The 53,725-nt window shown below is 74.4% G+C and carries 56 protein-coding genes (1 of these 56 cut by a window edge); 24 read left to right on the forward strand and 32 right to left on the reverse strand.

What is annotated here, in order from left to right:
* The first annotated feature begins 220 nt into the window (after positions 1–220).
* Complete coding sequence (locus ACFW6A_RS30485; protein WP_386644388.1) at positions 221–3,079, forward strand: BTAD domain-containing putative transcriptional regulator; 2,859 nt, start codon at positions 221–223, stop codon at positions 3,077–3,079.
* Positions 3,080–3,148: 69 nt separating this feature from the next.
* On the opposite strand, the gene ACFW6A_RS30490 is transcribed toward ACFW6A_RS30485, so the two are convergent.
* The 3 genes from ACFW6A_RS30490 to ACFW6A_RS30500 form a co-directional block, all read right to left on the reverse strand.
* A complete protein-coding gene (locus ACFW6A_RS30490) occupies positions 3,149–3,295 on the reverse strand; it encodes a hypothetical protein (RefSeq protein ID WP_351850821.1) in 147 nt (48 codons plus the stop codon).
* 105 nt (positions 3,296–3,400) lie between these two features.
* Positions 3,401–3,748 carry a hypothetical protein gene (locus ACFW6A_RS30495; protein WP_386644391.1) on the reverse strand — a complete coding sequence of 116 codons (348 nt, stop codon included), beginning with the start codon at positions 3,746–3,748 and terminating at the stop codon, positions 3,401–3,403.
* A 115-nt stretch (positions 3,749–3,863) separates the two neighbouring features.
* A complete protein-coding gene (locus ACFW6A_RS30500) occupies positions 3,864–5,594 on the reverse strand; it encodes an FG-GAP-like repeat-containing protein (RefSeq protein ID WP_386644394.1) in 1,731 nt (576 codons plus the stop codon).
* 148 nt (positions 5,595–5,742) lie between these two features.
* Here ACFW6A_RS30500 and ACFW6A_RS30505 point away from each other — a divergent pair, with 148 nt between their 5' ends.
* On the forward strand, positions 5,743–6,327 hold the full coding sequence (locus ACFW6A_RS30505) for a S1 RNA-binding domain-containing protein (RefSeq protein WP_386644397.1): 585 nt from the start codon (positions 5,743–5,745) through the stop codon (positions 6,325–6,327).
* A gap of 252 nt (positions 6,328–6,579) precedes the next feature.
* Here ACFW6A_RS30505 and ACFW6A_RS30510 read toward each other — a convergent pair whose 3' ends face one another.
* Complete coding sequence (locus tag ACFW6A_RS30510; RefSeq protein WP_351850813.1) at positions 6,580–7,137, reverse strand: TetR family transcriptional regulator C-terminal domain-containing protein; 558 nt, start codon at positions 7,135–7,137, stop codon at positions 6,580–6,582.
* 73 nt (positions 7,138–7,210) lie between these two features.
* On the opposite strand from ACFW6A_RS30510, the gene ACFW6A_RS30515 reads away from it, so the two are divergent.
* Positions 7,211–8,368 (forward strand): FAD-dependent monooxygenase, encoded by a 1,158-nt coding sequence (locus ACFW6A_RS30515; RefSeq protein WP_351850812.1) that lies wholly within the window; start codon positions 7,211–7,213, stop codon positions 8,366–8,368.
* Positions 8,369–8,498: 130 nt separating this feature from the next.
* On the opposite strand, the gene ACFW6A_RS30520 is transcribed toward ACFW6A_RS30515, so the two are convergent.
* Together ACFW6A_RS30520 and ACFW6A_RS30525 are read right to left on the reverse strand one after the other, a co-directional pair.
* Positions 8,499–9,302 (reverse strand): phosphatidate cytidylyltransferase, encoded by an 804-nt coding sequence (locus ACFW6A_RS30520; RefSeq protein WP_351850810.1) that lies wholly within the window; start codon positions 9,300–9,302, stop codon positions 8,499–8,501.
* A complete protein-coding gene (locus tag ACFW6A_RS30525) occupies positions 9,299–11,062 on the reverse strand; it encodes an aminotransferase class I/II-fold pyridoxal phosphate-dependent enzyme (RefSeq protein ID WP_386644402.1) in 1,764 nt (587 codons plus the stop codon). Before ACFW6A_RS30525 ends, ACFW6A_RS30520 begins: the two co-directional genes overlap by 4 nt.
* Positions 11,063–11,346: 284 nt before the next feature.
* Here ACFW6A_RS30525 and ACFW6A_RS30530 point away from each other — a divergent pair, with 284 nt between their 5' ends.
* Both ACFW6A_RS30530 and ACFW6A_RS30535 read left to right on the forward strand, forming a co-directional pair.
* Positions 11,347–11,907 carry a GNAT family N-acetyltransferase gene (locus tag ACFW6A_RS30530; protein WP_351850806.1) on the forward strand — a complete coding sequence of 187 codons (561 nt, stop codon included), beginning with the start codon at positions 11,347–11,349 and terminating at the stop codon, positions 11,905–11,907.
* Positions 11,908–12,011: 104 nt separating this feature from the next.
* Complete coding sequence (locus tag ACFW6A_RS30535) at positions 12,012–12,785, forward strand: hypothetical protein (RefSeq protein WP_351850804.1); 774 nt, start codon at positions 12,012–12,014, stop codon at positions 12,783–12,785.
* 115 nt (positions 12,786–12,900) lie between these two features.
* Here the strand turns inward: ACFW6A_RS30535 and ACFW6A_RS30540 are convergent, their stop codons facing one another.
* Positions 12,901–13,755 carry an alpha/beta fold hydrolase gene (locus ACFW6A_RS30540; protein WP_386644406.1) on the reverse strand — a complete coding sequence of 285 codons (855 nt, stop codon included), beginning with the start codon at positions 13,753–13,755 and terminating at the stop codon, positions 12,901–12,903.
* 207 nt (positions 13,756–13,962) lie between these two features.
* Between ACFW6A_RS30540 and ACFW6A_RS30545 the strand changes: the two genes are divergently transcribed.
* Positions 13,963–14,421 carry a helix-turn-helix domain-containing protein gene (locus ACFW6A_RS30545; protein WP_351850834.1) on the forward strand — a complete coding sequence of 153 codons (459 nt, stop codon included), beginning with the start codon at positions 13,963–13,965 and terminating at the stop codon, positions 14,419–14,421.
* Positions 14,422–15,066: 645 nt separating this feature from the next.
* On the opposite strand, the gene ACFW6A_RS30550 is transcribed toward ACFW6A_RS30545, so the two are convergent.
* Entirely contained in the window at positions 15,067–16,404 is a 1,338-nt protein-coding gene (locus ACFW6A_RS30550) for a DUF4241 domain-containing protein (protein ID WP_386644409.1), read from the reverse strand.
* Positions 16,405–16,707: 303 nt separating this feature from the next.
* Between ACFW6A_RS30550 and ACFW6A_RS30555 the strand changes: the two genes are divergently transcribed.
* Positions 16,708–18,429 carry a PP2C family protein-serine/threonine phosphatase gene (locus ACFW6A_RS30555; protein ID WP_386644412.1) on the forward strand — a complete coding sequence of 574 codons (1,722 nt, stop codon included), beginning with the start codon at positions 16,708–16,710 and terminating at the stop codon, positions 18,427–18,429.
* A gap of 169 nt (positions 18,430–18,598) precedes the next feature.
* Here ACFW6A_RS30555 and ACFW6A_RS30560 read toward each other — a convergent pair whose 3' ends face one another.
* The gene (locus tag ACFW6A_RS30560; protein WP_386644415.1) at positions 18,599–18,973 is read right to left on the reverse strand and encodes an FKBP-type peptidyl-prolyl cis-trans isomerase; all 375 of its coding nucleotides are present in this window, start codon (positions 18,971–18,973) and stop codon (positions 18,599–18,601) included.
* Positions 18,974–19,070: 97 nt separating this feature from the next.
* On the reverse strand, positions 19,071–20,591 hold the full coding sequence (locus ACFW6A_RS30565) for a long-chain fatty acid--CoA ligase (RefSeq protein ID WP_386644418.1): 1,521 nt from the start codon (positions 20,589–20,591) through the stop codon (positions 19,071–19,073).
* A 322-nt stretch (positions 20,592–20,913) separates the two neighbouring features.
* Here ACFW6A_RS30565 and ACFW6A_RS30570 point away from each other — a divergent pair, with 322 nt between their 5' ends.
* Positions 20,914–22,110: a M20/M25/M40 family metallo-hydrolase gene (locus ACFW6A_RS30570; RefSeq protein WP_351850793.1), complete on the forward strand. Its 1,197-nt coding sequence runs from the start codon at positions 20,914–20,916 to the stop codon at positions 22,108–22,110.
* A gap of 232 nt (positions 22,111–22,342) precedes the next feature.
* Here the strand turns inward: ACFW6A_RS30570 and ACFW6A_RS30575 are convergent, their stop codons facing one another.
* Together ACFW6A_RS30575 and ACFW6A_RS30580 are read right to left on the reverse strand one after the other, a co-directional pair.
* A complete protein-coding gene (locus ACFW6A_RS30575; protein WP_386485174.1) occupies positions 22,343–22,819 on the reverse strand; it encodes a nuclear transport factor 2 family protein in 477 nt (158 codons plus the stop codon).
* Between the two features lie 46 nt (positions 22,820–22,865).
* Positions 22,866–23,672: an MBL fold metallo-hydrolase gene (locus tag ACFW6A_RS30580; protein ID WP_351850790.1), complete on the reverse strand. Its 807-nt coding sequence runs from the start codon at positions 23,670–23,672 to the stop codon at positions 22,866–22,868.
* A gap of 321 nt (positions 23,673–23,993) precedes the next feature.
* On the opposite strand from ACFW6A_RS30580, the gene ACFW6A_RS30585 reads away from it, so the two are divergent.
* Positions 23,994–24,488: a DUF3237 domain-containing protein gene (locus ACFW6A_RS30585; RefSeq protein ID WP_351850788.1), complete on the forward strand. Its 495-nt coding sequence runs from the start codon at positions 23,994–23,996 to the stop codon at positions 24,486–24,488.
* A 159-nt stretch (positions 24,489–24,647) separates the two neighbouring features.
* Here ACFW6A_RS30585 and ACFW6A_RS30590 read toward each other — a convergent pair whose 3' ends face one another.
* Complete coding sequence (locus ACFW6A_RS30590) at positions 24,648–24,893, reverse strand: hypothetical protein (RefSeq protein ID WP_351850836.1); 246 nt, start codon at positions 24,891–24,893, stop codon at positions 24,648–24,650.
* Here ACFW6A_RS30590 and ACFW6A_RS30595 point away from each other — a divergent pair.
* Positions 24,778–25,911, forward strand: a complete 1,134-nt coding sequence (locus ACFW6A_RS30595) for an MFS transporter (RefSeq protein ID WP_386644421.1) — start codon at positions 24,778–24,780, stop codon at positions 25,909–25,911. The genes ACFW6A_RS30590 and ACFW6A_RS30595 overlap by 116 nt on opposite strands.
* 241 nt (positions 25,912–26,152) lie before the next feature.
* Positions 26,153–26,686, forward strand: coding sequence for a VOC family protein (locus ACFW6A_RS30600; RefSeq protein WP_386644424.1), 534 nt, complete (start codon positions 26,153–26,155; stop codon positions 26,684–26,686).
* A 118-nt stretch (positions 26,687–26,804) separates the two neighbouring features.
* Here ACFW6A_RS30600 and ACFW6A_RS30605 read toward each other — a convergent pair whose 3' ends face one another.
* Positions 26,805–27,200: a hypothetical protein gene (locus ACFW6A_RS30605; protein ID WP_386644427.1), complete on the reverse strand. Its 396-nt coding sequence runs from the start codon at positions 27,198–27,200 to the stop codon at positions 26,805–26,807.
* A gap of 133 nt (positions 27,201–27,333) precedes the next feature.
* On the reverse strand, positions 27,334–28,212 hold the full coding sequence (locus ACFW6A_RS30610; protein ID WP_386486775.1) for an AAA family ATPase: 879 nt from the start codon (positions 28,210–28,212) through the stop codon (positions 27,334–27,336).
* Positions 28,213–29,077: 865 nt separating this feature from the next.
* Between ACFW6A_RS30610 and ACFW6A_RS30615 the strand changes: the two genes are divergently transcribed.
* The 3 genes from ACFW6A_RS30615 to ACFW6A_RS30625 are packed head-to-tail and all read left to right on the forward strand — an operon-like array spanning position 29,078 to position 30,155.
* Positions 29,078–29,500: a phage holin family protein gene (locus ACFW6A_RS30615; protein ID WP_351850778.1), complete on the forward strand. Its 423-nt coding sequence runs from the start codon at positions 29,078–29,080 to the stop codon at positions 29,498–29,500.
* Positions 29,497–29,892: a DUF3618 domain-containing protein gene (locus tag ACFW6A_RS30620; RefSeq protein WP_351850776.1), complete on the forward strand. Its 396-nt coding sequence runs from the start codon at positions 29,497–29,499 to the stop codon at positions 29,890–29,892. Before ACFW6A_RS30615 ends, ACFW6A_RS30620 begins: the two co-directional genes overlap by 4 nt.
* Positions 29,889–30,155 carry a DUF4235 domain-containing protein gene (locus ACFW6A_RS30625; RefSeq protein ID WP_351850774.1) on the forward strand — a complete coding sequence of 89 codons (267 nt, stop codon included), beginning with the start codon at positions 29,889–29,891 and terminating at the stop codon, positions 30,153–30,155. The genes ACFW6A_RS30620 and ACFW6A_RS30625 overlap by 4 nt, the downstream gene beginning before the upstream one ends.
* Before the next feature lie 80 nt (positions 30,156–30,235).
* On the opposite strand, the gene ACFW6A_RS30630 is transcribed toward ACFW6A_RS30625, so the two are convergent.
* The 5 genes from ACFW6A_RS30630 to ACFW6A_RS30650 form a co-directional block, all read right to left on the reverse strand.
* Positions 30,236–31,174, reverse strand: coding sequence for an SGNH/GDSL hydrolase family protein (locus tag ACFW6A_RS30630; protein ID WP_386644432.1), 939 nt, complete (start codon positions 31,172–31,174; stop codon positions 30,236–30,238).
* A 368-nt stretch (positions 31,175–31,542) separates the two neighbouring features.
* Positions 31,543–32,409, reverse strand: coding sequence for a restriction endonuclease (locus tag ACFW6A_RS30635; RefSeq protein ID WP_386644435.1), 867 nt, complete (start codon positions 32,407–32,409; stop codon positions 31,543–31,545).
* Positions 32,410–32,625: 216 nt separating this feature from the next.
* Positions 32,626–33,063 carry a DUF2267 domain-containing protein gene (locus ACFW6A_RS30640; protein ID WP_386644438.1) on the reverse strand — a complete coding sequence of 146 codons (438 nt, stop codon included), beginning with the start codon at positions 33,061–33,063 and terminating at the stop codon, positions 32,626–32,628.
* 51 nt (positions 33,064–33,114) lie between these two features.
* Positions 33,115–33,510 (reverse strand): DUF2267 domain-containing protein, encoded by a 396-nt coding sequence (locus ACFW6A_RS30645; protein WP_351850766.1) that lies wholly within the window; start codon positions 33,508–33,510, stop codon positions 33,115–33,117.
* A gap of 147 nt (positions 33,511–33,657) precedes the next feature.
* Positions 33,658–34,089: an Hsp20/alpha crystallin family protein gene (locus tag ACFW6A_RS30650; RefSeq protein ID WP_351850764.1), complete on the reverse strand. Its 432-nt coding sequence runs from the start codon at positions 34,087–34,089 to the stop codon at positions 33,658–33,660.
* A gap of 123 nt (positions 34,090–34,212) precedes the next feature.
* Between ACFW6A_RS30650 and ACFW6A_RS30655 the strand changes: the two genes are divergently transcribed.
* Entirely contained in the window at positions 34,213–34,866 is a 654-nt protein-coding gene (locus tag ACFW6A_RS30655) for a type III effector protein (protein WP_351850763.1), read from the forward strand.
* A gap of 142 nt (positions 34,867–35,008) precedes the next feature.
* Here ACFW6A_RS30655 and ACFW6A_RS30660 read toward each other — a convergent pair whose 3' ends face one another.
* The gene (locus ACFW6A_RS30660) at positions 35,009–35,866 is read right to left on the reverse strand and encodes a hypothetical protein (RefSeq protein ID WP_386644442.1); all 858 of its coding nucleotides are present in this window, start codon (positions 35,864–35,866) and stop codon (positions 35,009–35,011) included.
* A gap of 309 nt (positions 35,867–36,175) precedes the next feature.
* Here ACFW6A_RS30660 and ACFW6A_RS30665 point away from each other — a divergent pair, with 309 nt between their 5' ends.
* Positions 36,176–36,586, forward strand: a complete 411-nt coding sequence (locus tag ACFW6A_RS30665; protein WP_386644445.1) for a VOC family protein — start codon at positions 36,176–36,178, stop codon at positions 36,584–36,586.
* A 1,005-nt stretch (positions 36,587–37,591) separates the two neighbouring features.
* Here the strand turns inward: ACFW6A_RS30665 and ACFW6A_RS30670 are convergent.
* Entirely contained in the window at positions 37,592–37,996 is a 405-nt protein-coding gene (locus ACFW6A_RS30670; RefSeq protein ID WP_386486575.1) for a VOC family protein, read from the reverse strand.
* Between the two features lie 357 nt (positions 37,997–38,353).
* Here ACFW6A_RS30670 and ACFW6A_RS30675 point away from each other — a divergent pair, with 357 nt between their 5' ends.
* Complete coding sequence (locus tag ACFW6A_RS30675) at positions 38,354–39,148, forward strand: SDR family NAD(P)-dependent oxidoreductase (protein ID WP_386644448.1); 795 nt, start codon at positions 38,354–38,356, stop codon at positions 39,146–39,148.
* A gap of 55 nt (positions 39,149–39,203) precedes the next feature.
* On the opposite strand, the gene ACFW6A_RS30680 is transcribed toward ACFW6A_RS30675, so the two are convergent.
* The 3 genes from ACFW6A_RS30680 to ACFW6A_RS30690 form a co-directional block, all read right to left on the reverse strand.
* Positions 39,204–40,286, reverse strand: a complete 1,083-nt coding sequence (locus ACFW6A_RS30680) for a polyprenyl synthetase family protein (RefSeq protein ID WP_386644509.1) — start codon at positions 40,284–40,286, stop codon at positions 39,204–39,206.
* A gap of 59 nt (positions 40,287–40,345) precedes the next feature.
* Positions 40,346–41,518 carry a tetratricopeptide repeat protein gene (locus ACFW6A_RS30685; protein ID WP_386644452.1) on the reverse strand — a complete coding sequence of 391 codons (1,173 nt, stop codon included), beginning with the start codon at positions 41,516–41,518 and terminating at the stop codon, positions 40,346–40,348.
* A gap of 305 nt (positions 41,519–41,823) precedes the next feature.
* On the reverse strand, positions 41,824–42,582 hold the full coding sequence (locus ACFW6A_RS30690) for a DeoR/GlpR family DNA-binding transcription regulator (protein ID WP_386644455.1): 759 nt from the start codon (positions 42,580–42,582) through the stop codon (positions 41,824–41,826).
* Between the two features lie 48 nt (positions 42,583–42,630).
* Here ACFW6A_RS30690 and ACFW6A_RS30695 point away from each other — a divergent pair, with 48 nt between their 5' ends.
* From ACFW6A_RS30695 to ACFW6A_RS30710, 4 genes are all read left to right on the forward strand, one after another.
* On the forward strand, positions 42,631–43,014 hold the full coding sequence (locus tag ACFW6A_RS30695; protein ID WP_386487021.1) for a DUF4406 domain-containing protein: 384 nt from the start codon (positions 42,631–42,633) through the stop codon (positions 43,012–43,014).
* Positions 43,011–43,697 carry an NUDIX domain-containing protein gene (locus ACFW6A_RS30700; protein WP_351850750.1) on the forward strand — a complete coding sequence of 229 codons (687 nt, stop codon included), beginning with the start codon at positions 43,011–43,013 and terminating at the stop codon, positions 43,695–43,697. The genes ACFW6A_RS30695 and ACFW6A_RS30700 overlap by 4 nt, the downstream gene beginning before the upstream one ends.
* Positions 43,698–43,800: 103 nt before the next feature.
* Entirely contained in the window at positions 43,801–45,054 is a 1,254-nt protein-coding gene (locus ACFW6A_RS30705) for a cation:proton antiporter (RefSeq protein WP_386644459.1), read from the forward strand.
* A 246-nt stretch (positions 45,055–45,300) separates the two neighbouring features.
* On the forward strand, positions 45,301–46,950 hold the full coding sequence (locus ACFW6A_RS30710; protein ID WP_386644462.1) for a phytoene desaturase family protein: 1,650 nt from the start codon (positions 45,301–45,303) through the stop codon (positions 46,948–46,950).
* A 101-nt stretch (positions 46,951–47,051) separates the two neighbouring features.
* On the opposite strand, the gene ACFW6A_RS30715 is transcribed toward ACFW6A_RS30710, so the two are convergent.
* Together ACFW6A_RS30715 and ACFW6A_RS30720 are read right to left on the reverse strand one after the other, a co-directional pair.
* Positions 47,052–47,615 (reverse strand): hypothetical protein, encoded by a 564-nt coding sequence (locus ACFW6A_RS30715; protein ID WP_386644465.1) that lies wholly within the window; start codon positions 47,613–47,615, stop codon positions 47,052–47,054.
* Positions 47,616–47,768: 153 nt separating this feature from the next.
* Entirely contained in the window at positions 47,769–48,155 is a 387-nt protein-coding gene (locus ACFW6A_RS30720; RefSeq protein WP_351850745.1) for a MerR family transcriptional regulator, read from the reverse strand.
* Between the two features lie 51 nt (positions 48,156–48,206).
* Between ACFW6A_RS30720 and ACFW6A_RS30725 the strand changes: the two genes are divergently transcribed.
* Positions 48,207–48,980 (forward strand): MBL fold metallo-hydrolase, encoded by a 774-nt coding sequence (locus ACFW6A_RS30725; protein WP_386485730.1) that lies wholly within the window; start codon positions 48,207–48,209, stop codon positions 48,978–48,980.
* A 20-nt stretch (positions 48,981–49,000) separates the two neighbouring features.
* On the opposite strand, the gene msrA is transcribed toward ACFW6A_RS30725, so the two are convergent.
* The 4 genes from msrA to ACFW6A_RS30745 all read right to left on the reverse strand — a co-directional run bounded on the left by msrA (position 49,001) and on the right by ACFW6A_RS30745 (position 51,887).
* Complete coding sequence (gene msrA, locus ACFW6A_RS30730; protein ID WP_351857040.1) at positions 49,001–49,528, reverse strand: peptide-methionine (S)-S-oxide reductase MsrA; 528 nt, start codon at positions 49,526–49,528, stop codon at positions 49,001–49,003.
* A 280-nt stretch (positions 49,529–49,808) separates the two neighbouring features.
* The gene (locus ACFW6A_RS30735; protein ID WP_351857042.1) at positions 49,809–50,081 is read right to left on the reverse strand and encodes a GlsB/YeaQ/YmgE family stress response membrane protein; all 273 of its coding nucleotides are present in this window, start codon (positions 50,079–50,081) and stop codon (positions 49,809–49,811) included.
* A 168-nt stretch (positions 50,082–50,249) separates the two neighbouring features.
* On the reverse strand, positions 50,250–51,344 hold the full coding sequence (locus ACFW6A_RS30740) for a YihY/virulence factor BrkB family protein (protein ID WP_386644468.1): 1,095 nt from the start codon (positions 51,342–51,344) through the stop codon (positions 50,250–50,252).
* A gap of 66 nt (positions 51,345–51,410) precedes the next feature.
* Positions 51,411–51,887: a VanZ family protein gene (locus ACFW6A_RS30745; RefSeq protein ID WP_386483473.1), complete on the reverse strand. Its 477-nt coding sequence runs from the start codon at positions 51,885–51,887 to the stop codon at positions 51,411–51,413.
* Positions 51,888–52,390: 503 nt separating this feature from the next.
* On the opposite strand from ACFW6A_RS30745, the gene ACFW6A_RS30750 reads away from it, so the two are divergent.
* Together ACFW6A_RS30750 and ACFW6A_RS30755 are read left to right on the forward strand one after the other, a co-directional pair.
* A complete protein-coding gene (locus ACFW6A_RS30750; protein ID WP_351857059.1) occupies positions 52,391–52,960 on the forward strand; it encodes a DUF4230 domain-containing protein in 570 nt (189 codons plus the stop codon).
* 84 nt (positions 52,961–53,044) lie between these two features.
* Entirely contained in the window at positions 53,045–53,491 is a 447-nt protein-coding gene (locus ACFW6A_RS30755) for a hypothetical protein (RefSeq protein WP_351857046.1), read from the forward strand.
* Positions 53,492–53,532: 41 nt separating this feature from the next.
* On the opposite strand, the gene ACFW6A_RS30760 is transcribed toward ACFW6A_RS30755, so the two are convergent.
* A protein-coding gene (locus ACFW6A_RS30760; RefSeq protein ID WP_386644471.1) for a methyltransferase domain-containing protein crosses the window boundary here: on the reverse strand, positions 53,533–53,725 show its end. 509 nt of this gene lie beyond the right edge of the window; the window shows 193 of its 702 coding nt (coding positions 510–702); its start codon lies off the right edge, out of view; its stop codon occupies positions 53,533–53,535.

Here is a 53,725-nt window from a genome sequence, read left to right on the forward strand (position 1 = left end):
TTGTTTCCTCCTCCGCCTAAATTTGGTAACACTCGGCCCCGGCCCCCCCCCCCCCCCTGTGGGGGGGCGGCGCCCGCCCCCCCGCCCCCGGCCCCCCCCCGCCCTTCCGTGCCCGGCCGGCGTTCCCGGATGGCCGGGACCCGGCGGTGCACTTGCGAAAGCCTCGCGGAAGCCGCTGCAATGCCGATGAAATTCCGATGATGCGCAACGGAGGCGTCACGTGGGGGAGCGACCGTCGAGACGGCTTCGGCTCACGCTGCTCGGGCCGGTACGGCTCTGGCACGAGGACACCCGGCTGTCGCTCGGGCCGGTGCGCCGGCAGGCGGTCCTGGTCGCGCTCGCGCTGCGCCCCGGCGTCCTGGTCGGTCACCAGCGACTGCTCGACGCGGTCTGGGGCGACGATCCGCCGAGGACCGGCCGGAGCGTACTGCCCAGTTACGTGTACGCGTTGCGCCGGGAACTGGACGTTCCGGGCGGCGGACCGGAGAGGTCGCTGATCCGCGGGGAGCCGGGCGGCTACCGCCTGGTCTCCGACGGGCTGGAGCTCGACCTGACGGACCTCGCCGCGCACACCGAAGCGGCCCGGCGGGCCAGGGCGGCCGGCGACCCGGCCGGCGCGGCGGACCGGCTGGCGGACGCCCTGGCGCTGTTCGACGGCGAGCCGCTGGCCGGGCTGCCCGGACCGTTCGCCGGGCAGGAGCGCGAACGGCTGCTGAACCGGCGGCGCGAGGCACACGTACAGCGGCTGGAATGCCTGGTGGACCTCGGCAGGTACGGCGAGGTCCTCGACGACCTCACCGAGCTGTGCGCCTCCGGCCCCTACGACGAGCCGCTCGCCGCGCTGCGGATGCGGGCCCTGTACGGCAGCGGCCGCCGGGGCGAGGCCCTCACCGTCTTCGCGGAGCTGAGCCGGCTGCTGCGCACCGAGTTGGGCGCGAGTCCCGGCGACGCGCTCGGCCGGGTCCACGCGGCGATCCTGCGCGGGGAGCCGGTGGCGCCGCCCGGCTCCCCCGCACCCGCCCGCAGGACGGTCAACGAACTGCCCGGCGACGCGGGCCGCCTGATCGGGCGGGAGGGCGAACTGGCCCGGCTGACCGGGGCCGCGCGCCCCGGGGCCGTGACCGTCCGGACCGTCGACGGGCCGGCGGGAGTCGGCAAGTCGGCGCTCGTCGTCCGCGCGGCGCGCGAGCTGAGCGGCGCGTACCCGGACGGCTGCCTGTTCGTGGACCTCCGCGCCCACAGCGCCCGGCGGCGGCAGACGCCCGTGCGGACGTTACAGCGGCTGCTGCGCTCGCTGAGCGCGGAGACCGGCGAACTCCCGGGCGACCTCGACGACCTGGTCTCCGTCTGGCGGACGGCCACCAGCGGGCTGCGGCTGCTGCTGGTCGTGGACGACGCCCTGGACGCCGACCAGGTGCGGCCCCTGCTGCCGGCGGGTGCGGGAAGCCGGGTGCTGGTGGCGGGCCGCCGCCGGCTGGCGGGGCTGGACGCGGACCTGCGGATCACGCTGGAGCCGCTGAAGGCGGACGACTCCGTGTCGCTGCTCGCCGACATCATCGGGGCGGGGCGTTCGGACCGGGAGCCCGAAGCCGTCCGGCGGCTGGCCCTGCTGTGCGACGGGCTCCCGCTCGCCCTGCGGCTGGCCGGGTCGCGGCTGCAGAACCGGGCCACCTGGACCGTGGCCCATCTGGTGGGCCGGATGGGCGGCGAGGACCGGCTCGGGGAGCTGAACGCCGGGGACCGCAGCGTGGAGGCGGCGTTCCAGATGTCGTACGAGCACCTGCCGCCGGCGCAGCGGCGCGCTTTCAGGGTCCTGGGGGTGGCGCCCACCGTGGAGTTCGACGCGCTGACGCCGGCGGCCATGCTGGGGCTTCCGGGTGCCGAGACGGAGGTGCTGCTGGAGGAACTCGTCGACACCAGCCTGGTCCAGCAGCCCCGGCCCGGCCGCTACCGGCTGCACGATCTCGTCCGGGCCCACGCGCGGCGCCTCGCGCGGGCGGTGCCGGGCGAGGCCGCCGGCGCCCGGGAGGCGGCGTTCCGTCTCCACCTGGACGCCGCCCGGACGGCCAGCGACTGGGGCGCCCGCGGCTTCCCGACCGGCCCCCGGCCGCCGGCCGGGCCGTTCGCGACCTGGCAGGAGGCGCAGGCGTGGCTGGACGCGGCGGGCGGCGAACTCGCCGACGTCGTCGGTCACGCGGCGAGCGCCGGCGACGCGGATCACGCCTGCTGGCTGGCCGAGGCCCTGACCGACTACTTCGTCCGGCAGGGCCGCTACCACGAGGCCGAGACGGCCCTGGAGACCGCCCTGGCCCACGTGGGCGGGGCCTCGGATCCCCGGATGCCGCCCGCCCTGTGGAACTGCCTCGGCTACACGGCGATCCACCAGCGGCGGTACGCGCGGGCCCGCACCTGCCTGGACCGGACGCTCGGGCTGCTCGCGAACCGTCCCGACGCCCACGAGGAGAGCCGGGCCCTCACCGCTCTGGGCGCCATGGACCTGAGCCTGGGCGACGCGGGATCCGCGATCCGGCACACGGGCGAGGGCCTCGCCCTGGCCAGGAGCACGGGCGGCGACTGGGTCGCGGCGACCGCGCTCATCATCCGCGGACTGTCCTACTACTTCGACCGCCAGAACGAGAGGGCGCTGGCCTGTTTCGCCGACGCGCTCCCGCACGCGGAGGCGCTCGGCCGTCCCCGGATGCTGGGCCGGGTGCTGAGCTGCGCCGCCGACGCGCACCTCCGGCTGGGCCGGTTCGAGCAGGCCAAGCACCATCTGCGCGCGGCCGTGGTGCTGGTCGAGCAGGTCGGCGACTTCTTCCTGTGCGCCCGCAGTCTGACCCGGCTGGGCACGGCGGAGCAGGCCGGGGGCGATCCGGAGGCCGCGATCGTCCTGCACCACCAGGCCCTGCGCCAGCACCACTTCCTCTCCCGCCTCACCGAACCCAGCTACGACTGGCTGGAGATGGACATCCGCGCCCGGCTGGGGCACGCCTATCTGGCGACGGGGCGCCGGCACCAGGCCGCACGCGAGTTCCAGACCGTGCAGGACGTCCACGCCCGCTCGAAGGCCGACCGCTGACGGCCCCTCCCCCGCCCCGCCCGGGTCGCCGACGCCTGCCGCACCGGGCCGGCGGCCGGGGCCGTCGTCTCAGCGTCTCCACCGGCGTTCCGGTGCCGTCGCCCACAGGGTCAGGCCCACGAGGGAGTAGATCACCCCTCCGATGACGACCAGGGGCACGCCCATCATGAGGGCGAAGGCCAGGAGGAGCTCCCCCCACGTCGGATCGTCGCTCATCGTGTTCCTCTCCTGGCGGTGGGCCGGGCCGGGCGCGCCGCGTACGGCCGGGGGCCGCGGGACCGGTCGGGGCGCCCCGGGAACGGCGCGCCCGTGGGGGCGGGTTCAGCAGGACGGCCCGCAGTCCCGCGCCGTCCGCGGGCCGGCCAGGACGTCGAAGCCGTACCCGAGGGCGGCGGGTCCCGCGACCACGGCCGCCAGTGCCGGCGCGGTGCGCCACCGGCCCCGTACGGCGGCGAAGGCGGTCAGGGCGGTGGCGGTCCCGCCGGCCACCGGGACCGGCAGCCCCAGCCGGAGCAGGTCCGGGTTCCTCCCGCCCTCGAAAGCGCCGAAGAGGCCCGCGCGGCCATACGGGAGCCGGACCGCGAAACCGGCGAGCGCGCCGAGCACCGCCGTCAGGCACCCCAGGGCGCCGGTGACGGCCTCGCGCCGGAACGTCCGTTCGGTCTTCACGCAGGCAGGGACGCCCCGCCGGACGGAAAAGTTCCGCCGGACCCGGCCGGATCCGCTCCGGAGCCCCCGCCGGGGCCCGGCCCCGCCGCCGCGGTGGGGCGCGGCGGCGTGGATGTCAGGACAGGGATTCGACGTACCCCCAGCCGCCGCTGCCGACCCGCACGGGAGCACCCCAGCCGGAAACGGTGGCCGGGCGGAAGAAGAGGTCACCGCCCTGCTGGGTCTGCGCGTCGTACGCGGTGGTCACCCACAGGTCGGGGAGGCCGTCCCGGTCGCCGTCGCCGAGCGAGACCGCGAGCGGGCGCTGTGCCGCGGGCCAGCTGTCGCCGGCGAGTTCGGTGCCCGTGTCCGGCAGCGCCGCGGTGCCGTTGCTGCGGTACTGCAGCACCTTGCCCGTGGTCCGGTCGCGGGCCCACAGGTCCGCACGGTCCGGTCCGTCCGGCTCGCCCTCGGCCCTGCCCGTGTCGCCGGGGGCGATGACGTCGAGGTCGCCCCCGGCGGCCCACTCGGCGCCACCGACGGCCAGGGCGGCGTGCGGCAAGGACGGCCCCGTCGCCGGATCCGCGCCGCGGTGCAGCCACAGGCCGGTGCCGCCCTGGACGACGAGGTCGGGGCGGCCGTCCCCGCTGACGTCGCCGACGGCGCGGGGCGCGGTGCCCGCCCAGCGGCCCTCGCGGTGGGGGAAGGTGACCGGGGAGCCGAGCACGCCGCCCCCGAGGTTCGGGTAGACGTACAGTTCGGGGCCGATCCGGGCCAGGACGTCCTCGCGGCCGTCACCCGTCCAGTCGCCGCGATGGCTGACCACCGCTCCCGCGAAGCCCGTGGCGGCGAGCACCTGGGCGGAGCCGAATCCGCCGTCGTCCCGGCCCGGGTAGAGCCGGAGCGCGCCGTCCTTGCGGACGGCCAGCAGATCGGGGCGGCCGTCACCGGTGAGATCACCGGGGACGGGCCTGCGGGGGAAGGCCCGGGCGCGCAGCAGGGCGTGGTCCTTCACCCTGGCGAGCTGGGGGTCCTCCACGGTCGCGGACGGTGTGTGGAAGTCCTCGGTGCCGAAGAAGGCGTGGTCGAGTTTCCTCGTGTAGCGAGGTGCGCCGCCGTCCGGTGCTCCCCAGTCGGCGGTCGGCTCGTCGTCGGCCGCGTCGGCCTCGGCCAGCGGGCCGGTGACGGGCGTACCGGCCGCGAGCGCCGGGTTGAGTTCGGCCGGATCGCGGTTGAAGTCCCCCGCCACGATCACCGACGCCCCGCCGGCGTTCGCCGAGATGTGGTCGCGCAGCTCGTGCATGTCGCCCGCGGCCGTGCTCTTGGACAGGTGGACGCTGCAGGCGAACGTGTGACGGCCGCGGACCGGCCCCTTCGCGCAGACCGCGAGCCGCTCATCGGCGGCGACCGTCACCCTGACGGAGCTGCCCTGGACCTGCTCGGGGGTGGCCGAGCGGAAGAAGACCGCCTGGCCGAGGGCACTGTCCGGTCCCCAGGCGTCGCACCCGCCGTACGCCTGGCGGCTCGCGAAGTACCCGGCGTAGCCCGTGAGTTTCGGCAGCAGCGCGTCGTACTGACCCTTGCACAGCTCCTGAAGCATGATCACATCGGTGCCGGCCAGCCCGGCCCTGCCGACGGCGTCCGCCGCCCATGCGGCGGCCCGCGCGTCCGGGGCCTGCGGCGTCTCCGCCAGGAGGCTCCGGCAGGGGTTCTCCGTTCCGTTCCATCCCCCGCACACGTTGTACGAGACCAGGGTGACGGGCGTATCGGCACCGTCGGCCGCGACTGCCGGACCGGCCGTCCCGCCGACCGGGAAAAGCAACAGGCCCGCTCCGGCCACCAACCCCGCCCACCTCGGCCACCTCATCTGTTCCCCTCCCGCAGTGAAGATCGAATCCCCGGTCAGCCTAGGGCCAGTCCGGCCGGTCACGGCCCTGGCCACCGAGGCACAGCGGGGGCGCTGCGGTCCGTCGAGGGCGTGGCCGGCCCTCGACGTCGTGTGCCAGGGTGGCGGGATGGACTGGCAGTCGGAGAGCCCGGAACTCTGGGCGTTTTTGGAGACCTTGCACCGAGGCGACATCTTGTCCGGCACCGTCGCGGCGATCGAGCGGTTCGGGGTCTTCGTGGCCCTGGACGACGGACCTGCCCACCCCCTCTTCCCCGGTGTCGGGTTCATCGTCATCCCCGAACTGTCCTGGCGGCACCTCGACGCCCCCACCGATGTCGTTCACGTAGGCCAGAGGATCTCGTGCGAGTTCCTCCAGTTCGACACCTACAACCTGGAGGCCAGACTGTCCTTGAAGGCACTGGAGCCCGACCCCCTGCGGGCTTTCGCCGACCGCACGCCGATGGGCCAGGAACTCCGGGGGACGGTGGAGAAGGTGCTTCCCTTCGGCGTCATCGTCGACCTCGGAGACGGGATCGCAGGGCTACTCCCCTTCAGAGAAGCCCCCGGTCGGCCCGCGGTGAGTCCGGTGGAAGACTTCGAGGTCGGCGAGAAGGTCACCGTCGTCGTCACGGAAATCGACCTGCCGACGCGCCGGGTTCGCCTCTCCAGGCCGAGGAACGCCCAGCGCGAGGGTGTCGTGCCGGCCACGTGACGGCCGGTGTGCCCCAGCCGTTGACGTGGGGCCGACTCCACCCTCGTGCGGGCGCACCGTCACCGCCGCAGCCCTCGCCAGCGGGCTCCGGACATGGCCGGCCGGACAAGCCCCCGTTACCCCGTGCGCGCCGCAGGGACGCCGACAGCCCGTGGATGCGGTCTTACTGATCGTTCCAGAATGGGGTGCGCGGGCGGCGGAGGGGCTGGGGCCGCCGGCCTCGGTTCGAGCAGGGCCGTGGGCGCCTGGGTCCTAACGCAGCGCGGCGGCGACCAGGCCGTCCAGGGCCTCGCGCGGTACGTCGCCGCCGTTCACCAGCCGGTCGAAGACGAGTCCGTCGATGCAGGTCAACAGGGTGTGCGTGCGGTTCTCGACATCCGTGACGCCGTGCGTGGCGAGGAACAGCCGGACGGCCTCGCGGCCGGCGTTCTCGCGGGGCACGAGGATCTCCCGCAGCTCCGGGTCGCGCACGCTCTCGACGGCGCAGGCATGGCGGGCGAGCGAGCGGCGGCGCCCCTCGCCGGTGAGTCGCTGCCGGGTGAGCAGCACCATGCCGTCCACCAGCTCCTCGACGGTGCGCAGGGGCGGAAGCTCTTCGGCCATCGTGTGGAGTTCCGCCTGGTCGAGTGCGACCAGGCGGGTGACGAGTGCGGTCAGCAGCGCGGCCCGGGTGCGGAAGTAGGCCGAGGTGGTGCCGGGCGGCATGGCGGATCTCCGGTCGACGGCGCGGTGGGTCAGGCCGCGTATCCCTTCGTCGACGAGCACGTCGAGAGCCGCGTCTGCCAGAAGTGTGCGCCGGTCCGAAGCCATGACCCCTTTCTACACCCGTAGAGACTCGGGATAGGGTGCGCTTCTACAGATGTAGAAGAAAGGGGGCCCCGGCATGGGGAACACGGCCGTGGTGGTCGGAGGGGGCATCGGCGGGCTGGCCGCCGCGATCGGCCTGCTCCGCATCGGATGGGACGTGACGGTCCTTGAGCGCGCGTCCACGCTCGAGGACGCGGGGGCGGGCATTTCGCTGGCCGCCAACGGCCTGCGGGCGCTGGACGAACTCGGTGTCGGCGCGGCGGTTCGGGATGCGTCTCAGGGCCAGTACAGCGGCGGCACGCGGACGCCGCGGGGCGGCCGGCTGGCCCGGATGGACGGCTCGGCGCTGGAGAAGGCGGTGGGCGCGCCGATCATGGGCATCCCCCGCTCCGTCCTGCACCGGCTGCTCCGCGACTCCCTGCCCGCCGAATCACTGGTGATCGGCTCGGAGGTGACCGAGATCGAGCAGGCCGGTCCCGGGACGGTTCGAGTCGACTGCCGCGCCGCGGTCCTGCATGCCGATCTGGTGGTGGCGGCCGACGGCATCGGCAGCACAATCCGCGGCCGTCTCTTCCCGGACCATCCCGGCCCGGTCTACAGCGGCTCGACGGTGCTGCGCGCCATCACCGAGCACGCGGTCCGTCCGCGGGCCGACTTCGAGCTGACCTGGGGCCGCGGCGCGGAGTTCGGACACATCGCCTTCCGGGACGGGCGGGCCGAGTGGCACGCCGTCCTCAGCCACCCCGCCGGCACGCGGTTCGCCGACCCGCTGGCCGAACTGCGCCGGCGGTTCCGCACCTGGCACGACCCGATCCCCGCCCTGCTCGACGCGACCCGGCCCGAGGCCGTGCTGCATCACGACGTGAACGAACTGCGCACGCCGCTCCCCTCGTACGCGGTCGGTCGGATCGCGCTGCTCGGCGACGCGGCCCATGCGATGACCCCCAACCTCGGACAGGGCGCCTGCCAGGCACTGGAGGACGCGGTCACCCTGGCCGCCGCCCTCGGCACCGAGTCCACCGTCGAGGCCGCGCTCGCGCGCTACGACGCCGAGCGCCGGCCCCGCAGCCAGGCCGTCGCCCGGGCTGCCCGGCAGGCCGGCAGCATGGGCCACCAGTTGTCCCACCCGCTGGCCGTCACCCTGCGGAATACGGCGATGCGGCTGACGCCGTCCCGGGTCGCCACACGCATGATCCTGCGTCATCACGCGTGGGTCCCGCCGTCGCTGAACTGATCCGGTTCGTGCTCGCCGCCTCGGGACCGGATGCCCTCCGGGCGCCGGGTCGAGCTGCGGTCGTGCCGTCGACGGCCCCGGCCGCACCCGGCCGCACCCCTCCCGCCACGCGGCCGATCCCACCCGTGGCTCACCCCAGCACCAACGACACCGCCAGGGCGACGAGAAGGGAGTCGATCCGGTCGAGGAGTCCGCCGGAGCCGGGCAGCCACCGGCCGGCGTCCTTGGCGCGGGCGCCCCGCTTGACCATCGACTCCAGGAGGTCCCCGAGCGGACCGCCGACCGCCACGGCAATCGCCGTCTGCCAGGTCAGGGAGGAGAGTACGACCAGCGTGAGGAGCCCGGCCGCCGCCCCCGCCAGCGTCCCGCTCCACCGCTTGGCGGGGGACAACGGGGAGAGCCGGGGGCCGCCGAGACGGCGACCCGCCGCGTACGCGACGATGTCGGCGACCGACACGGCCACGAACAGCACGAGGCCGAGGGCGCCCGACGGTACGAGCCCGGCCAGCGTGCCCAGCCACACGAGCCCCAGCAGGCCCGCCCCCAGGCGGCGGAGCCCGTGCTCCGCGTCGCCCGAGAGCAACGGCACCCCGGCGATCGCAAGCGCCCCGACCGCCGCCACCCGGAGCAGCTCCCCAGGAGCCAGCCACGCGGTCAGCACGAGCCCCACGACCGCCGCCCCCAGCACCACCCGGTCCACCGGACCCAGCCGGAGCAGCCCCCCGAACTCCACCACCGCGACCACACCGACCACAGCCGCGAGGGCCGCGATCCCCGGCGGCCCGAGCCAGAACGCGGTGGTCACCAGGGGCACTCCGAGCGCCCACGCGCACCAGCGGACCATCAGTTCACGCCGCCGGCTCGCCGCCACCGCGACGCCGCCGACCGCGAGCGCCCCGCCGAGACAGGGAACGAGAGCGGCGACCGTCGTCACCGAGACACCCGCCCCGGCGCGGCCGACACCACTGCGGCGGGCTCGCGCAGCGCGTCCAGGGCACTCCGGCACGCGGCCACGATCCGCGCGTTCTCCCTCGTGCCGCGTACGGCGATCCGGACGGTCCGCCCCTCGTACGCCGGGGACATCGGCGACAGGTCGCGGAGGAACACGTCGTATCGCCGGCACGCGCGCACCAGCTCCGCGGCGCCCGGCCCGCCCGGCTGCAAAGTCACCGTGAGGAAGTTCGCCACCCCCTCGTCCACCGAGGAGAAACCGTCCAGGTGCCGCAGGCCGTCGGCCAGCTCCCGGCGCAGCACATGGGTGCGGGACCAACACCCGGCGTAGTAGGCGGGATCGCGCAGCGCCGCCACGGCAGCCAGCTGGGCCGGAAGGCTCACGGGCCACGGCGGCGTCCAACGCCGCAGCTCCCCCGCCGTCTCGGGTCCGGTCACCAGGTACGCGGCCCGCATCCCCGACAGCGCGTACATCTTCGACAAGGAGGTGCAGACCGCCACCCGTTCATCGGCCGAGGCGAGCCCGGCGAGCGAGTCCGCCGGGTCGACGTAGCCGAGATACGCCTCGTCGATCCACCACCGCGTCCGCGCGGGCGAGGACTCGATCACGGCGCGCAGGGCTTCGGCCGGGGCGTGGCGACCGGTGGGGTTGTTCGGGTTGACGACCACGACGAGGTCGTACTTCCCGTCGCGGGTCACGGCGGCGAGCCGGCCCGGATCGAGCAGCCAGCCGTCCTCCCGGCGCAGCGGGAGCCGGTCGACCCGACAGCCGACCACCCGCTCGGTGACATGGGCGTACTCTCCGTACCCCGGATCGAGCAGCAGCACCCGGCTCCCCGGCGTCAGCCACCGGCCGAACGCCCGGAAGATCAGATCGGACGAACCGGCCCCCACCACCAGCGACTCCGCCGGCAACCCGCGGACCTGGGCGATCTCCGCCAGCAGTCCCTCCGCGCCCGTGGGCGGCGAGGTCCGGGCGGCCCACCCCGGATCCTCCGCCAGGACCGCGCGGACCCCTGGAGACGGCGGGAACCAGGCGTCCAGCACATCCGCCGCCACCACCTCGTGGCGCCGGGCCAGCGTCCGGAAGTCGGTGCCGATCGCCGAGAAGAACGCCCCGCCGTGCTCGCAGCCGTCCACACGCGGAGCGAACGGCACGTCGAGCCGCCAGTCGAGGTCCGAGCGCAGCCGCTCCAGGATCCGTCCGTGGCGCTCCGCGACCGTCCTCGTCAGCTCGGCCACGGAACCGCTGAGCACCTCGAACGACACGGCGCCCGCGCGGACCGTGCGCCCCACCGGCCGCAGCCCGGCGCCGAGGTACATGTCCAGCAGCGCCGTCCGCCCCATCGCCACCACCCGCCGGCCGCCCCGCGCCGCGGCCCACCGAAGCGCCGCGTACATGAGCAGCGGCGCCGCGGCGGTGGACCGCCATTCCTCCTCGACGGTCAGCACACGGATCTCGAACGGAGCCTCCTCCGACAGGACCGGCAGCTCATCGCGCGTCAGGTACTTGTCGAGCGAGTAGCGCCCGACCCACGGCGGAGTGAGGCTGACGAAACCCATCCGCGTCTCGCCCCGCGCGGCCACGAGATACACGTTGTCGCCATCGAGTCCATCCCTCAGCCGCCCCGAGGGGTCCACCGGATGCTGGCCCAGCTCCTCCGCGTACACCCGATGACGAAGTTCGTGGATCCAGTCGAGATCCCGAGGTGTGGCAGTGCGCAGCTGCAGCGTGCGATCCATACGGATGTCCCCCCAGAGACGATCGGCGTTCGCGCCTCAGCATGGAGGAGGCCGACGGACACCACCTGAGTACGCGTACTCAGGCGAACGCCGGGGCGTCGGACGCGGCCCAGGGCAGGACCGTGAACGCACCCCACCTCGTCGCACTCGTCCGGGCCGGCGCCCGCTTCGGGCGGGGCGTCCCGGTCGAGCCGGCCGAAGCCCGCGCAGCCATGAACACCACCGCCTGCCGCCGGCCGGTAAATCAGTGGCGGACCCGGCCTGCCCGTGGTGAAGATCGCCGCATGCCCCACTTCCTGGAGACCGACCGGCTCGTCCTGCGCGCGTTCACGGCGGCCGACATCGACCACCTGCTCGCCCTGGACAACGACCCCGAGGTGATGCGCTTCATCAACGGTGGCCGCCCCACGAGTCGGGAGTCGATCGAGACGCGGACCCTGCCGCGGCTCCTGCACGACTACCCGTGCTGGGAGACCCGCGGTTACTGGGCCGCGCAGGAGAGGCTCACCGGCACGTTCCTGGGCTGGTTCGAGTTCCGGCCGTTGGAGGAGCACAGCGCCGCCGTGGTCGAACTCGGTTACCGGTTGAACCAGGCGGCGTGGGGGCGTGGCTATGCCACCGAGGGGTCCCGGGCCCTGGTCCGCAAGGGGTTCGCGGAGCTCGGGGTCGAGCGGGTCACCGCGAACACCATGGCCGTCAACGCCCGCTCCCGTCGCGTCATGGAGAAATCGGGCCTGTCCTTCGTCCGGAACTTCACCGGGGACTGGCCGGAGGCGATCGAGGGCTCCGAGCACGGTGAAGTCGAGTATGAACTCACCCGGACCGAGTGGGAGCAGCCTCGGTAGACCGGGAAGGTGGGCCCTGGAGCGCGACGGAGGGTGGGAAGGGGCGGATCCGCGTGGTGGAGTACAGGTCTCCGCTCCTCCGACAGCAGGGAACGCTTCTTCCGATGACCGCACAGCCCGCACAGCCCGCACGTACCGATCGCAGCGGCCCCGGAGCCGGCTCGAACAGGAACGCCCTGCCGTTCAAGTCCTCCCTCGTCAAAGCGGTGTTCAGGGACGTGACCCCTCTGCACGTCTCGCGGTCGGCCGCGTGGGCCGCCGCGTCGGTGACGGGGACGGTGCTGGCGGAGATCGTCGACGGCGCGAGGAGGGCGGCGGAGGAGGGACGGCGGAAGCTGGTGCCACGGGACCTCGTCTCGGCGATCGACCGGAACGTCGAGGTGGAGGTGGGGACCACGTGGTACGGGCACAGCCCGACGTTCAGGGGCCTCGGGGGTGTCGTGCGCGACGCCGAGGGGGTCGTCGTGGTGCCTCCCGGGCACGGCAGGTCGCGCAGGCCGAGCGCCGTGGCCGGTGCCCACAGGTTCGAGGCCGGGATCAAGGGGCTGCTGAGGAACCGGGGGGTGAGGGCCGTCCCCGCGTTGGTCCGTGACCTGGACGGAATCGCGAGCGCCTTCCTGACGGACCTCGCCCGGGACGCGGCCCTGGTCGTCCGCGAGGGCGGGGTGAAACGCTTCGGCTCGGTCTCCCTGACGGCGCCGGGCGAACCGGCCGTGCCCCCGCCCCTCGACGATTCCCTCCGGGCCCTGTCCTTCCGCAGGGGGGACGGGCGGACCATCGGCGAGGACGACGTCCTGGCCGCCACCACCCTGCACCTGTTCGGCGGCATCAGGCAGCGGGCCCTCGCCCGGGTGGCCGGTTCCCTCCGGGACCGATGATCCATCCGTCGCGGGGGCGCGTCCCGGGAAGGGGCGTTCCCGTGGAGCGGGAGGCAGAGGGCTGGGCGGAGGGGTGCCGCCCGTCGGGCCGGGCGGCGCGAGGGCGACGTGGGGTTCAGGAGAGGAACCGCGTCAGGAGGCGGTTGAGTTCGGCGGGCCGTTCGGTGGGGAGGGAGTGGTGGGAGGCGTTCGGCAGGAGGGTGACGTCGGCTTCGGGGAGGAGCCTGCGGGCCGTTGCCGCCACCCGTCGCGCGTTGTGGGCCCGGCTGTCCTCGGCCAGGAGCACCAGGGTGGGAACGGTGCAGGCCCTCACGTCCCGTGGGCGGGGGCGGCGCATGGCGACGACTTTGGACCGCGTCGCCGTCGTGGTGCTGTCGAGGAAGTCCCGCCACGCGGGGTCCTCGGGGGCCAGGCCGGTCTCCCACGAAAGGAAGGCGCGCTGTCGCGCGGCGGTGGGCTTCAGGAGCGTGGGAAGCGCGCGCAGCAGATAGCGCCCGCTCAGCCCGGCGAAGCAGTGGGTGGGGTCGAGGAGGGCCAGCCGGCTGACGCGGCGGGGCGCGTGCAGCGCGTAGTTCAGCGCGATCGCGGCCCCGTGGGAGTGGCCGCACAGACGCGTCTGCGCCAGGCCGAGCCCGTCCAGGACCGCGTCCAGCCACGCCGTCAGGTCCCCGACGCCCCGCAGGGGCGCCCCGTCGTGGACGCTGCGGCCGATGTCGCCCATGAGATCGACCGCATACACCCGGTGGTCGCGGCAGAGGTCCTCGACGTTGGCGAACCACGCCAGGGAGGTCGTTCCGCCTCCGGGGAGCAGCACGAGCGGGGTGCCGTCTTCCGGGCCACAGGAATGGACCCTCGTGCTGCCGTACGGCGACGGCACGTCGATGCCGGTGACGTCCACGGGCCAGCGACGCAGCACGGCGTCGTACGCCGCGAGGAAGGTGGCCTGGCCGTCGGTGTCGCTCCGCCCCATGGTGCTGCCCCCGTCGCTTCCGTGCGGCTGCCGACGCTGTCAGCCGTTGTCGTTGCGGCTGCCGTCTCCGTGCTGGCCGCCTGTCCGATGTCTCGCTGAGCAATTATCTCGATGAGGGAGGTGATAACGAGCGGACGAGGAAGCCGGAGGAGGAAGGCGACAAGCAGGGGAGAGCGATCCCCGACGGCAGAAGGCCAGGAGCCGGGTCTGCAGCTGGTGCACCTCCTGCGTGCGGTCACGGTCGAACTCGACCTCTTCGGAGGCGAGTTCGCCGCCCGCAACGGCCTGCACCCCACGGACGTACGCGCCTTGATCAGCCTCCTCGACGCCGCCCGGTCGGGCACCAGGGCCACGCCGGGGTGGCTCGGCGCGCAGCTGGGGCTCAACTCGGCGGCCGTCACGGCTCTTGTCGACCGGCTCGTGCGCATGGGGCTCGTCCACCGTGAGCGCGACACCCGCGACCGCCGCCGGGTCCTGCTGACCGTCGGAGACGAGGCCGTCGCCCTGGGGTGGTCGTTCTTCGGGCCGCTGATCGACGAGATGGTCGACGCGATGCGTTCCTTAGACGAGGAGGACCTGGCCGTGGTGCGGCGCTTCCTGCCGGCCATGCGCGAGGTGACCGCAGCCGGGCGACGAACCCGACGGAAGGGCCACGCTGAACGGTGATCACACGGTCGCCGGGTCCCGCGATCGATTCGTCGCGGGCCGCCGGCTCGACGCGGGCCACCGGTTCGACGCGGACCGCAGGCTCGACGTGGGCCATCGGTTCGACGCGAGCCGTCGCACCGTGCCTGTCGGGGTGTCAGGTCACGCGGGCGTCTGTGGATCCGCGCGTCCGAGCACGTCGGCGAGGGGAATCCCCCTCCGGGCCGCTGCGATCCGGCGCGCTCGCAGCTGGGCCCGGGTACGGGGGCGGAACGTGGGTTCCCTGCCGCAGCCGCAGGGCTCACGTCCCTCGTACCGCAGTCCGGCGTGCAGCACCGCGGCCACGACGGTCCACGCTTTGGCGTCTCGGCGCCGTGGTGCCGCGAAGTCGTGGCCGGCACAGAGCATCGGCTCGGCGCACCGGGTGCACCGGTGTCCGCCGAGCCCGGGGTGCCGCATGAACGCGACCCGGCAGGGCACGCACACGTAGTGCAGCTTGTAGGGCTTCTCGGCGTAGTAGCACACGAGGCGAACCTATCCGGCCTGACGGGTCGGCTCCAGCGCGGCCGCAGAGGCCGCCGCGCTCGCCTTAGGCCCTCTGGTCGAAGAGCGGCCCGCATACGAGGGGGCCCTGGACCAGGGGAGCCAGGGGCTCTTGTGCCCCGGTCAGGGGGCGGTGGCGGTCTCGCCCTCCGGCAGCAGCTCGGGCATCCCCTCCACCAGCACGACGACGCCGACCACCTCGCCGGCCCGGGAACGGCCGACCCAGACGGGGTGGGTGCCGTCCCCCGTCGTCGCGAAGGCCACGAACTCGCCTCCGGAGGCCCGGTCCCGGGTGCGCAGCAGGTACATCGAGTCGCTGATGTCCTCGTACGCGTCCGGGTCCAGGCCGGGGTCCCCCTCGATCAGGCCCTTCTCGTAGAGGGCGAGGAGGCGCTCCCAGGCCCCGGCGTCGGCGAAGCAGCCCGTCGCGCCGTCGGTGACGAAGCCGGAGATCCCGCCGTCCGGGAGCAGGCGGGGGTCGTCGCCGGGCCGGTACGCCATCTCCCAGGTCGCGGCGGGGGCGTCGCCGACGCGCACGCGCACGGCCGTCGTGTCCGTGCGCGTGACCAGGCGCCGACTCCACTCGCAGGGGTAGGTGTGCCGGACCTGCGCCTCCTCCAGTACGTACTCCCCCGGCGGGACCGGGACCGTGAGGTGCGGGCCGCCTCCGTCGCCGTCGTCCGGACCCGACACGGCCAGCAGGCCGCTGGGCACGCGCAGGGTTCCGATCCGCCGCGGCTCCACGACGGTCATCTCCGGGTGGTGGCCGTCGGTGACCCGCGCGCCGGGCCGGAAGAGCTCCGTGATCGGTCCGGGCCGCGCGGGCCGGGGCGGACGCCAGCAGCCGGCCGGCACAGGGCCGCCGCTGTCGTCGCCGTCGCCGTCGCCGTCGCCGTCGGCCGACTCGGTGATGCCGAGGGCCGGTCGTTCGACGGTCCGGAGGACCGGCGGTTCCGTGAGGCCGTGGGCCTCGGCCGAGAGCAGCGGCCACTCCCCGAAGGCGGGCCGGTCCGTCCAGCGCTCGTCGTCACGGACCGTGGGCACGGTGACGTGGGCGCCTCCGCCCCTGCCCCAGGGCTCTTCCCTCCGCCGGCCCCTCCCGTCCGGGAAGAGCTCCACGGTGATGCGCGGACACCGCTCGTCGAACTCCGCCGTCCCGGGGTCCGCGTAGCTCCAGCCGACGGTGCGCCGGCGGAGCAGCCGTGCGGGGTCGTCCAGCAGCCGCATGTCCAGCTCGTACGTACGGCGGCCCTGGTCGTCGTAGACCCACAGCCCGACGTAGTGGTCCCGCCAGGAGACGAGCCGGACCTCCAGGGGAGCCTCCCGGCCGGCCGTCCGGTACACCACGGCGTACGGAAGTCCGGCGGCGTCGCGCTCCCGGGCTTCCTCCGCCGGTATCGGCCGCCAGGGCGTACGCGCCCGCAGGTCCCACGCACGGGCGTACCCCACCTCGACCACCATGACCGCTCCCCTGCTCCGCCTCGCCTCTGTGCCGAGCCGCAAGGTAGCCGCCACCTGTGACAACGGGGGCACCGGGGCGCCCTGCGCCGGAGGCCGGGCCACGGCGCCGGAGGCCGGGTGCCGGACGCCACATGCCGGGTGGCGGGTGCCGGACGCCGGTGGCGGGCCATGGCAGCGGTACGGCGCCGTCTCGTCCGTCCGCGCATGACGGGCCGACGGGCGGGCATGCGCCGTGGAGAGTCGGCGGTGGCGGGGCCCGGACCGCCGGCCCAGGGGCGTGCCGACCGGCCCCGGGAGGCGATCATGGGGTTTCCGCTGCCCGACACCGTCGAAGAGCTCAAGACCCTCATCGGCGACGAGATCTCCAGCCTGAGGTCCGCGGTCCGCCGCACCGCGGACCATCCAGCCGTCCCCGCCCCCGGGCCGGAGGTCACCTCCCCCGTCCAGACGCTCGCCGCCGCGCCCGAACTCCCGGCGCGCGGCGGCACCGGGACGAACTGCCTGTGCAGCACCCACGACGCCGACGCCACCGGCACCTGCGCCGTCCTCGACGCGATCCCGGCGTCCGCCGTCCTCCTGGAGCCGCTCCACGACGAGACCGGGGCGGTACGGGACTTCCGCATCGTCGCGGGCAACAGGATCCGCTCCGCCGAATGGCTGGAGGCACCGGACCGGCAGGTCGGGCAGCGGTTCCTGGAGGCCCGGCCCGGCGCGGCCGCGAGCGGGCTCCTCGCGGGGCTCTCGGACGTCGTCGCGGGCGGCGGGCCGCTGGAGGGCCGGGTCGTCGACTACACCGAGCAGCGGCTGGGCCGGCTGCACCGCGCCCCGCTCCTCTACTCCGCCGCGCGCTGCGGCGAGCAGGTCCTGGCGACCTGGCGGCCGGTGCAGAGCCAGACCGAGCTCATGACGATCGACGCCCAGTACCTGGCCTCCCTCGGCTGGGGGAACTGGGACCTGCTGTCGGGGAAGGTGACCTGGTCGGAGGGGCTGAGCCGGATCTTCCACGCCGAGATCCGGATGCCGTGGACGCTGGACCAGCTCTGCGACGCGCTGCTGCCGGGCGACCTCACCGCCTTCTCCGAGTTCCTGACCTCCGTCCTCGCCGGGGAGGAACCCGCCTGGACCCGCATCCGCTTCCTCGTCCTCGGCGAGGTCCGCACGCTCGACCTCCTCGGCAGGCCGGTCGCCGGCACCGACGGGCGGCCGTGGGCCGTGAACCTGGTGGCCCGCGACCTCACCCCGCAGATCCGCAGCCGGCGCAGGATCGCCGAGACCGAGCGCGAGTCCGACCGGCTGCGCCGCCAGACGCAGGCCGAACGCCGGGTGGCCGACGCCCTGCGCGAGGCGCTGCTGCCGACCCACTCCGAGGCCCTGGCCGCGGTCGGGCTGACCGTGGCGGCCTCCTACCGGCCCGCCGAACCGGACGCGGCCGTCGGCGGCGACTGGTACAAGTGCCGGCTCCTGCCCGACGGGCGGGTCCTCGTCGCCATCGGCGACGCCTCGGGCCACGGCCTGGACGCGGTGGCCCGCATGTCCCAGCAGCGGCACGCGCTGGCCGGTCTCGCCCAGACCGGAGCCTCCGCCGGGGAGATCACGACCTGGCTCAACGACCTCCTGTGCGGCGACCCCGCGGAGCAGACGGCCACCGTCGTCGTCGGCCACATCGACGAGGCCCGCGAGCTGCACTGGGCCGACGCCGGCCACCCCGCGCCCCTGCTCCTGCGCGACGGGCGCGCCGAGCCCCTCCGCACCAGTCAGCGCGGCCCCCTGCTCGGAGCCCTGCCCGGCTACGCGTACGAGACCACGACGACGCCGCTGCGCCGGGGCGACCTGCTGCTCCTCTACACCGACGGCATGGTGGAGCGCCGGGGCGAGGACGTCATGAAGGGCATCGAGCGCCTGGCCGACCTCGTCACCCGCTCGGCCGGTGCGGCGCCCCAGGAGTTGATCGACGGGATCCTCGCCGAGCCGGAACAGGCCGGCCTGGAGGACGACACCTGCATGCTGGCGATCCGCCTCGACTGACCCGCCGGCCCCCAACGGCCCCCGCCGCGACCCGCGGGGCGCCCGGGGGCGGCGGGGTGCTCAGCCCGCCGCCCCCGCGCCGGCCCCCGCCCCGCCCGGCGCGCCCCGGAAGGCGCGGCCCCGGAGGACTCGCTTCGGAGGACGTCCTTCGGAGGAGGCGGCCTCCGTCTCAGCCGACCGAGAGGAGGTCCACCACGAAGATCAGGGTCTCCCCCGGCTTGATGGCCGGCGACGGCGAGCGGTCGCCGTAGGCCAGGTGGGGCGGAATGGCCAGCTTGCGGCGACCGCCGACCTTCATGCCCCGTACGCCCATGTCCCAGCCCTTGATGACCTGACGTCCTCCCAGGACGAACTCGAAGGCCTGGCCGCGGTTCCACGAGGCGTCGAACTCCTCGCCGGTGGAGTGGGCCACTCCCACGTAGTGGACCGACACGGTGGAACCCTTGACGGCCTCGGCCCCGTCTCCGACCACCACGTCCTCGATGTGCAGATAGGGGGACGGCCGGCCCTGGGGGGATTCGATCTCCGGTCGCTCGAGGCTCATCGCCCGCTCCTCGCTCTCGTCGTCGCCCGACCTGCCGTCGGCCGACCTGCGTGGTGATCATTCTCCCCGACGGACAGGGGGACCGACGGTCAGGCGGTCAGGCCTTGGTGTACGCGGTCTTCAGCTCGCGCTTGAGGACCTTCATGCTGGGGCCGAGCGGGAGCTCGTCGGTGATCTCGACGCGGCGCGGGTACTTGTGCTTGGCGAGGTGTTCCCTGGACCAGGCGATCACCTCGTCGGAATCGAGGTCCGCGCCCGGCTTCGGGACCAGGACAGCGCAGACCTCCTCGCCGTGCACGTCGTCGGCGAGGCCGATGACGGCGGCGTGAGCGACGCCGGGGTGGCGCATGAGCACCTCCTCGACCTCGCGCGGGTAGACGTTGTAGCCGCCGCGGATGATGACGTCCTTCTTGCGGTCGACGATCGTGAGGTAGCCGTCGGCGTCCTTGGTGCCGAGGTCGCCGGTGCGGAACCAGCCGTCGACGAGCGCTTCGGCGGTGGCGTCGGGACGGCCCAGGTACTCGGTGAAGACGTTGTGGCCGCGCACGACGATCTCGCCCAGCTCGCCGGTGGGGAGCAGGTCGATGCGGTCGTCCGTCTCGGCGCGGGCGACCTCCACGTCCACGCCCCAGATCGCGTGCCCGACGGTGCCCGGCCGCGCGCCGTACCAGGGCTGGTTGACGGTGGCGACGGGCGAGGTCTCGCTCAGGCCGTAGCCCTCGTACACCGGGGAGCCGAACAGGCCCTGGAAGCGTTCGAGCACGGTGACCGGGAGCGAGGCGCCGCCGGAGACGGCGATGCGCAGCCGGGGCAGCCGCTCGGCCTCCTCCGCGGCGGCGAGGAGGTGGATGTACATGGTGGGCACTCCGTGGAAGACCGTGACCTTCTCGCGGACCATCAGGTCCAGGGCGGCGGCCGCGTCGAAGCGGGGCAGCAGGACGAGGGTCTTGCCCGCGCGCCACACGGCGTTCAGGGAGGTGGTCTGCCCGAAGGCGTGGAAGAGGGGGAGCGAGCCGAGGACGATGTCGTCGGGGCTGTACTCGTTGCAGTCGAAGGCGTCGACGGTCGCGTTCATCACCAGGTTGAGGTGGCTGAGCACGGCGCCCTTGGGCACGCCGGTGGTGCCGCTGGTGTAGAAGATGACGGCCGGGTCGTCGGCGGCGCGGGCCGCGTAGACCCGTATCGGGGCGGTCTCCCCGGCGAGGCGGGCGAGTTCGCCGTCGTCGCCGAGGCCGACGACGCGGGCGCCGACGGCCTCGGCGGCCGCGGTGCCGACGGCGGTCTGCGAGGGGTGGCACAGCAGCAGGTTCACGCCGCTGTCGCGCAGGACGTGCTCGGCCTCCCGGGCGGAGAGCAGCAGGTGGACGGGGACGACCACGCCGCCGGCCGCGAGGATCGCGTAGTAGGCGAGCGGGAAGTCGACGGTGTTCGGCGCCATCAGGGCCACCCGGTCGCCGGGGCGGACGCCGAGCCGCTCGACGAGCGCGCCGGCCCGCGCGCGGACCTGGTCCCACACCTCGCCGAACGTCAGGCGCAGTTCGCCCTGGACGAGTGCCTCCTTGTCGGGCCTGCGGCGGGCGTTGTCGGCGAGGATCGCGGCGAGCGAGAGAGTGGACATGGGCGGGTGTGCTCCGTTCCGTGCTGGTGCGGCTCTGGATCGGCGGGCGCCGGGGGCGTACAGCGGCCGGCGGCCGGCGAGGAGCGTTTCGGCGCCTGCGGCGGCCATGAGCACGCGGTACGCCCGGTACGCCCAACTGGTACGGCTGGTACGGCCGGTCTTGCTGGTGGTGGTCTCCCGTCGCTCGTCCGACGCGTCCGGCGGATTCGACGTATCCGACGCGTCCGTAAAATTAGCACTGCTAGTTTTGGACTATAGCCAGAGGACGGGTTCGTGGAAAGAGGCGTGACCGGGCGCCACGGGCGGGGAAAGGTGGAGAGGCATGAACGGTGACTCCGCGAAGGACGGGCGGGGCGGGACGACGCGGTCGGTGGTGCGGCTCGCACAGGAGCTGATCCGCCGTGCGAGCCGCGGCGGGATCGACGACTACGGGCCGGTTCTGGGCGTTTTGGAGGAGTGGCTGACCGCCCACGGCGTGCCGCACCGGCGCCTCCACGACGGTGCGGGCGCTCCCGTCGGGCTCCTGGCCGAGGTCGCCGGCGACCGGCCGGGGCCGTGGTGGACGCTGGACGCCTGCGTGGACACCGCCCCCTTCGGCGACACCGCCCGCTGGTCCTTCTCCCCGACCTGCGGCACGGTCCGGGACGGCTGGCTCCAGGGCCGGGGCGCGGCCGACTCCAAGCTCGCCGCCGCGATGTACTGCCACATCGCCGCCGACCTCGCCGCCCGCCCCCGCGACTTCCCCGGCGGCCTCGCCGTGCTCCTCGACGTCGACGAGCACACCGGCGGTTTCGGCGGCGCCCGCGCCTACCTCGCCGACCCGGACGCCGTCCGCCCCGCCGGAGTGATCATCGGCTATCCCGGTATGGACGAGGTCGTCGTCGGCGGCCGGGGCCTGTGGCGCGCCACCCTCGCCGTGCACGGGCCATCCGGGCACTCAGGCTCCCGCCGCACCGTCACCAGCGCCCTCACCCGGGCCGTGCGCCTGGTGCACCTCCTGGAGACCGCCGCCCTGCCGGGCCCCGACCACGCCTCCGGGTTCCCGCTCGGCCCGAAGCTCACCGTCACCGCCTTCCACGGCGGCGAAGGCTTCTCCGTCACCCCCGACCGGGTCACCGTCAACGTCGACGTGCGCACCACCCCGTCCTTCGACGCCCACCACGCCGAGGCCCTGGTACGCGAGGCCGTCGCCGAACTCGACGCCGCACTCCCCGCGCCCGTGCCGACGGACGTGGCCGAGGTCGCGTCCTGGCCCGCCTTCCGGCTGCGGGAGGACGAACAGCCGGCCGCCGCGCTGCTGTCCGCGGCCCGGGCGGCGGGACTCGACGTCCGGGCGAAGACCGCAGGCCCCTCGAACATCGGCAACCTCCTCGCTTCCCACGGCATCCCCGCCACGGCCGGCTTCGGCGTCCCCTGCGAAGGCCTGCACGGGATCGACGAGCGCGCCTCCCTGGCCGAACTCCCGGACGTCCACGCGATCCACCGACGGGCCGTGACGGACCTGCTGACCGGCCCCTGACCACCACGAGGCGGCGGAGAACCGTCCCCGCCTCCATCCCCATCCCCGAGAGGAGAACCAGGGGAACGCGATCACCGGGTGGACGGCCGGAACCGCGGCAGGACCGTGGCGGCCTCCCGTCGGACTCCCGCGTCGAGGTCTGACGCCGGTTCCGGGCGGAGCCGTTCCAGCGGCGCCGCAGCGTCGCCGGACGGGGGCGGACGCCGGTGAGGGCCGCAAGGGCGCGCGTGCGTCACGCCAGGGGCAGTGCGTCCCCGCGCCGTTCCAGGGGCCTCGGGCCGAAGATCCGTCGTTCCTCCGGCCGGATCGGTACGTCGTTGATGCTCGCCTCGCGCCTGCGCATCAGGCCGGTGGCGTCGAACTCCCACAGTTCGTTGCCGTAGGAGCGCCAGTGTCCGCCGTCCGCGTCGCGCCACTCGTACTGGAAGCGGACGGCGATCCGGTCGTCGCCGAAGGACCACAGCTCCTTGCGCAGCGCGTAGTCGAGTTCCCTGCGCCACTTCTCGGCGAGGAACCGCCGGATCTCCGCTCGGCCGGTCACGAAGGTGTCGCGGTTGCGCCACACCGAGTCCTCCGTGTAGGCGAGGGCGACGCGGTCGGGGTCACGGGTGTTCCACGCGTCTTCGGCGGCCTGCACCTTCGCGAGCGCGTCGGCCTCGGTGAACGGGGGAAGCGGAGGGCGGACCTGGGGGTCGGCGGTACGGGACATCAACGTGTCCTTTCGGATCGTCGGGTCGGAGGGCAGGTCAGGGCTTTCAGGGCTTGAGGGGAAGCCAGGTGCCGTGGTCCGCGATCCGGAGGACGGGGGCGAGGCCCGCTTCGTCGAAGGCGTGCTCGATGGCGTCGCGGCCTTCGGTGAAGTGGGCCCAGCCGGTGTAGTGGGCGGGGATGTTGACGGGGGCTCCGAGGATCGCGGCGGCCGCGGCGGCGCGGGCGCCGTCGAGGCTGAGCGGACGCCCGCGGAACCTGCCGGGGACGCGGGCGGCGCCGGCGTGCAGGACGGTCGCGTCGACGGGACCGGTGCGGCGGGCGATCTCGGTGACGGTGCGCAGGGAGGCGTTGTCGCCGCTGACGTACACGGTGGGGAGCCCGTCTCCGGTGAGGACGAAGCCGACGACCTGGCAGTTGACCTCGCCGTCCGCGTCCCGTTCGCCGTCCTCGGGGCCGTGGACCGCCGGCACGGCGGTGACGGTCAGCTCGCCGCCGTCCGGGCGGGCGAGCGTGTGGGCGTCCCAGGCGGCCAGGCCCTTCGCGGGGGCGCCGAGCCGGCCGGCGCCGCTGGTGGTGGTGAGCAGCAGCGGGGCGGCCAGCGCGAAGGCGCGTCCGCGGTCGTCGAGGTTGTCGGGGTGGTTGTCGTGGCTGACCAGGACCAGGTCGGCGTCGGCGAGCCGGTCCTCGGCGAGGGCCGGGCCCTCGGTCTTGGTCAGGTAGCCGTGCGGGCCGGGGGCGTCGAAGGTCGGGTCGGAGACGATGCGGAGGCCGCCGAGGTCGAGGACGGTCGTGGGACCGCCGACGACCAGGGCCTGACCGTCGTGGCGGGGAAGGAGGGAAGGCGACGTCATGCTGGTGCGGCTCCTCTGGACGGGCGGGGCGGTTGCGGAAGGCGGCGGGGTGCCGGGACGTCCCGGCCGGTGCGTCCCTCGCAGTCGACCCCAGGCAGAGGGCGGGAGCAAGCGAAAAACGCCGTTCCGGTCGCGGGTGCGCCCCACCTGCCGGGGCGGGGTTCACGGCCCCTGAGGCCTTGGGGTTCCGTCCGGTGTGGTCGATGACCGCTGAGCCGCAACGGCACGGAGCCGCGCTACGTCAACACCGTTGACCGGAGTGGGCGTGCCTTGTCTAGGATCTGCCGGACCGCCCCCGAGCCCCCAGCCGTACGGAGTGCCGTGATCGCCCCAGAACCGCATCCTGCCGCCAGGCCGGGTTTCGCCCCCGCCCTCGGCTTCGCCTTCGAGGTGCGCGCGTCCCTCGCCCCCTCCCTGCACATCGGACACGGGGCCGGCGAAGCCACCGAGTACGTCCCCATCACCGGCGGCACCGTCGAGGGCCCCCGCCTGCGCGGCACCGTCCTGGCCGGCGGGGGCGACTGGTGCGACAGGCGCGGCGGGGTGTACCAGCTCGACGCCCGGTACCTCCTTCAGGCCGACGACGGCGCGGTCATCGACATCACCAACCGCGGTTACTACCACGAGGACGACCCCACCGCCCCCGCCCAGTACGACGGCGCCCTGCAGGTGTCCGAGCCAGGCGTGTACTACCGGACCTCCCCCGTCTTCCGCACCGACGCTCCCGCCCACCTCTGGCTCGCCCGCACCGTCTTCGTCGGCCTCGCCCGCGGCGACGACTCCGAAGTCGCCATCCGCTTCTACTCCGTGACCTGACCACCACCACGACAAGCAGCAGAGGAAAACCTTCCGGGCACGAACGGCCTGTCCCTCCTCGTCGGCCTCCTGGCTGCCGGCACCCACTGTTCCGCTCCGGTTGGGGACGTGAGGTCGATGCCGGAAACCTGCCAGAGAACGGTGGCCGTTCCTGTTGGACTAGAGGTCGTCTTCCCCATGCGACGCCCAGTTCAGGACGGAACTCATGTCTGCGGTCACCACGCCTTCCGCTCCATCCCCCGTATCACCGAACCGCTCGCCCCTGGTTTCCTGGCTGGCCGTCGTTTCGGTGACGGCAGGGATCTTCTCCATCGTCACCACCGAAATCCTCCCGATCGGTCTGCTCACCTCGATCGGGTCGAGTTTCACCGTCTCGGACGGCATGGCCGGTCTCATGATGACCATGCCCGGATTCCTGGCCGCGGTCTCGGCCCCCCTGGTCACCGTGGCGACGGGGCGCGTCGACCGACGGGTCATGCTGGGCGTGTTCATCCTCCTGCTGGCGCTGGCCAATTTCCTGACCGCCATCGCGACGAGCTATTGGCTGGTCCTGGTCGCCCGCGTCATGGTGGGGATCACCATCGGCGGCTTCTGGTCCATCGGGGCCGGGCTCGCCGGCCGGCTGGTTCCCGCCGAGTGCGTGGGCCGAGCGACCTCGGTGATCTTCTCCGCGGTACCGCTCGGCTCCGTACTCGGGGTACCGCTGGGCACTTTCATCGGTGACCTCGCGGGGTGGCGGACGGCTTTCCTCGTCATGGGCTGCTTCACGCTGGCCGTTCTCGCCCTGCTGCTCCTGGTCGTCCCGCCGCTCCCCTCCGACCGGGCGACCCGTCTCGACCTCCTCGGCGCCATGCTCCGGAGCGTCGACACCCGTTTCGCCCTGGTGATCACTTTCCTCGTCGTGCTCGCTCACTTCGGCACGTACACGTACGTCACTCCCTTCCTGGAACAGGTGACCCACGTGAGCCCGGGCCTCATCACGGTCTATCTGCTTGTCTACGGAGCGGCCGGCATCGCCGGCAACTTCCTCGGAGGGTCCACGGTGGGTCGTCATCCGCGGGCCACCTTCGCCGTGGCCGGCGCGTTGATCGCCGGTGCGACCCTGCTCCTTCCCGTCCTCGGCGGGTCGGAGGGGGGAGCGGTGGCACTGCTGATCGTCTGGGGCGTCGCGTACGGCGCCGTCCCCGTCTGCTCGCAGACGTGGTTCGCCAAGGCCGCTCCCGGCTCCCCCGAGGCGTCCTCCGTCCTCTTCACGGCCTCTTTCCAGGCCACCATCTCCATCGGGGCCCTGGCCGGGGGGACCGTCCTCGATCTCTCCTCGCCCTCGACGGTCATGACGCTGGGCGGCCTGGCAGCCGCACTGATGGTGCTCGTGACCTGGGCCCACCGGGCAGGGCGGTCCTCGTGGCCCAAGGCTTTGTAGCCACACCGCGTCGGGCGCGGCCGCCCTTCGGTGCGCGTACCCCACAGTTTTCGCCCTCTCGCCCGATCACCCCCTCCTCGATCGGGCCGACCCGGCAGACGGCGCCTCAGCCCCACCCCACAGGAGGCGGTCCCACCGGGCGCCTCGAAAAGAGGTCCGATTGCGGCCCCGTGCCTGATCTAGGTCCCCGGTCGTCCTAGTGGGGCCCTAGGTTCGTCACCTCGCGAAGGACCACGAAGGGATGAGGCCGATGAGGCACACCGCGCCCGAGGGATACACCAGCGTCGCACCGTGGGTGGTCACGGACGACACCGGTGCACTGCTGGACTTCGTCGCCGCCGCGTTCGACGGCGAGGAGATCGCACGGGTTCCGGTCGAGGACGGCACCATCGGTCATGGTGAGATCCGTCTCGGCGACACGGTGGTGCTGGCCTTCGACCGACGGCCCGACTGGCCGGTGATGCCCTCCCTGTTGCGGGTCTACGTCCCGGACGCGGATGCCGCCATGGCCGCCGCCGTAGAGCACGGGGCCCAGGTGATCACCGAGAGCTCCGACAGCGCGTGGGGGGATCGCGGCGGCCGGGTGCGGGACCCGTTCGGCAACATCTGGTGGGTGGTGAGCCGGGTCGAGGACGTCGCACCGGACCGGGCCTGGGAGCGAATGCTCGAGCCGAAGTACGCGGAGTCGATGCGCACCGCCCAGGAAACGCTGGACGCCGCACTGAGCGGCCGGGATGCGGGGATGGCGAGCCCGCCGCGGCGCCCGACCCGCTGATCCCTTCCGGGCTCGTGGTGCCGGCTGCGGGCCGGACATGCCGGCACGGCTGCGAAGCTCCTGACGGACACGGGTTCCGATCGAGGCCCCCGCGTCCATCAGGAGCAGGGCGCCTCGGTCAGAGGTCCGTGGCACCCGGGTAGGAGGGGCGAAGTCCGCTGAGTACGCGCTCGTCGCCGGCCCTGAGGCCCCACCAGGAACCGTCGCATTCGGTCAGGACGACCACCAGGTCGTGCCCGGCGAACCCCCATGCCTCGGCGTCGATCAGCTGGAGGAAGGGGGTCGTCAACGACAACAGCGTCAACGTGCCCATGCCGGATTCGGCGGACCTCCTCTCCCTCTCGGCACAACGAGGGTCGACGATCTCGTCGAGTACGACGCGCCAGGTCAAGTCCAGCCCGAAGCCGCCGAGGCGAACCGGCAGCTCGGCCAGGGTCACATAGCGCTTTCCGCGCCAGGCAGGAAACGTGCCCCCCTTCACCCTCGCCTCCGCTTCGGCCGTGGAGCGCGACATGCGGCCCCCTTCGCTCAGCGAAGACCAGGCCACAGCCGTGATCGGCTTTCACGGCCCACCGGACAGCCTCTGGTGCTGCTCCGCGGAAGTTCGGGGAAGGGCGTGGGAAGCCGGTCCGGACACGTCGAACGCGTCAGGCGAATGAGAAGTGCGCGGCGGCTTCTGCGGGCGTGGTCGCCTGGCGACGTCCGGGGACGTCGTGGACGCCGGTCGCGCCCTCGGAGCGGAGCCGGTCGGCACCGGCGTACCGGGCCATGAGGGCGGCGTAGGCGCGGACGTCCGCGGAGGTGAGGTCGGTGCGGCCTCGTTCGGTGTGCTGCTGGAGGAGGTCGGTGACGTCCGGGTCGAATCGCAGCATGGTCACGGGAGCGTGGAAGCGCCTGGCGAGGGCGATGAGTCGTGTGCGTGCCTGCGGCGTGACGTTCGTCGACTCGGCGATCGCGCTGTGTCCGGTGGCGAGCCGGGCGGCGATCCTGCGGTCGCGTTCCTCGAAGACCTCCGCGTCCGCCGCGTCGGATTCCGCTTCGTCGGGTGAGGTTCCGAAAAGCTCCGCGCGGATCTCGTCACTGGACACCACGGCTTCCCCGTCGATCTGCCCGCGCGCGATCAGTGCCCGGACGAAGCTGGTCTTGCCCGAGGCGGGTGGGCCGACGAGGACGACGAGCCCTGCCGGAACCCGGACGGCCGGCGCGCGAGCGTGGAGATGGAGAGCGCCGGCGCGGTCGAGGGCTTCCTCCGGGGAACCGGCCGGCAGTCCGCTGGGCAGGATGTCGTCGCGGTAGCTGTCGTCGCCGGCCAGGTAGAGGGCGAAGCCCCAGGTGTGCAGTACGCCGGTGAAGCGCAGGCGGCACAGCGGCAGGCGCCGGCCGCAGGGCGACTCGGCGGTGACGTAGGCGAAACCGGCGCGGAAGCGGACCTCGATGGCGGCCACCTGCGGCCAGCGATCGCGGGCGTGGCGGTTCAGGCGTCGGCGCAGGTGGTGCTGCATCGATTCCGGCGGGTTCTTCGGCACGGGCCCATCCTGCCGGGTACAGGGGCGGCCCGCCATGAGCGTTGGCCGTGTGTGGTGGTCGGCGGGCGGGGACGGCGGTCGCGGTGGCGCCGGATGCCGAGGGCCGCGAGCGGCCGGTGCAGACGGCGGCTCCGGCGAAGTCCGGGGGACGGCCGGGGCTGCGCGCCCGGATCGTGCGCGGCGGCGGACGGGCTCGCGGCGGCGGAAGGGCTCGCCGACGGCACGATCGGCCGGGAGCCGGACGTCAGCGTGAACAACGGCGCGCGAGAGTGGGGGGCGGTTAGCCGTCCCGGGCCGGGTCGGCCTGCGGGACGTCGAACGCTCGGGTCGGCCGAGGGCGTACGGGCCCGGGGCCCCCGTGGCGCTCGTGGCCACCGCCACCGGCGTGCGGCCGTGTCGGAGGCCGCCGCGGTGACGAGCGCCACGGTGGCGCGCTGCTGCCGGGAAGCCGCGAAGAAGCCGTACATCGACGCAGCCAGGCGCTCCGGTAGGTCCTCGCAGGACGCCGGCTCCGCCGCCTCCAGGATCACCTGCCGCGTCGCCCGCACACCGGGATTGCGGGGGCGGCGAACAGCAGCCGCGGGTCGACCGGTCGCACGATTCCTGCCGCCCGGAAGCGGTGCTCCGGGCAGGACACCTCACCGGGAAGGAGCCGGAGGAGTCGGCCGCCCCGGCGGGGCCTCGGGGGGCGCGAGGGATGAGCGGCGGGTGGGCGGGTAGGCGCGCGCGGAGAGCAGCCGCGTATCACCGGGGCGGGCCTCGGCACGGAGAGAAGCGGCACGAAGAGAGCGGGAACGCTGTCGTCGGCCGCTGCCGAGGTGCCGAAGCGTTCAGCCCCGGCACGAGGAGGGAAGGTGAGGATGCCATGAGCGCTGCCGGACGACAGACCGGATCCGTCGACACGGTGGAGGCGTCGGTGGCCGACCTGGTCACACGGGCGTCGCAGCAGGTCTCCGAGCTGGTGCGCGAGGAGATGCAGCTCGCCAGGGCGGAGATGTCGGTCAAGGGCAGACGCTACGGCGTCGGGGGCGGCCTCTTCGGTGGCGCCGGCCTCGTGGGGGTGCTGGCCGCCCAGGCCTTCGTCGCCGCCGCCGTCGCCGGCCTCTCCACGGTCCTGCCCGTGTGGGCGGCGGCCCTGATCGTCGGGGCTGTGCTGGCCCTGGCGGCGGCGGTGATGGCCGCCGCCGGGAAGAAGCAGATCGACAAGGCGGGCAGTTTCGCGCCGCGCCGGACCATCGACAGCGTCAAGGCCGATGTGGCCGAGATCAAGGAGAAGGCACACCGATGAGTCATCATCCCGAGACCGAGGGATCCTCGCCCACCCCCGAGGTGTTGCGCGGACAGATCGTCCAGACCCGTGAGGAACTCGGCCGCACCGTCCAGGCGCTCGTGGCCAAGGCCGACGTCAAGGCCCTGGCCAGGGAACAGGCGGCCGAGGCCAGGGAGAAGGCGGTCGAGGTGAAGGAACGAGCCGCGGTGAAGGCCGCGCTCGTCACCGACGAACTCAGGGACAAGGCCGCGCACGCCGCCCGGGTCGTCCACGACAGGACCCCCGAACCGGTACGGGAGAAGGCCGGGCGGGCCGCGGCGACGGCCGGGAACCACCGCGGGGCGCTCCTCGCCGCGGCGGCGGCGCTCACCGTCCTGGTGTTCGCGGCACGCACACGGAGGCAGCGATGAACAAGGCCAAGATCGCCTACAAGCCGGTCGGTCTGGCACTCGGGGCCCTCAGCGGCATGCTCGCCGCGGCGGCCTTCAAGCAGGCGTGGAAGGTGGTCGCCCACGAGGACGACGCCCCCGACGCCACCGACGAGAACCGCGCCTGGAAGGAGATCCTGCTCGCCGCGGCGCTCCAGGGCGCGATCTTCGCCGTGGTGAAGGCGGCGGCCGACCGCTCCGGGGCCACCGCCGTCCGGCGCCTGACGGGCTCCTGGCCGGGCTGAGGAAGGACGGTGGGCCCGTCCGGTCCGGCGGACCGGACGGGCCCTTTCCGTTGCGATCGAACCCGCCGGTGCCCGACCCGTCAGGAAAGTGCGACCGCTCGGGCAGCGGCGGTCCGGGCCATGAACCGGTGGATCTCCTCGTGTCCTTCCGCGGTCGGATGCAGTCCGTCGGCGAGCAGGCCGGGACGGTCGCGCAGCGGTTCCCACAGGTCGAGGTGGTCGACGTGGTGGGCCTCGCACCAGGCGCGCAGGGCCGCCCGCAGGGCCAGGACCCGGTCCAGGGTGAAGCGCAGCCCCTCGTAGACGGGGGCGCGTTCCTCGTCGAGCCAGGTGGGTCCCGCGACGACCAGCCGCGCGCCCGCGGCAAGGGCCGTCGCGGCCAGCGAGTCGAGGTGTTCCGCGAGCCGGGCGGGGTCCGCGTCGCCGGCCGCCGCGTCGTTGACGCCCGCCGCCACGAGCAGGGTGTCGGGGCGGCGGGCCGGCAGCAGCGCCGGCGTCTGGGCCGCCACGTCGGCCAGGGACGCCCCGGGGACCGCCAGGTTGAACAGGCGGTGCTCGGCCTCGTTCGCGGCGATGTGCGCCGCGGCCAGCCGTCCCGCCCAGCCGCCGCGCGGATCGCAGCGCCCGTACGCGATGCTGTCGCCGGCGATCACGATGCGGGCGGCAGGGCGCAGCGGCCAGGCGTCCAGGTACGCCCACACCTGCTCGCCCGAGTCGAGCGCCACCCTGCGGCGGACCACGCCGTGCGCCGCCTCGTGGGCGTCGGCGGCGGCGAGGTCGTCGTCGGTCAGGTGCAGGACGGTCCCCGCAAGCCGGGCGTCGATCCGGCGTTCGAGGAGGAGGGGCGCGGCAGGACCGGCGGCGGTGGCGGAAGGGGCGGCGGCTGACGGCGGTGAGGCTGCGTGACCGGTGAGGACCGCCGGGACGCTCGGCACCCGTGGGCCGAAGAGCGTGCTCCGGACGTGCGGGTCGACGAGGGTGCCGGAGGCGAACAGGCGGTGGGGGCGGGGGACGGACACGGGATGGCGCGGCCTTTCTGCGCTGCGAGGGGGCGCGCACCCGCGGGGTGTGGGGCTCGCGCCGTTCGCCCGGCGGGATGATCGGACGAAGATCGTTTCCCATCCTAGGACCCGTCTCCGGAGGGGCGCCGCGCAGGCGGCGAAGGCCCGGGGGGACACCTCGTGCGTCTCGCGGCCCGCGCCTCGCGCGGTCGGCGGGCGGTGCGCGGGGAGAAGCGGGGGCGGGGCGGGGTGGGGCGGTCCTGCCCTCGCACGCATCCGCGCGCCCCCCCCTCCGGGGCCGTGGCGAGGGCCCCGTGAAGGGGTGCCGACGCACCCTCGACACCCCTGCCTCTCCGCCTCTCCCCAGGCTTCGGTGGGCGGTCGTCTCAGGTGGCGCAGGGGCTTCCCTCTCCGGGCCCCGGGGGCTGCTCCCCCGCCCGCTCGGCCCAGGGGGGCGGTGCGGCCGAGGCGGTCCAGGCCGCCAGTTCCGTACCGTCGACGCAGACGATCCCGCAGGAAGCCGCGTACTCCAGCGCGGGATCCGTGAAGGAGCTGGTGGTGACGAGGACGGCGACGTCGGCCTCGTGCACGGCGTAACAGGTGCCCCCGAACCGCTGGAGGTCCGGGGATCCCACCCGGTGGTCCTCCCCGTACTGCTTGCACTGCAGGACCACGCGCATTCCGCCGGGGGTCGTGGCTATCACGTCCGCGCCGAGGTCACCGGCGCCGCCGACCACCTCGACGGGGGAACAGCCGTCACGGGCGCACAGCGCGGCGACCGTGTGCTCGAAGCCGTCCGGGTCGACGGCCAGGTGGTCCAGGGCCCCGGAGTCGACGGCGGGCGGGGCGGCGGGCGACGGGGTGACGGGCGGGGAGGCGGCGGCCGGGCCGGAGAAGGCCTCCACCAGGTGGTCGCCGGCAGCGGGCAGGGGTGCCGTGTCCGCGACTCCGGCCGCACTGCGCGCTCCCGGGCCCTTCCACCCCACCCGCCGTCGGCTCCGGCCCCGGTCGCCCGCCGGGGCGGTCCTGTTCCTCCGGGTCAGGACGGCGCCGACGCCCAGCAGCAGTGCGAGGGCCGCGAGCGCGGCCGGGAGGTACGAGCCGGTCGACCGGGCCGTCCTGATCATCAGGGCCGCGCCTCCGGTGACCACCCCCACGAGCCCCACCCCGAGCACCAGGTCCCGGACGGAGCGCGCCGGGCCCTTTCCCCGCGCCGCGTTCCCGTCCACACGTCGGTCGTCGACCGTCGTCATACGGCCCTCCCTCCTCCGGGCCCGTCTTCCGCGGACCGGCCCTCCCCTGACACGGACCGTCTCACCCCGACCGCACCGCCGAAACGCGGCCGGGGGCGGGCGGGGGGAGTGCGGCCCTGCGGATCGGCCCCCAGCGGGCAGGGCATCGAGTCGCAGCGGCCAGGGCGGAGCGCGGAGCCGCCCCCGCCCGCACGGGCCTGCGGGGGGGCGGGTCGTCTACGCGGCCCGGGCGAGTTCGGGCCGTCCGAACAGGAGCGCGTACCCGCCGGGGAGCCGGTCGAGGATGCGGGTGGTGAGTTCGGCGCCGGCGTGGGCGGCGACGGCGGCGAAGACGGATCCGGCGTCCCAGCGCGTGGTGGCCAGGGAGGCTCCGGAACGGGCGGCGAGGTCCTTGACGAAGTCCCAGCCGGTCAGGGGCTCGACGTCGGGGATCTGCACGGTGAGCAGGCGCGCGGCCTCGAAGGGCAGCCGGGCGGCCAGGTCGACGCGCTCGTCGCCGGTGAGCTGCCGTCCGAGGCCCGAGAGGACCAGTTCGACGGCTTCGGCGGCTCTCTCGCGGGTGGGGTAGGCCCCTTCGTAACGGACCTTCTCCAGCAGCTGCTCGTACGCCGTCCCGTAGGACTGCGCGGGGAGAGGCGTGGGCCGGTCGGTCATCACTGGGGTGGTCGCCTTTCTCGCTGTCGCCGGTGCGGCACCGGCGGGTGGTCAGGGGGTCCGGGGGCGGCCGAAGAGGAGGTCGTAGCCCTCGGGAAGCTGAAGGAGGATCTGGCCGAGGAGGTCGTCGCCGGCGGTGTCGGCGACGGTGGACAGGACGGCGCTGACGTCCCAGGTGGCGGTCTGCTCGGTGGCGCCCTCGATCCAGGCGGCGGTGGCCCTGACGAACCGTTCCGGCGTCAGGGGTTCGGCGCTCTGGAGGGGGTTGAGCAGGATCAGGGCGAAGTCGTCCGGCAGGCTCGCGGCCAGTCGGGCGCGGACTTCGCCCACCAGATGGGCGCCGAGGAGGGCGAGTACCACCCGGGCCGCCCGGTCCGCCTCCTCCGGGGTGTCGTACGTGCCTCGTTCCCGGACGTGCCCGAGGAACGCCTCGCGTCGCAGGGCCATCGTGGTCGCCTCCCGTTCTCCTCGGAACGTGGTCGGGGCGCGGAGGGGGCGGGGAAGGGGAAGGTGGAGGGACCCGTTCCCGTCGTCCCTCTCCCCTTCTCCCGCCTCCGCGTGCTCCGTCTTCCTCCGGGTGGTGTCACCGGGGTGTCAGCCGGAGATCTCCTTGCGGCCGGAGTCGCCGGCGACGGCGATCCTGCGGCGCTTGGCGCGCTCGGCGATGGGGATGCGCAGGGTGAGCACGCCCGCTTCGTAGGTGGCCTTGATGTGCTCGGTGTCCAGGGTGTCGGCGAGCACGATCTGGCGGGAGAAGGCTCCCAGCGGCCGTTCGGACAGCTCCATCTGCACGTCGTCGGCCTTGGTCACGGGCCGCCGCTCGGCCTTGACCGTCAGCATGTTGCGCTCGACGTCGATGTCGATCGCCTCGGCGGAGACGCCGGGCAGATCGAAGGCCACCACGTACTCGTCGCCCTCGCGGTAGGCGTCCATGGGCATCGGGGACGGCCGGGACCAGGTGGCCGGTCCCATGAGCTGCTGGGTGAGCCGGTCGAGCTCGCGGAAGGGGTCGGTGCGCATCAACATGGAAAACACCTCCAGAGGGTCGGGCAGTTGCTGCCAATGCGCCTCACGGAAACCGTTGTAACATGTCATCCAATGGATGACAAACGCGATGTCGTCCATCAGACGACATGGGAGGAGGCGCCTGTGAACCCGTCCGACCAGCCGCCGGGGCCCGGCGGCGCCACCGCCGGGCCGGCGTCGTTCCTCGCGGCCTCCGCGGCCCTGCGCACCATCGACCGCGCGCTGCGCACCGCCGATGCCCGGGCCGAGGCCGATGCTGACGCTTATGCCGATGCCGCAACCACGGAGGCGCCCGGGCCTGAGCAGGCCCTGGCCTCGCTGCTGCTGCTGCGGCAGGTCCGCGAGGAGCTCGCCGGGTGGGAGACCGGGCTGATCGAGGCGGCGCGTGACGCGGGTGCCAGCTGGGCGGACCTCGCCCGGCCCCTCGGCGTCGCGAGCCGACAGGCCGCCGAGCGCCGCTACCTGCGCGGGCGCCCCGGCCCGGCGGGCTCCACGGGCGAGGAACGCGTCCAGGCCACGCGGCGGAGGCGCGCCGACGACCGCAGCGCGGCCGACTGGGCCCGGGCGAACGCCGCCGATCTGCGGCGCCTCGCCGGCCAGATCACCGCGCTCACCGACCTGCCCGCCGCCGCGCGAGGGCCGGTCGGCGCGCTCCACGCGGCCCTCGCCCACGACGACCCGGCCGACCTCGTCGCGCCCTTGGCCGCCACCCGCCGCCACCTCGCCCCCGCCCACCCCGAACTCGCCGCCCGGCTCGACGCCCTGACGCCCCCCTGACACCTCCCGACCGCCCACACGGAACCCGCGCGGGCCCGGGCGGTCCCGGACCGCGCCCCTTCAGGCCCGGCACGGAAGCCGGCGGACCGTCCCGCCCTCCGCACGCCGACACTCCTGGAACGGAACGGCCACCCCTCCCGGCTCAGTCCCCTCCGCAGCCGCCGCAGCTTCCGCAGGAGTCCGCGTCCGGGCCGTCGGGTCCCGCGTCGTCGTCGCCTTGGGGTCCGGAACGGGCCCGGACCCGGGGAGCCGGGGGCGGCGGCTTCGGGCGGTTCCTGGTCAGGGCGATCCTCCGCCGGATCTCGCCGGGAAGCGCCGCACGCGCGCGTTCCACCTCTTCCCGGCAGTACGCGTCCAGGGCCCTCCAGCGGCGGCGCCCCGCCGAGGGCCACAGGGCCGCCACCAAGGACTGTGCCATCCAGGCCGCCCCGAAGGCGTACAGCCAGAGCGCCCTGTCGGCCTCCGGCACGAACGGCATCGGGGCTTCGGCCAGCGCGGCGTGGGCCCCCATCCCGAGGGCGGTCGCGGCGGAGGCCAGCATCATGAGGGCGCGGCTCCTCCCCGACGCCGTCGACCGCACCGCGGGCGCGCCCCGTTCGACGAGTTCCCTGAACCGGGCGAAGCGCGCCCCGTCCGGTATCTCGTACAGCTTGGCGGGCGTTCCGGCCGGCGCGCGGCGGATCTCCTCCGCGAGGGCGCGCAGGGCCCGGTCCGCCTGTCTCCCGCCACGATGGGTCGGCCGCAGTTCGCCGCCGGGGGAAACCTTCACCACGCCGTCGCCGGCCAGGACGCAGACCGCGGTCTCCGCCGCCTCGGCCATTCCCCCGAGCAGGTACGAGGCCCGCGCCGGAGGGATTCCCCTGGCGATCAGCTCCGTGACGCGGCGCCGCTCGTCCCCGTCACGGAACCAGCGGTACGCGCCGCGCAGCACGTTGCACCCCGCGAAGACCAGCAGCCAGCAGGCCACGATGCCCTCGCTGTCGGTCAGCCACCACTCCACCGTTCGCTCCCCCAGCCCTCCGTGCGGTCCCGGGCGGTCGTCCCCGCACAAGGAGTGCGTCTGTTCTCGGCTCCAAAAGTGTTGAGCAGAAAGGGAGTTGATGGGAAGTGGGCGGTCGGTACGCGGTGGCACGCCGCCGTGTCCGGTCCCGTCCGAAGCCTTGCCACCCGTGAAGCAAGTCAACGGTTTCCGTATCGCCGTCCCTCAGGGGGTGATCCCGCGGAACCCGGATCCGGTCGCCCCGCACCTCGGCGGAGCTGCTCAGGGCATGTCTCGAAGTCGGGTGTGGGCTTGTGACAAGATCACGGGATGCTGCGACTCACCGATTTCATCATCGACTGCCCGGACACGATGAAGCTGGCGGCCTTCTACTCCGAGGTGACGGGCCGTCCGATCAAGGAAGGCAGCTCCGAGGACTGGGCCGGCATCAAGTTCGGCGAGATCGAGCTGGCATTCATCCGGGTGGACGACTACCGCGCTCCGCAGTGGCCGGACAGCGAGCACCCCAAGCAGTTCCACCTCGACTTCGAAGTGGACGAGATCGAGTCCGAGCAGCGCCGCGTCCTCGACCTCGGCGCGACGCTGAGGCAGGACTTCATCGGCCCCCACGGCTACGGCTGGCGGGTGTACACCGACCCGATCGGCCACCCCTTCTGCCTGTGCCGCAACAAGGGCGTCACCTGGACCGACCAGGGCCCGATCTGGCCCGAGCACGACTGACGCAGCTTTGGAGAAGTCGGCTGCTGATCCTTCGATGCGTGTCCGTTGACGGCTCAGGGCCCGGTCGACTGCGGTGCCGACCGCTTCAGCGGTGGTGTGGACACGCTCGGGGTGGTCCTCGCACTTCGCCGAGCTCCACACCCGCTCGATGTCGTTCAGCTCGGGACTGCGAGGCGGGAGGGGGAAGAGTTCGACGCCCATGGCAGCCAGTTCCTCGCGGCGCCCTTCGAAGACCCGGGCCACGTGTGCGGAGGCAAGGAGGCGCCGGCCACCGAGTGGGGCGCCGCGGCCCGCACCGTCGCGGAGGAGAACCGCGAACCGGCCGGGGACACGGCGCCGGAAAGCGGGCTCCGGGGTGTTCACCCTCCCCCGACAGGCCCCGGCGGGGCACCGGGCGCGGGGGGCGGGGCGATCGGGTGGGGGCTCGCCCTCGGCCGGCGGGCGGGCCGGAAGACCGGGCGGGAGGCGGCCCTGGAGCAGCCCGCCTCCCGGGCCCTCCCCGATGCCTCCCCCGCGCCCTCCGCGCGCCCTCGGGCAGGAACGCCCCCTGGTCCGCTGCCGGCAACGAAGCCCTCCGGTCGAGCAGCTTCCGGTACCCGCGGGTGCCGAGGCCGTGGAAGGTGACCAGGGTGTCGGCGGCGCTGATCGGCACGGTCTCGCCGGCGACCGCCCGCCAGTACGGTGTCCGCGGCAGCAGGTGGCGTACCGCCGCGTGCGCCACGCCCGTGTGGTCGGCGGTGACGGCGAACCCGCCCGGTGGATTCGAACGCCTTCGGCTCGGACCGGTCGCAGCCGAACGTGAACGTCTTGGCGACGCGGGCCGGCTCGGCGGGCCGACCCGGGAGGGCACCCGGGTAAGCGGCGAACTCGGCGGGGGCGCCGGTGCGAGGTCTACGGGTGGACGGGGCGCCCGACGCCCGTGGGGCCGAGTGCCCCACGGGCGAACCGAAGACCTCGGGGGGCGGCCCGCCGTCGGTAGCCGGGCAGGGCCGCGTCAGGGCCGCGTCAGGGCGAAGCGCGGTGCGCGGCCAGTACGAAGGCGTGGCCCGCCGGGTCCATGAAGCGGCGGACGTCGGTGCGGCGGTCCGCGCGGGTCCCGTGGGGTTCGGCGGTCACAGGGCGGGCGCCCAGGGAGACCGCTTCGCGCTCCGCCTCGTCGAGCGCTTCGGGAGCGACGAGGATCCACAGGTGCGACTGCTGGGAGTCCTCCGGCCGAGGCCAGCTCGGCGGCGCGTGGCCGGGGTCGCGGTGAACCCCCAGGAGCGCCCCGTCGGCACCGGAGACCAGCAGCAGGTCGTGGTCGCCGGCACTCGGCTCGACGGTGGCGTCGAGCAGGGTGGCGTAGAAGCGGGCGAGGGGCTCGGGATCGGTGCTGTCGAGGACGATGACACTGCTCTTGGAAACGGTCATGAGGTCCGCATGCCCCCTCGTGCCCCTCACAGACGGCGGCGGCCGGACTTCGGCCGCCGGGAAACGGCGACCGCCCCGCCCGTGGGGGGATCGGGCGGGGCGGTCGCATGCCGTCGGTCCGCGGGAGGGGGGATGACCACGGGCGGACGGCCGGGAGGCGGTTCCCTGCGCTCCGCTGCCCCGCCTACCCCCGCTTCTCCCGTACACACCTCCGCACGCCCCACGTCTTCGGCCCCGCCCCTCCGTGCCGGCCGCGGCAGGGCCCTTTGGGCGAGACGGGTGTCTCCTGATGCCGTCGGTCCCGGACCGGGTAGGCGAAACGAGGCAGTGACCCTGATCCACGGGAAAGGCCTCCGCATGCTCATCGACCTGTCAGGACGGACCGCTCTGGTCACCGGCTCCACCCAGGGGATCGGTGCCGCGATCGCCACCGGTCTGGCGCGCGCCGGCGCCCGCGTGGGGGTCAACGGGCGCAGCGAGGAACGGGTGGAGCGGGCCATCGCGGGGATCCGCGCCCAGGTGGCCGACGCGGAACTGGTCCCCGTGGTCGCCGACGTGGCGACCGAGGAGGGCGCGCGCCGCGCCGCCGACGCGCTGCCCCGGGTGGACGTCCTCGTGAACAACCTCGGCGTCTTCGGGGAAGCGGATCCGCTGACGATCAGCGACGACGAATGGCGGCGCTACTTCGAGGTGAACGTGCTGGCCGCCGTGCGGCTGATCCGCCGGTACCTCCCCGGCATGACCGAACGCGGCTGGGGGCGGGTGCAGAACATCGCGAGCGATTCGGCCGTGGTGATTCCCGCCGAGATGATCCACTACGGCATGTCCAAGACCGCCCTCCTGGCGGTCACGCGCGGCTTCGCCAAACAGGCGGCGGGCACCGGCGTCACTGTCAACTCGGTCGTCGCGGGGCCCACGCACACGGGCGGGGTCGAGGACTTCGTGTACGAGCTGGTCGACCCCTCCCTGCCCTGGGACGAGGCCCAGCGGGTCTTCATGCGCGAACACCGCCCCCAGTCGCTGCTGCAGCGGCTCATCGAACCCGAGGAGATCGCCGCGATGGTCGTCTACCTGGCCTCCGACCACGCCTCCGCCACCACCGGCGGCGCCTTGCGCGTCGACGGCGGGTACGTCGACTCGATCCTCCCCTAGCAGGGGACGCGGCCGCCGGACCACGAGCGAGGGCGGTGGCGGTGGCGGGCAGGGCTCACCGGACGCGGTCCGCCAAGCCGGTGAAGAGGGCGTCCAGTTCCCGCACGGCCGCAGGCGTCAGCGGGGTCGTACGCAGGACGGCGCGGGCGGCGTCCAGGTGGCGGCGCGCCTCCTCGCGGGTCGCGGCCAGTCCCCCGGCCTCCTCGACGAGTGCGGCGATGCGCTCGGCGGTCGCGTCGTCGGTCCGCCGGGAGGAGGCGAGCAGTGCCCCGAGTTCGCGCGCGGCCCGGCCTCCGCCGGCCAGCGCGGCGAGGACCGGATGGGTCTTCTTGCCCCGGCGGAGGTCGGCTCGGACGGGTTTGCCGGTCGTCGCCGGGTCGCCCCGGATGCCGAGGACGTCGTCCACCGCCTGGAAGGCGAGACCGAGATGGCGGCCGGCGCGGTCGAGCGCGGTCGCCGTCGGCTCCGGGGCGCCGCCGAGGACGGCGCCGAGCGCGAGCGCGCACCCCAGCAGGGCGCCCGTCTTGCCCTCCGCCATCGACCGGTACTGCTCCGGTCCGACCGCGCCGGGCCCGCACCAGGGCCGGTGCTCGAACCGCAGGTCCTCCGCCTGGCCCGCCACGAGGTCGTTCAGGGCGGCGCAGAGGCGGTGCACCGCCGCCGCCGTGCGGTCCCCCCGGGCCTCGGCCAGGCCGGTCACCGCCCGGGCGAGGAGCGCGTCGCCCGCCAGCACGGCCGGGCCCGTCCCGTACGCCTTCCAGAGGGCCGGGCGCCGCCGGCGCAGCGCGTCCGCGTCCATGATGTCGTCGTGGAGCAGGGAGAAGGTGTGGACGAGTTCGACGGCCACCGCCCCCGGGACGGCGTCGGCGGCGTCCGCCCCCACGGCTTCCGCCCCGAGCACGGCGAGCGCCTGCCGCACCCCCTTGCCCTCGGATCCTCCGGGGTCCGGGGTCCCGGCGGTGTCGGCCCAGCCCAGGGCGTACGCCGCCATCTCCCCGGTCCAGGGGTGCAGGCGGCCGACCGCGCCCACCAGCGCGGGGCGGACCAGTTCCCGGCAGCGCCGCAGGACGTCGGTCGCCGAGGGGGCGCGCTCCGAGGGGGCGCCCGTGTCGTCCGCCGCACCCGACGCGCCGCTCACCTCCGCCGTACCGACGGGCGGGCAGCCCCAGGAGGCGGACACGGGCGTGGGAAGGGCGCTCACCGCAGCCCCTCCGGGTCGCCCGTCCGCAGCCCCTCCGGGTCGGCCGCCCGCAGTGCCTCCGCTCCGCTGTCCGGCAGCGCCGGCCGCGCCGTCTCCGGGCCGGTTCCGGCGGGTTCCGGCAGCCGGCCGACGCCCAGCTCGGCGGCGGCCGCGTCCACGACGTCCCGGGCGTGGAGCAGTCCGATCCGCTCCAGGTCCGCACGGAGCGCGGTCAGTTCGGCCGCGGTGTGCGCGGCGTCCCGTCCCAGCCGGGCGTCGGCCTTGACCAGCCCCAGCCGCGACAGGGCGGTCCCCCGCGCCTCGTCCATCGCCCGGAACTCGTCGAGGGCCCGTGCGTACAGCTCGCGGGCCTGCCCGTAGCGGCCCGCCCGGTAGAGGACGTTGCCGCGCATCTTGTGGTTGTAGGCGAGCGCGCCGCGGAGCCGTATCTCGCGGCAGGCCTCCTCCGCCCGCGACAGCAGCGTCAGGGCTCGCTCGACGTCGCCGTCGCGCGCGGAGACCACGTCGGCGATGCCGCGCAGGGCCCACGCCCAGCCGCGCCGGTCCTCGGCGCGCTCCGCCGTCTCCGCGGCCTCCTCGAAGAGGGCGAGGGCCTCGTCCAGGCGGCCGGTGTTGCGGTACATCTGCGCGATGCCCTCCAGCGCCCACACGGTGTGCCGCGCCTCGCCCCGGCGGCGCGCCTCGGTCAGCAGCTGCTCGTGCAGGCGCGCCACGCTCTCGTAGTCGCCCTGGATGCGTCCGGTCTCGGCGAGGCCCGCCAGCGAATAGCCCCGGACGACGACGTCCCCGCCCCGCTCGCCGGCCTCCGAGGCCAGTTTCAGCAGCCGGTACGCCAGCCTGAACGCGCCGCGCTGCCGGGCCAGCGTGCCGCCGCTCCACAGGGCCCAGGCCATCGCCCCTTCGTGGCCGGCCGAGCGCGCCGCCCGGTAGCTCGCCTTCCACGCCCGGTCGGCCTCGTCGGTCCGCCCGAGCCTGCGGCACGCCTCCGCGACGGCCAGCCGGCAGCGCGCCGTCTCGTGCGGGTCTCCGACCCGCTCCGCCGCCCGGGCCGCCCGCAGCCCCTCCTCCAGGACGTCCGGGAGGGAGGCGTTCACCGACAGGGATCCCAGCGCCCCCTGGTACTCCGGCGCGGACGCCCTCACCGCCCGCTCGCTCACCCGACCTGTCATCAGACCCTCCTTCCGCCGGCTCGACGATCAAGCCGGCGCGGGGGTCAAGACGGCTTCCGGGGAAGGAGGTTCCTCTTCTGGGGCAATGTCCGTCTCGGTGGGGGCACGGGGTCCGTCTCAAGTGCTACGCGGACGGCGGCGGCCTCCTCACCAAGATCTACGCCGGTCCCGCCGTCCGGATCCGGTGCGAGGACCGGGGCCGTGCCGGCGTTCGCCCGTGCGCCCGGCACCACCCCCGCCCCACCGCCGTCGCTCGCACCGCTACGCCCACGCCACCGCCATCGCCATCGCCGTCACCGCCGCCGTCAGCCGGCCGTCAGGACGTCGACCCCGCGTGCCGTGAGCCGCTCGATCACCGGGTGGTGCGGGGCCTCGTCGGTGATCAGCCCGCTGATCTCCTCCCAGGGCAGGACGCGGAACCGGGAAGCGGTGCCGATCTTCTCGGAGGACGCGAGGACGTAGGTGTCCGCGGCGCGTGCCGCGAGGGCGCGTTTCATCGCGGCCTCCTCGGCGTCGCCGGTGGTGAGTCCCTCCTCGGGGTGCACTCCGGTGACCCCGAGGAGGAAGAGGTCGGCGGAGACGTCCCGCGCGGCCTCGACCGCGGCCGCCCCGCAGGTGACCGCCGAGTGCTTGAAGAGCCGGCCGCCGAGCATGAGGACCTCGGCGCGAGGATGGTCGAGCAGCGCGGTGGCGACCGGCGGACTGTGGGTGATCACGGTGCAGTCCAGGTCCCGCGGAAGCGCGCGGGCGACGGCCAGGGCGGTGGTGCCGCCGTCGAGGATCACCGCGCCCCCGGGCCGCACGAGGCCGGCGGCCGTCGCGGCGACCTTCCGTTTGCCGTCCGGGGCCACGGCCCGCCGGGCGCCGTAGTCCACCACGGCCGGCGAGACGGGGAGCGCCCCGCCGTAGACCCGTTGGCACCGTCCCTCGCCCGCCAGGTCGCGCAGGTCGCGCCGCACGGTGTCCTCGGAGATCCCCAGGTCGGCGGCGACGTCCTTGGCGACGATCTTGCCCTGCCGCGCGAGCAGGTCCATCAGGTGATCACGTCGTTCAGCGGCCAGCATCCGCACTCTCTCCTGTTCTTGCACGTTTCTGCATGTATCGTAGCGCCCATGACCGACAAGCCCCTGCTCGTCCTCATCGCCGGACCGTACCGTTCCGGCACCGACGGCGACCCCCAGGCCATGGCCGCCAACCTCGCACGCCTCGAAGAGGCCGCGTGGCCCGTCTTCGCCGCCGGCCACCTCCCCGTCATCGGCGAGTGGATCGCCCTGCCCGTCCTGCGTTCGGCCGGCGCGGGGCCCACCGACCCCCTCGCCGACCGGGTCCTGTACCCGACCGCCGAACGCCTGCTGGCCCGCTGCGACGCCGTGCTGCGCCTGCCCGGCGAGTCCACCGGGGCGGACCAGGACGTCGCCACCGCGCGCCGCCGCGGCCTGCCCGTCTACCACGACGTCGCAGAGATCCCGTCCCCCGCCCGGAAGGGGGACGCGTGAAGTCCCGCCCGGGCGTCGACGTCCCGGACCACCGCGGCCGGACCGGCCTCGACCGGGCGGGCCGCGATCTCGACCGCAACCCGGACGTCGTGGTCCGCGACGTCGAGCTCACCTCCCGGGGCTGGCACGTCCTGCGCCGCACCACCTTCGACTACCGCCGCCGCGACGGCCGCTGGGAGACGCAGGAGCGCGAGACCTACGACCGCGGCAACGGCGCCGTCGTCCTTCCCTACGACACCGAGCGCGGACGCGTCCTGCTCACCCGTCAGTTCCGTTACCCGGCCTACGTCAACGGCCACCCCGACGGGATGCTCGTCGAGGCGGCCGCCGGGCTGCTCGACGCGGACGATCCGGCCGCCGCCGTCCGCCGCGAGGCCGCCGAGGAGCTCGGCGTCGCCCTCGGCCCCCTCACCCCCGTCCTCGACGCCTACATGAGCCCCGGGTCCGTCACCGAACGCCTCCACTTCTTCGCCGCCCCCTACACCCCAGCCGACCGGACCGGAACCGGCGGCGGGGTCGAGGAGGAGGGCGAGGACATCGAGGTCCTGGAGCTGCCCTTCGCCGAGGCCCTCGCCATGACCCGCGACGGGCGCATCGCCGACGGCAAGACCGTCCTGCTCCTGCAGTGGGCGGCCCTGGACGGCCCCTTCGCCCCGTCGGCGACCGGCCCGCGACCGGACTGAGGCCGGGCCGAGAGCGGATAGAGGCCGGACTGAGGCCGACCCGCACCCCGCCTCCTTCCCCCACAGAGCAATGAATCGGGTGGAATGGGACAGGATGTGCGGGGTGACGTTGTCTGATGCGGTGTACCTGGCGGCGGGGATCGGTGCTCTGGGGGCGGCCGTGGTGCCCCGGGTGGTCTTCCGCCGGCCGTTGTCGATGCCGATGCTGTTCCTGGCCGCGGGCATGCTCGCGGGGCTGTCCGCCGTGCCGACGGTGGATCCTGTGCGGTCCGGGCCGTGGGTCGAGCACGCCACCGAACTGTGCGTCATCGTGTCGCTGATGGGCGCCGGGCTCGCGCTGAACCGGCCCGTGGGCCTGCGCGGCTGGGCGGGGGCGTGGCGGCTGCTGGGCATCGGCATGCCGCTGACCATCGCCGCGACGACGGCCGCCGGCGCCCTGCTCCTGGGGTGGCCGTTCGTCTCGGCGCTGCTGCTGGCCGCCGTCCTGTCGCCGACGGACCCGGTGCTGGCCGCGGAGGTGCGGGTGGGCGAACCCACCGACGACCCGGACGACGAGGACGAGGTCCGCTTCTCCCTCACCGCCGAGGCCGGGCTCAACGACGGCCTCGCCTTCCCGTTCGTGCTGGCGGCACTGGCCGCCGCCGCGGCACCGGCGGGGACGGCGGGCTGGGCCGCGGACTGGTTCCTCGTCGACGTGCTGGTCCGGATCTCCGTCGGGGTCGCGGTCGGCGTCGTCACGGGCCGGGCCCTGGGGTGGATGTTCTTCCGGGCCCGGCCCCGGGCCCTGCGGCTGTCCGAGCACATGGAGGGCTTCGTCGCCATCGGCGCCACGTTCGTCGCGTACGGGGCGGCCGAGCTGGCGCGGGGGTACGGCTTCCTGGCCGTGTTCGTCACCGCCTGCACGATCCGCGCCGCCGAACGCGATCACGGCTACCACAAGGTGCTGCACGGATTCACCGAGCAGATCGAGCGCTTGCTGACCGTCTTCCTCCTCTTCCTCCTCGGCGGCTACCTGGTCACCCGGGGTCTGCCCTCCCTCACCTGGCGGGGCGCGCTGGTCGGGGTCCTCCTCGTCCTCGTCGTCCGGCCGGCCGCCGGATGGGCGGGCCTGCTCGGCGGCGGCACCGGCCCCCGGGAGCGCCTGGTCACCGCCGTGTACGGGATCCGGGGCATCGGGTCGCTGTTCTACCTGGCCTACGCCCTCGGCCACAGCGGGCACTTCGCCGCGTACGCCGACCAGCTGTGGGCCGTGGTCTCCTTCACCGTCTTCCTGTCCGTCTTCCTCCACGGCGCCACCGCCGCCCCCGTCATCCAGCGCCTCGACCGGCTCCGCCGCTCCTCCCCCGCCCCTCCCTGACCCCTCCCCGACCGTCGGGAACCGGCTCGGCCGAGAGGGCCCGCCCCACCCGGCGGGGGGCGCCGCTCCCGCCGGGGCAACCCTTCCGGGTGCCGTCGGGAGGGCGGGCGGAACCTCGGTCCCGGCGGGGCGTTTGCCGGGTGTCCTTTCCTTCCTCCTCCTGCCTCCTGGAGCGGTATCCGTGCGCACGCGTCACGTCCCGGCCGTCGTACCCCCGGGGTCCGTCCCCGTCGTCGAGGGTTCCCGGTGGGGGTGGTCGAGGTGAGCCGGGGCGTGCTGGTGGGGCGGCCGCTGACCGCGGGCGGGGTCGCGGAGGCGTACGACGCGGTGGTGGTCGGGTCGGGGGCGGGCGGGCTGACGACCGCGGTCTGCCTGGCCCGGCAGGGGCGGCGGGTGGCGGTGTTCGAGCAGCACTACACGGCGGGGGGCTACACCCACGCCTACCGGCGGCGCGGCTGGGAGTGGGACGTCGGCATCCATTACGTCGGACAGCTCGGGCGGGGCGAGCCGGTCCGGGTGCTGTCGGACTATCTCACCGGGGGTGCGCTGCGGTGGGCGCCGGTGGGGGACCCGTTCGACGAGTACCGGCTGGCGGGCGAGGAGTACCGGGCGCCGGTCGGCTTCGCCGCCCACCGGGACGGTCTGGTCGCGCGTTTCCCGGCCGAGCGGGCCGGGATCGAGGCCCTGTTCCGGCTGATCGGGCGGTGCAGGGCGGTGCTGCCCGCGCTCGCGCTGGGCCGTCTGTCGGGTCCGGTGGTACGCCGGCTGGCCCGGGTGCTGCGATCGGCGGCCGTTCCGCCCGAGGCGCTGCGGCCGGCCCGGGAGGTGGTGGAGGGCCTGGTCCGTGACGAGCGGCTGCGGCAGGCGGTGCTCACGCAGAGCGCCCTGCTGCTGGCCGACTCCACGTCCCGGCTGCCGTTCTTCCTCCTCGCGGTGCTGTTCGAGCACTTCCGGACGGGTGCCTGGTACCCGGTGGGCGGCAGCGCCGCCATCGCCCGCGCGATGGTCGACCCGATCCGGGCCTCGGGCGGGGAGGTCTTCGTCCGGGCGCCGGTCGCCCGGATCGAGCGGGAGGGGGAGCGGGCGACGGGGGTGGTGCTGGCGGACGGCACCCCGGTGCGCGCGCCGGTGGTGGTCAGCGCGGCGGGCGCCCACCACACCTACCGCACCCTCCTGCCCGGCCGGTCCGCGCCGAAGGCGGACCGGCTGGAGGGGATGCGGCGCGGCTTCCCGTTCGTCCTGCTCTTCCTCGGCCTGGACGGCACGCCGGAGGAACTGGGGCTGCCCCGGCACAACCTGATGGTCACCGACGGCGACTGCGACGCCTTCTTCGACGGCGCCGGCGGTCTCACCAGCGGCCTCTTCGTCTCCTTCTCCTCCGCCAAGGACCCGACCTGGGCCGGGCGGTACCCGGGCCGGTCGACCGGCGAGGTCCTCGCCTACGTCCGTCCCGAGCTGTTCGAGCCCTTCCTCGGCTCCCGCCCGCGCCACCGGGATCCGGCCTACCTCGCGCTGAAGGAGCGGATCGCCGCCGAACTCCTCGAACGGCTGCACCGCGAACTGCCCCGCACCCGTGGGCGGGTCGCCCACCACGAACTCGGCACCCCGCTGACGGCCGAGCACTTCGCCGGCTGGCCCGGCGGGAGCCTCTACGGCCTCGCCAAGGACGTCGCCGCCTTCGGCGACGGCCACCGCCCCGGCCTCGCGGACTGGCTGCGCCCGCGCACCGACGTGCCGGGCCTGTACCTGTCGGGCCAGGACTGCCTGGCCGGCGGCTTCCTCGGAGCGCTCACCGGCGGCCTGCTCGCCGCCCACGAAGCCCTCGACCGCGGCGGCCGGGCCCGCCTGTGGACGGGACTGCTGCGCCACGGCGTCCGACCGCCCGCGCCCCGCTAGGGGACGGCCGCCGCCCCTCCGGCCGCGCCCTCGCCCCGACCGTGCTCCGCGCGGCCCGCGTCCGCGGTTGCCGGGGCACGGGCCGGAGCACGCGGGCGTGGTCAGCAGGCTTCGCGCGCGAGTTCCTCGAACGCCTCCCTCGTCATGGCGCCCTGGGGGGTCAGGACCTCCCCGGCCGGCACCTCCGCGAGTTGCCGGGCGTCGAACGTCACCGAGGCGCTGTAGGCGTAGGAGTCGTCGGGGTCGGCGAAGGAGAGTTCGTACGAGTAGCCCGGCTGCAGGGTCGCGGGGCCCCTGGTCTCGACCTCCCACTCCGGGGGCGGGGCGAACAGCGGGAAGTCCGCCGCCCGGTGCCACCCTCCGGCGTCCCAGCCGATCCAGGGCCCCTCCCCCTCGGGCTCCGCGGACTTCCCGGGCCCTTCCGGCTCCGTCCCGGACTCCGCCGCCCCGGACGCCTCCGGTGCGGTGCCGCGCAGCCCGGGGCCCCGTACCCAGCCGTCCTCGTCGCACGATCTCAGCAGCGCCTGCGCGGTGCCCCGCTCGTCCACGTACACCGCCGCCAAGGGGCGCAGCTCGGGCGAGCACCCCGCCGCGCCCAGCACGATCGCGCCGCCCAGCACCGAGGTGAGGCCCGCTCGTGCCGCCGGACCCGTCCAGACCCTCATCGTTCCGTCCCCTCCCCCGAAGCCGTTCGACGCACGGCCCCGCGGGCGAAGGTCCCAGGGCCGGACGTCGTGCGGGTGTCCGGCACCTGACGAGCGGGCGTCGGCCGGAGATCCGGAGGGCGTCCCGGCCGGGGCCGGTCAGGACGGTGCGGGTCAGGACGGTGCGGCCGCGAAGTCGTGGCAGGCCGGGCACTCGCGGACCACGGGGTGGGAGCACTCCAGCACGTGGTCGAGGAAGGCGGCGGTCCGTTCGAGCCGGGCCCGCTGCCGGTCGATCGCGTCGCGCTGCTCGGCGATGAGGTGTCTGCGTCCTTGCGGGTTCCCGTTCAGGAGCCGGGCGATCGCGCCGAGGGACATGCCGGCCCGCTGGCACTTGACCGCGATCGACAGCGCGTCCAGCAGCTCCGGACCGTAGCGCCGGGCGCCGCTCGCGGTGCGCGGCGGCGTGACCACCCCCTCGGCCTCCCAGTGCCGCAGGAGGTGGGTGGAGACTCCGAGGCGTTCAGCCGCCTCGCCGATTCGCAGGGGTCGGGTGCGCATGCGTCCATGATCCTTGACTTCGTGTCGGCACGAACTCCTACCGTCCGGCGCATGCGCATCCACGAACTCAACTGCGGAACCCTGGACGTGCCGGGCGGGGAAGCCGTCTTCGGATCCCCCCGCTTCGTCTGCCGCTGCCTCCTGATCGAGCTGGAGGACCGGCTCGTCGCCGTCGACACCGGGATCGGGCTCAGGGACGTCGAGTCCCCCGGGCCCCGGCTGGGGGAGGACTGGGTGGCGCAGGTCGGCGCGGTCCTCGATCCCGCCGAGACGCTGATCGCCCGTGTCGTCGCGCTGGGGCTGGATCCACGGGACGTCTCGGACGTGGTCCTGACCCACCACCACCGCGACCACGTCGGCGGCCTCGCCGACTTCCCGGCGGCCCGCGTCCACGCCACGGCCGCGTGCCGGTCCGCCGTGGAGGCGGGCGACGGGGGCGTCGTGCCCGCCCAGTGGGCGCACGGCGTGAGGTGGGCTCCCGCGCCCGTCCCCGCGGACCGGTGGCGGGGGCAGGAGTCCTGGACCCTCGACGGCCTGCCGGCGTCCCTCCGTCTGGTCGCGCTGGCCGGGCACTCGCCCGGGCACGCCGGCGTACTCGTCGAGGACGCCCCGCGGGGCCGGGAGCTCCTGCACGTCGGTGACGCGGTCCACCACCGGGCCCAGCTCACCCGCACCGCGCCGCCCGCCGTCGAGGCGTTCGCCGCCGCCGCGCAGCACGACGAGACCGCCAGGTTCCGTACGCAGCGGCTGCTGGCGGAGCTCGCCGGCGAGGGGGCGGTGCGCCTGGTCAGCTCGCACGACCCCGTCCCGCTCGGCCGGTCGTGACCGGCCGAGCGGGACGGGGCTCAGGCGGTCGGCGTGCCGGCGGCCCGGTCGCGGCGGGGGAGCTTCCAGCCGGGGCGCGGGAAGTGGCAGGTGTAGCCGTCGGGGTAGCGCTGGAGGTAGTCCTGGTGCTCGGGCTCCGCCTCCCAGAAGTCCCCCAGGGGCTCGACCTCGGTCACGACCGGGCCCGGCCACAGACCGCTGGCGTCGACGTCGGCGATCGTGTCGAGCGCCACGCGCCTCTGGTCCTCGTCCGTGTAGTAGACGGCGGAGCGGTAGCTGCGCCCGATGTCGTTGCCCTGGCGGTCGACGGTGCTGGGGTCGTGGATCTGGAAGAAGAACTCCAGCAGGTTCCGGTAGTCCGTGACCGAGGGGTCGTAGAGGACCTCGATGGCCTCGGCGTGGTCGCCGTGGTCACGGTAGGTGGCGTGGGGCGTGTCGCCTCCCGTGTATCCCACCCGGGTGCCCACGACACCCGGCTGCCTGCGGATGAGGTCCTGCATCCCCCAGAAGCAGCCCCCGGCCAGAACGGCCTTCTCCGTGTCGCTCATGTGCCCTCCATCGTCCGTGATCGTCCCGCCGGTCCCGCGGGCGGAGCACCCGCCACGGCAGCGGCACTGGCCATGATGCAGCAGTTCGGGGAACGACGGGCGGGCGGGTCGCGGTGCCCTCGGGCGTGACGGCCGCGTGGCCCCGCCTGCGGGGTCGTGCCCGGCGGCCCGTCCCGTCCCCGTGCGCGGCCGGGGGACGGCTTCCACGCGGAAGGCTCCCGCTCTCCCCCGTGAGGGGTGAGAAGGAGCCTTCCGCGTGGTGCCGCGCCGCGGCCGGGGGTCAGGCGTGACGGTGTCGGCCGCCCGAGATGAGACGGTAGAGACCCAGGAGGATCATCGAGCCGACGATGGCCGCGATCCAGGTGGAGAGGTCGAAGAAGCCGTCGATGGAGTCGACGCCGAAGATCACCTTGCCCAGCCAGCCGCCGAGCAGGCCACCGGCGATGCCGATGAGCATCGTGATGATGATGCCGCCCGGGTCCTTGCCCGGCATGAGGGCCTTCGCGATCAGGCCGGCCAGCAGGCCGATGAGGATCCACGCGATGATGCCCATGATGTGCCTCCGATTGGTCGCCAAAGTGGTTGGTGAACTCCGTCTGCACCGATCCGGCCGCCTCAAACCCCTCTTTTCGAATGAATGTGCACGAGTCTGTGCGCGCCTTCTCCGCGGCGGCACGGCGGTCGGCCGGCCCTCCGTGCGACCGTCCGTCCGCGGAGCCCCTCAGCCGCCGTGGTGCCGCTCCCCCTCCGCCCCTTTCCCTTCCCCTTCCTCTTCCGGGAGGCCGGCGCTGCGCCGGTCCTCCTCGCTCCACGCGCGCGTGTCGCGCGGTTCGACGTACGGTTCCCGGTCCGGCGGCATGCCTCCCACCACCGCACGGCGGCGCAGCAGCTCGGCGTCGAACTCCAGTCCCAGGAGCACGGCCAGGTTGCTGATCCACAGCCACACGAGGAAGACGACGACGCCGGCCATGGTGCCGTAGACCCGGTTGTACGAGGCGAACTCGGCGACGTACACGGCGAAGCCCGCCGAGGCCGCCGCCCAGATCAGCAGGGCGAGGACGCTGCCGGGGGTGACCCAGCGCCACCCGCGGCCCTTCGCGTTGGGGCTCCCCCAGTACAGCAGGGCGATCATCACCACGGCGAGCAGCAGGAGGACGGGCCACTTGGCCACCGACCAGACCGTCAGGGCGGTGTCCCCGACGCCCAGCACCTCGCCGGCGCGGCGCGCCACGTCCCCGCTGAGCACGAGCAGCAGGGCGCTCGCGGCGGCCATGACCATCAGCGCCGCCGTCATGCCGAGCCGGATCGGCAGCAGTTTCCACACGGGGCGGCCCTCGGGGACGTCGTGGACGCGGTTGGCGGCGCGCATGAAGGCGCCGACGTAGCCGGAGGACGACCACAGGGCCACCAGGAGGCCGACCACGGCCATCGTGGCGCCCGTGGCGGCGTTGTCCCGCAGGGCGGCCAGCGCCTGTTCCAGCACGTCGCGGGTGGGTCCCGGCGCCAGGTCGCGCAGGCTCTCCGTCACCCTGTCGGTCGTCCGCCGCCCGCTGACGCCGAGCAGCGAGACGAGGGCGAGGAGTCCGGGGAAGAGCGCCAGGACGCCGTAGTAGGTCAGGGCCGCCGCCCGGTCCATGAGCTCGTCCCGCGTGAACTCGCGCACCGACCCCTTGAGGACCTCGCGCCAGGAGGCCCCGGAGAGGTCGGTCGGCGAGTCGGGGGCGCGCGCCTCGACGGCGGGATCGGGTCCGGCGCTCCTGGCGCCGGACCCGTCGGTGGAGGGGGGCCGGTGCTCCGGCGCCCGGTTTTCGTGCATGCTCCGTTCGGCCATGCTCCGGCGGGTACCCCCGCCGGGCGGTCCTACGCGGCGTGGCGCCGGACGTCAGAAGGACGGTCCGGCGGGGCGCCGGCGCTGCCACCAGCGGGGGCGGGTGCGCGGATGGACGGCACGGCCCAGCCGCCGGCCGACGAGCACGTAGCCGAGGAGCGCGCCCGTCGTGTTGAGGAGGACGTCGTCGACGTCGAAGGCGCGGCCCGTGACGAGCGCGCCCTGCACGAGTTCCACGAGCAGCATGGTGGCCGCGGTGAGGAGCGCGACGCGGAGGAAGCCGCGGGCCCTGCGGGACAGCAGCGGCAGCAGGATGCCGAAGGGGACGCCCAGGGCGATGTTCCCCCCGAGCTGCTTGACGGTCTCCACGAAGCCGGGCCGGCCGAGGTAGGCCTCGATCGAGCGGCCCGGTGTCAGGTTGCTGTGGGTGAGGGGCGCGGACTCCGGCGAGGCCTCCAGGGTGAGCCGGGCCAGGACCACGGCGAACGCCACCATGCCCGCGAGGGCCGCGAGGGCGACCAGTGCCCGCACGAACCGTCCCGGCCCGCGCCGGGCCGGCGCCGCCGCCCCGGGTCCCTCCTCCGGCCCTCCCTCGGGGCCCCGGAGGCCCTGCTCCGCCCTGTCCGTTCCCTTCCCGTCCGGCTCCGCGCCGCTCCGCCGTTCCCGGGGCCCGGCGGGCGCCGCCGCCGCTCCGTCCTCGGCCGCCGCGGCCCGTCTCCACTTCGGTCTCCCACCGATCATGTGCCTCTTCCTCCCCTGGGGCGGTCGGTCGCGAACGGGCTCCGCGTACCCGCGCCGAGGCGCCGTATGCCGCGCGCTCCGCGGGGGCCGCCCCACCCGGATCATTCGCCCCGGGAGCACCAACAGGCCTCACTCACCGAGGGGTTGGGCATGGGAGGAGCGGAGGCGGGCACCCGGCGTCCATGGGAGAAGACACCGAGAACAGACCCTCGCCGCCCCTCCGGACGCGGAAGCGCTCCGGAAGGAAGTGGCGCCTCGTCACCGGCGCGCTGCTCGTGCTCGCCGTCACCCTCATGCTGATCGGCTGGTTCCTCGGACTCGCCGTCCCGGGCTTCTTCGGAACGGAGGTGAAGGACCGTTCCGGTCCCGCCGTCCTGAAGTCCGTCCAGGACCTGAGCCGGTACGAGGGCGCCTCCGGGTCCTACCAGGTGGTGGTCGACCTGGAGCACGACGCGCGGTTCCTGCCGGACGCCATCCGCGGCACCCGCACCCTGTACGTGGCGACCGGCAGCGTCGGCGCCTACGTCGACCTGGGCGCCCTCGGGGACGACGCCGTGACCGTCGACGCCGACCGCACCGAGGCCACGCTGCGCCTGCCGCACGCCCGGCTGGCCGCCCCGGCGCTCGACCCGGAGCGCTCGTACGCCGTGTCCAAGCAGCGCGGTCTGCTCGACCGGCTGGGCGACCTCTTCTCGGACAACCCCTCCGGCGAGCAGGCCGTCAACGTCCTCGCCGTCCGGCGGATCGGCGAAGCGGCCCGCGAGTCCGGTCTGACGGCACGGGCCGAGCGGAACACGACCGCCATGCTGAAGGGGCTCCTGGGCGGGCTGGGCTTCGAGCGGGTGACGGTCACCTATGGGTGAACGGCAGCCGCGCGGGCTGCGCCATCCGGGTGGCGTGCCGGCGGAGGGGCGCACCCGGGGGCCCGGACGGGGCAGGGGCCCGACATGAGCACGCACGACGACGAGCGGTACGACTCCGGCCGCCCCTCCTCCCCGGACGACGCCACGGTGGAGGCCCTCGGTTCGCTGTCCAAGGCCCTGGAGACGGCGGAACGCGCCCGGGGCCACCTGTACGGCTTCCACCAGCTGACCGGCACCTCGGACTTCGAGCTCGACCGGGCGGTCGGGCTCCTGCGGGCGGCCGGGCACGACGCCTGGGCGGACCGGGTGGAGACCGAGATCCTGGGGCGCAACGTCATCCCGGACCACTGGACCTTCCAGATCGTGGACGCCTACAACAGCACCTACTACGAGCCGTTCCGGGAACTGGAGCGCGCGGCGGTCGCCGCCCTGGCCGACGGTCGTGAGCACCGCCTCGAAGCCCGCTTCAAGGAGCGGCGGCGCACCGCGGGCCATCCCGATCACACCCTCGGCGAGGGGGCCGAGGGGTGAGTGCCCGCCCCCCGGGCAAGGCGGCGCCCGCGCGGAGGCGCTCAGGCGCGCACCGCCACGAAGGTGTGCGCGATCCCCGTCTGCCAGCCCGGCTGGGGCAGGCGGCGCACGCGGGCGAACCCGGCGCCGCGCAGCCTGTCGGCGAACGCGTCCGCCGTGTCGAAGGCCAGGACGCTGCGGTGCAGGTGCTCGTACAGGCTCGCGTCCCCGTGCAGCCGCGCCCAGGGCCGGACG

It is taken from the genome of Streptomyces sp. NPDC058758 (genome assembly GCF_042746075.1).
Taxonomy (GTDB): domain Bacteria; phylum Actinomycetota; class Actinomycetes; order Streptomycetales; family Streptomycetaceae; genus Streptomyces.

Excerpts from the sequence above, each read along its gene's own strand:
- ACFW6A_RS30715 (WP_386644465.1), bottom strand. The coding sequence starts at position 47,615 with ATGAGGGTCTGGACGGGTCCGGCGGCACGAGCGGGCCTCACCTCGGTG.
- ACFW6A_RS30665 (WP_386644445.1), top strand. The coding sequence starts at position 36,176 with ATGCTGCGACTCACCGATTTCATCATCGACTGCCCGGACACGATGAAG.
- ACFW6A_RS30635 (WP_386644435.1), bottom strand. The coding sequence starts at position 32,409 with ATGACGACGGTCGACGACCGACGTGTGGACGGGAACGCGGCGCGGGGA.
- ACFW6A_RS30750 (WP_351857059.1), top strand. The coding sequence starts at position 52,391 with ATGCTGATCGGCTGGTTCCTCGGACTCGCCGTCCCGGGCTTCTTCGGA.
- ACFW6A_RS30615 (WP_351850778.1), top strand. The coding sequence starts at position 29,078 with ATGAGCGCTGCCGGACGACAGACCGGATCCGTCGACACGGTGGAGGCG.
- ACFW6A_RS30540 (WP_386644406.1), bottom strand. The coding sequence starts at position 13,755 with ATGGGGCGGAGCGACACCGACGGCCAGGCCACCTTCCTCGCGGCGTAC.
- ACFW6A_RS30685 (WP_386644452.1), bottom strand. The coding sequence starts at position 41,518 with ATGACAGGTCGGGTGAGCGAGCGGGCGGTGAGGGCGTCCGCGCCGGAG.
- ACFW6A_RS30625 (WP_351850774.1), top strand. The coding sequence starts at position 29,889 with ATGAACAAGGCCAAGATCGCCTACAAGCCGGTCGGTCTGGCACTCGGG.
- ACFW6A_RS30590 (WP_351850836.1), bottom strand. The coding sequence starts at position 24,893 with ATGGTCATCATGAGACCGGCCATGCCGTCCGAGACGGTGAAACTCGAC.
- ACFW6A_RS30490 (WP_351850821.1), bottom strand. The coding sequence starts at position 3,295 with ATGAGCGACGATCCGACGTGGGGGGAGCTCCTCCTGGCCTTCGCCCTC.
- ACFW6A_RS30620 (WP_351850776.1), top strand. The coding sequence starts at position 29,497 with ATGAGTCATCATCCCGAGACCGAGGGATCCTCGCCCACCCCCGAGGTG.
- ACFW6A_RS30645 (WP_351850766.1), bottom strand. The coding sequence starts at position 33,510 with ATGGCCCTGCGACGCGAGGCGTTCCTCGGGCACGTCCGGGAACGAGGC.
- ACFW6A_RS30500 (WP_386644394.1), bottom strand. The coding sequence starts at position 5,594 with ATGAGGTGGCCGAGGTGGGCGGGGTTGGTGGCCGGAGCGGGCCTGTTG.
- ACFW6A_RS30570 (WP_351850793.1), top strand. The coding sequence starts at position 20,914 with ATGAACGGTGACTCCGCGAAGGACGGGCGGGGCGGGACGACGCGGTCG.
- ACFW6A_RS30555 (WP_386644412.1), top strand. The coding sequence starts at position 16,708 with ATGGGGTTTCCGCTGCCCGACACCGTCGAAGAGCTCAAGACCCTCATC.
- ACFW6A_RS30725 (WP_386485730.1), top strand. The coding sequence starts at position 48,207 with ATGCGCATCCACGAACTCAACTGCGGAACCCTGGACGTGCCGGGCGGG.
- ACFW6A_RS30675 (WP_386644448.1), top strand. The coding sequence starts at position 38,354 with ATGCTCATCGACCTGTCAGGACGGACCGCTCTGGTCACCGGCTCCACC.
- ACFW6A_RS30530 (WP_351850806.1), top strand. The coding sequence starts at position 11,347 with ATGCCCCACTTCCTGGAGACCGACCGGCTCGTCCTGCGCGCGTTCACG.
- ACFW6A_RS30735 (WP_351857042.1), bottom strand. The coding sequence starts at position 50,081 with ATGGGCATCATCGCGTGGATCCTCATCGGCCTGCTGGCCGGCCTGATC.
- msrA (WP_351857040.1), bottom strand. The coding sequence starts at position 49,528 with ATGAGCGACACGGAGAAGGCCGTTCTGGCCGGGGGCTGCTTCTGGGGG.
- ACFW6A_RS30525 (WP_386644402.1), bottom strand. The coding sequence starts at position 11,062 with ATGGATCGCACGCTGCAGCTGCGCACTGCCACACCTCGGGATCTCGAC.
- ACFW6A_RS30755 (WP_351857046.1), top strand. The coding sequence starts at position 53,045 with ATGAGCACGCACGACGACGAGCGGTACGACTCCGGCCGCCCCTCCTCC.
- ACFW6A_RS30690 (WP_386644455.1), bottom strand. The coding sequence starts at position 42,582 with ATGCTGGCCGCTGAACGACGTGATCACCTGATGGACCTGCTCGCGCGG.
- ACFW6A_RS30565 (WP_386644418.1), bottom strand. The coding sequence starts at position 20,591 with ATGTCCACTCTCTCGCTCGCCGCGATCCTCGCCGACAACGCCCGCCGC.
- ACFW6A_RS30560 (WP_386644415.1), bottom strand. The coding sequence starts at position 18,973 with ATGAGCCTCGAGCGACCGGAGATCGAATCCCCCCAGGGCCGGCCGTCC.
- ACFW6A_RS30740 (WP_386644468.1), bottom strand. The coding sequence starts at position 51,344 with ATGCACGAAAACCGGGCGCCGGAGCACCGGCCCCCCTCCACCGACGGG.
- ACFW6A_RS30695 (WP_386487021.1), top strand. The coding sequence starts at position 42,631 with ATGACCGACAAGCCCCTGCTCGTCCTCATCGCCGGACCGTACCGTTCC.
- ACFW6A_RS30535 (WP_351850804.1), top strand. The coding sequence starts at position 12,012 with ATGACCGCACAGCCCGCACAGCCCGCACGTACCGATCGCAGCGGCCCC.
- ACFW6A_RS30550 (WP_386644409.1), bottom strand. The coding sequence starts at position 16,404 with ATGGTGGTCGAGGTGGGGTACGCCCGTGCGTGGGACCTGCGGGCGCGT.
- ACFW6A_RS30580 (WP_351850790.1), bottom strand. The coding sequence starts at position 23,672 with ATGACGTCGCCTTCCCTCCTTCCCCGCCACGACGGTCAGGCCCTGGTC.
- ACFW6A_RS30505 (WP_386644397.1), top strand. The coding sequence starts at position 5,743 with ATGGACTGGCAGTCGGAGAGCCCGGAACTCTGGGCGTTTTTGGAGACC.
- ACFW6A_RS30650 (WP_351850764.1), bottom strand. The coding sequence starts at position 34,089 with ATGTTGATGCGCACCGACCCCTTCCGCGAGCTCGACCGGCTCACCCAG.
- ACFW6A_RS30605 (WP_386644427.1), bottom strand. The coding sequence starts at position 27,200 with ATGTCGCGCTCCACGGCCGAAGCGGAGGCGAGGGTGAAGGGGGGCACG.
- ACFW6A_RS30600 (WP_386644424.1), top strand. The coding sequence starts at position 26,153 with ATGAGGCCGATGAGGCACACCGCGCCCGAGGGATACACCAGCGTCGCA.
- ACFW6A_RS30640 (WP_386644438.1), bottom strand. The coding sequence starts at position 33,063 with ATGACCGACCGGCCCACGCCTCTCCCCGCGCAGTCCTACGGGACGGCG.
- ACFW6A_RS30575 (WP_386485174.1), bottom strand. The coding sequence starts at position 22,819 with ATGTCCCGTACCGCCGACCCCCAGGTCCGCCCTCCGCTTCCCCCGTTC.
- ACFW6A_RS30720 (WP_351850745.1), bottom strand. The coding sequence starts at position 48,155 with ATGCGCACCCGACCCCTGCGAATCGGCGAGGCGGCTGAACGCCTCGGA.
- ACFW6A_RS30515 (WP_351850812.1), top strand. The coding sequence starts at position 7,211 with ATGGGGAACACGGCCGTGGTGGTCGGAGGGGGCATCGGCGGGCTGGCC.
- ACFW6A_RS30670 (WP_386486575.1), bottom strand. The coding sequence starts at position 37,996 with ATGACCGTTTCCAAGAGCAGTGTCATCGTCCTCGACAGCACCGATCCC.
- ACFW6A_RS30510 (WP_351850813.1), bottom strand. The coding sequence starts at position 7,137 with ATGGCTTCGGACCGGCGCACACTTCTGGCAGACGCGGCTCTCGACGTG.